At 61.1% G+C, this 54,361-nt stretch carries 61 protein-coding genes and 3 pseudogenes (1 of these 64 cut by a window edge); 21 read left to right on the forward strand and 43 right to left on the reverse strand.

Going from position 1 to position 54,361, the window contains the following annotated elements; all coding sequences use genetic code 11:
• Positions 1 to 541: pseudogene (locus AC1D3C_RS18300) on the forward strand (hypothetical protein); the annotation flags it as partial.
• 18 nt (positions 542 to 559) lie between these two features.
• Here the strand turns inward: AC1D3C_RS18300 and AC1D3C_RS18305 are convergent.
• From AC1D3C_RS18305 to AC1D3C_RS18315, 3 genes are all read right to left on the reverse strand, one after another.
• Positions 560 to 790: a hypothetical protein gene (locus tag AC1D3C_RS18305; protein WP_477483875.1), complete on the reverse strand. Its 231-nt coding sequence runs from the start codon at positions 788 to 790 to the stop codon at positions 560 to 562.
• A 140-nt stretch (positions 791 to 930) separates the two neighbouring features.
• Positions 931 to 1,203, reverse strand: coding sequence for a hypothetical protein (locus tag AC1D3C_RS18310; protein WP_477483876.1), 273 nt, complete (start codon positions 1,201 to 1,203; stop codon positions 931 to 933).
• An 18-nt stretch (positions 1,204 to 1,221) separates the two neighbouring features.
• Positions 1,222 to 1,485, reverse strand: coding sequence for a spike base protein, RCAP_Rcc01079 family (locus AC1D3C_RS18315; protein WP_038548331.1), 264 nt, complete (start codon positions 1,483 to 1,485; stop codon positions 1,222 to 1,224).
• 303 nt (positions 1,486 to 1,788) lie between these two features.
• Between AC1D3C_RS18315 and xseA the strand changes: the two genes are divergently transcribed.
• Positions 1,789 to 3,396, forward strand: a complete 1,608-nt coding sequence (xseA, locus tag AC1D3C_RS18320; protein ID WP_477483877.1) for an exodeoxyribonuclease VII large subunit — start codon at positions 1,789 to 1,791, stop codon at positions 3,394 to 3,396.
• A complete protein-coding gene (locus tag AC1D3C_RS18325) occupies positions 3,396 to 3,989 on the forward strand; it encodes an NAD(P)H-dependent oxidoreductase (RefSeq protein ID WP_477483878.1) in 594 nt (197 codons plus the stop codon). Before xseA ends, AC1D3C_RS18325 begins: the two co-directional genes overlap by 1 nt.
• A gap of 48 nt (positions 3,990 to 4,037) precedes the next feature.
• On the opposite strand, the gene AC1D3C_RS18330 is transcribed toward AC1D3C_RS18325, so the two are convergent.
• From AC1D3C_RS18330 to AC1D3C_RS18340, 3 genes are read right to left on the reverse strand one after another with little or no spacing between them, the layout of a single operon-like run.
• Positions 4,038 to 4,325, reverse strand: coding sequence for an addiction module antidote protein (locus tag AC1D3C_RS18330; protein WP_038548338.1), 288 nt, complete (start codon positions 4,323 to 4,325; stop codon positions 4,038 to 4,040).
• Positions 4,325 to 4,621: a type II toxin-antitoxin system RelE/ParE family toxin gene (locus AC1D3C_RS18335; protein WP_038548341.1), complete on the reverse strand. Its 297-nt coding sequence runs from the start codon at positions 4,619 to 4,621 to the stop codon at positions 4,325 to 4,327. Before AC1D3C_RS18335 ends, AC1D3C_RS18330 begins: the two co-directional genes overlap by 1 nt.
• A 50-nt stretch (positions 4,622 to 4,671) precedes the next feature.
• On the reverse strand, positions 4,672 to 5,925 hold the full coding sequence (locus AC1D3C_RS18340) for an aminopeptidase (protein WP_477483879.1): 1,254 nt from the start codon (positions 5,923 to 5,925) through the stop codon (positions 4,672 to 4,674).
• 79 nt (positions 5,926 to 6,004) lie between these two features.
• Here AC1D3C_RS18340 and AC1D3C_RS18345 point away from each other — a divergent pair, with 79 nt between their 5' ends.
• Positions 6,005 to 6,814: a hypothetical protein gene (locus AC1D3C_RS18345; RefSeq protein ID WP_477483880.1), complete on the forward strand. Its 810-nt coding sequence runs from the start codon at positions 6,005 to 6,007 to the stop codon at positions 6,812 to 6,814.
• Positions 6,815 to 6,844: 30 nt separating this feature from the next.
• On the opposite strand, the gene AC1D3C_RS18350 is transcribed toward AC1D3C_RS18345, so the two are convergent.
• The 3 genes from AC1D3C_RS18350 to AC1D3C_RS18360 are packed head-to-tail and all read right to left on the reverse strand — an operon-like array spanning position 6,845 to position 8,584.
• Positions 6,845 to 7,732, reverse strand: coding sequence for an MBL fold metallo-hydrolase (locus AC1D3C_RS18350; RefSeq protein WP_477483881.1), 888 nt, complete (start codon positions 7,730 to 7,732; stop codon positions 6,845 to 6,847).
• An 8-nt stretch (positions 7,733 to 7,740) separates the two neighbouring features.
• Complete coding sequence (ybaK, locus tag AC1D3C_RS18355; RefSeq protein ID WP_038548349.1) at positions 7,741 to 8,214, reverse strand: Cys-tRNA(Pro) deacylase; 474 nt, start codon at positions 8,212 to 8,214, stop codon at positions 7,741 to 7,743.
• 16 nt (positions 8,215 to 8,230) lie between these two features.
• Entirely contained in the window at positions 8,231 to 8,584 is a 354-nt protein-coding gene (locus AC1D3C_RS18360) for an ArsC family reductase (RefSeq protein WP_477483882.1), read from the reverse strand.
• A 173-nt stretch (positions 8,585 to 8,757) separates the two neighbouring features.
• Between AC1D3C_RS18360 and AC1D3C_RS18365 the strand changes: the two genes are divergently transcribed.
• A complete protein-coding gene (locus AC1D3C_RS18365; protein WP_173426764.1) occupies positions 8,758 to 8,922 on the forward strand; it encodes a hypothetical protein in 165 nt (54 codons plus the stop codon).
• Positions 8,923 to 9,101: 179 nt separating this feature from the next.
• Positions 9,102 to 10,496 (forward strand): methyl-accepting chemotaxis protein, encoded by a 1,395-nt coding sequence (locus AC1D3C_RS18370; protein ID WP_477484026.1) that lies wholly within the window; start codon positions 9,102 to 9,104, stop codon positions 10,494 to 10,496.
• Positions 10,497 to 10,516: 20 nt separating this feature from the next.
• Here AC1D3C_RS18370 and AC1D3C_RS18375 read toward each other — a convergent pair whose 3' ends face one another.
• From AC1D3C_RS18375 to AC1D3C_RS18395, 5 genes are all read right to left on the reverse strand, one after another.
• A complete protein-coding gene (locus tag AC1D3C_RS18375; protein WP_477483883.1) occupies positions 10,517 to 10,999 on the reverse strand; it encodes a VOC family protein in 483 nt (160 codons plus the stop codon).
• 82 nt (positions 11,000 to 11,081) lie between these two features.
• Complete coding sequence (locus AC1D3C_RS18380; protein WP_477483884.1) at positions 11,082 to 11,645, reverse strand: 2'-5' RNA ligase family protein; 564 nt, start codon at positions 11,643 to 11,645, stop codon at positions 11,082 to 11,084.
• Between the two features lie 278 nt (positions 11,646 to 11,923).
• A complete protein-coding gene (locus tag AC1D3C_RS18385; protein ID WP_477483885.1) occupies positions 11,924 to 13,342 on the reverse strand; it encodes a nuclear transport factor 2 family protein in 1,419 nt (472 codons plus the stop codon).
• Positions 13,343 to 13,437: 95 nt separating this feature from the next.
• Positions 13,438 to 13,863, reverse strand: a complete 426-nt coding sequence (locus AC1D3C_RS18390; RefSeq protein ID WP_477483886.1) for a helix-turn-helix domain-containing protein — start codon at positions 13,861 to 13,863, stop codon at positions 13,438 to 13,440.
• A 15-nt stretch (positions 13,864 to 13,878) separates the two neighbouring features.
• Positions 13,879 to 14,208, reverse strand: coding sequence for a hypothetical protein (locus AC1D3C_RS18395; protein ID WP_477483887.1), 330 nt, complete (start codon positions 14,206 to 14,208; stop codon positions 13,879 to 13,881).
• 155 nt (positions 14,209 to 14,363) lie between these two features.
• Between AC1D3C_RS18395 and AC1D3C_RS18400 the strand changes: the two genes are divergently transcribed.
• Both AC1D3C_RS18400 and AC1D3C_RS18405 read left to right on the forward strand, forming a co-directional pair.
• Positions 14,364 to 14,921 carry a methylated-DNA--[protein]-cysteine S-methyltransferase gene (locus AC1D3C_RS18400; RefSeq protein ID WP_477483888.1) on the forward strand — a complete coding sequence of 186 codons (558 nt, stop codon included), beginning with the start codon at positions 14,364 to 14,366 and terminating at the stop codon, positions 14,919 to 14,921.
• A gap of 116 nt (positions 14,922 to 15,037) precedes the next feature.
• Positions 15,038 to 17,005, forward strand: coding sequence for a phospholipase D-like domain-containing protein (locus tag AC1D3C_RS18405; RefSeq protein WP_477483889.1), 1,968 nt, complete (start codon positions 15,038 to 15,040; stop codon positions 17,003 to 17,005).
• 46 nt (positions 17,006 to 17,051) lie between these two features.
• On the opposite strand, the gene AC1D3C_RS18410 is transcribed toward AC1D3C_RS18405, so the two are convergent.
• Positions 17,052 to 17,642 carry a YqaA family protein gene (locus AC1D3C_RS18410; protein WP_477483890.1) on the reverse strand — a complete coding sequence of 197 codons (591 nt, stop codon included), beginning with the start codon at positions 17,640 to 17,642 and terminating at the stop codon, positions 17,052 to 17,054.
• Between the two features lie 522 nt (positions 17,643 to 18,164).
• Positions 18,165 to 18,818, reverse strand: coding sequence for a hydrolase (locus tag AC1D3C_RS18415; RefSeq protein WP_247031629.1), 654 nt, complete (start codon positions 18,816 to 18,818; stop codon positions 18,165 to 18,167).
• 145 nt (positions 18,819 to 18,963) lie between these two features.
• On the opposite strand from AC1D3C_RS18415, the pseudogene AC1D3C_RS18420 reads away from it, so the two are divergent.
• Positions 18,964 to 19,861 (forward strand): annotated as a pseudogene (locus AC1D3C_RS18420) (LysR family transcriptional regulator).
• Positions 19,862 to 19,910: 49 nt separating this feature from the next.
• Here the strand turns inward: AC1D3C_RS18420 and AC1D3C_RS18425 are convergent.
• Positions 19,911 to 20,522, reverse strand: coding sequence for a TetR/AcrR family transcriptional regulator C-terminal domain-containing protein (locus tag AC1D3C_RS18425; protein ID WP_477483891.1), 612 nt, complete (start codon positions 20,520 to 20,522; stop codon positions 19,911 to 19,913).
• 68 nt (positions 20,523 to 20,590) lie between these two features.
• On the opposite strand from AC1D3C_RS18425, the gene AC1D3C_RS18430 reads away from it, so the two are divergent.
• The gene (locus tag AC1D3C_RS18430) at positions 20,591 to 21,862 is read left to right on the forward strand and encodes an FAD-dependent monooxygenase (RefSeq protein WP_477483892.1); all 1,272 of its coding nucleotides are present in this window, start codon (positions 20,591 to 20,593) and stop codon (positions 21,860 to 21,862) included.
• 275 nt (positions 21,863 to 22,137) lie between these two features.
• On the opposite strand, the gene AC1D3C_RS18435 is transcribed toward AC1D3C_RS18430, so the two are convergent.
• From AC1D3C_RS18435 to AC1D3C_RS18445, 3 genes are read right to left on the reverse strand one after another with little or no spacing between them, the layout of a single operon-like run.
• Positions 22,138 to 22,869: an SDR family oxidoreductase gene (locus tag AC1D3C_RS18435; RefSeq protein WP_477483893.1), complete on the reverse strand. Its 732-nt coding sequence runs from the start codon at positions 22,867 to 22,869 to the stop codon at positions 22,138 to 22,140.
• A 54-nt stretch (positions 22,870 to 22,923) separates the two neighbouring features.
• Entirely contained in the window at positions 22,924 to 23,376 is a 453-nt protein-coding gene (locus tag AC1D3C_RS18440) for a VOC family protein (RefSeq protein ID WP_038549972.1), read from the reverse strand.
• Between the two features lie 42 nt (positions 23,377 to 23,418).
• Positions 23,419 to 23,661, reverse strand: coding sequence for a hypothetical protein (locus AC1D3C_RS18445; protein ID WP_477483894.1), 243 nt, complete (start codon positions 23,659 to 23,661; stop codon positions 23,419 to 23,421).
• A 141-nt stretch (positions 23,662 to 23,802) separates the two neighbouring features.
• Between AC1D3C_RS18445 and AC1D3C_RS18450 the strand changes: the two genes are divergently transcribed.
• Positions 23,803 to 24,693: a transcriptional regulator GcvA gene (locus tag AC1D3C_RS18450; RefSeq protein WP_477483895.1), complete on the forward strand. Its 891-nt coding sequence runs from the start codon at positions 23,803 to 23,805 to the stop codon at positions 24,691 to 24,693.
• Positions 24,694 to 24,700: 7 nt separating this feature from the next.
• On the opposite strand, the gene AC1D3C_RS18455 is transcribed toward AC1D3C_RS18450, so the two are convergent.
• Entirely contained in the window at positions 24,701 to 25,615 is a 915-nt protein-coding gene (locus AC1D3C_RS18455; protein ID WP_477483896.1) for a LysR family transcriptional regulator, read from the reverse strand.
• A 275-nt stretch (positions 25,616 to 25,890) separates the two neighbouring features.
• On the opposite strand from AC1D3C_RS18455, the gene AC1D3C_RS18460 reads away from it, so the two are divergent.
• The gene (locus AC1D3C_RS18460) at positions 25,891 to 26,625 is read left to right on the forward strand and encodes an SDR family NAD(P)-dependent oxidoreductase (RefSeq protein WP_477483897.1); all 735 of its coding nucleotides are present in this window, start codon (positions 25,891 to 25,893) and stop codon (positions 26,623 to 26,625) included.
• A 190-nt stretch (positions 26,626 to 26,815) separates the two neighbouring features.
• The gene (locus AC1D3C_RS18465; protein ID WP_477483898.1) at positions 26,816 to 27,418 is read left to right on the forward strand and encodes an NADPH-dependent F420 reductase; all 603 of its coding nucleotides are present in this window, start codon (positions 26,816 to 26,818) and stop codon (positions 27,416 to 27,418) included.
• Positions 27,419 to 27,502: 84 nt separating this feature from the next.
• Here AC1D3C_RS18465 and AC1D3C_RS18470 read toward each other — a convergent pair whose 3' ends face one another.
• Together AC1D3C_RS18470 and AC1D3C_RS18475 are read right to left on the reverse strand one after the other, a co-directional pair.
• Positions 27,503 to 28,000 (reverse strand): hypothetical protein, encoded by a 498-nt coding sequence (locus tag AC1D3C_RS18470; RefSeq protein WP_477483899.1) that lies wholly within the window; start codon positions 27,998 to 28,000, stop codon positions 27,503 to 27,505.
• A 321-nt stretch (positions 28,001 to 28,321) separates the two neighbouring features.
• Entirely contained in the window at positions 28,322 to 29,164 is an 843-nt protein-coding gene (locus AC1D3C_RS18475; RefSeq protein WP_477483900.1) for an NmrA family NAD(P)-binding protein, read from the reverse strand.
• A 74-nt stretch (positions 29,165 to 29,238) separates the two neighbouring features.
• Between AC1D3C_RS18475 and AC1D3C_RS18480 the strand changes: the two genes are divergently transcribed.
• Positions 29,239 to 29,604, forward strand: coding sequence for a winged helix-turn-helix transcriptional regulator (locus AC1D3C_RS18480; RefSeq protein WP_477483901.1), 366 nt, complete (start codon positions 29,239 to 29,241; stop codon positions 29,602 to 29,604).
• A 346-nt stretch (positions 29,605 to 29,950) separates the two neighbouring features.
• Here the strand turns inward: AC1D3C_RS18480 and guaA are convergent, their stop codons facing one another.
• The 13 genes from guaA to AC1D3C_RS18545 form a co-directional block, all read right to left on the reverse strand.
• Entirely contained in the window at positions 29,951 to 31,528 is a 1,578-nt protein-coding gene (gene guaA, locus AC1D3C_RS18485) for a glutamine-hydrolyzing GMP synthase (RefSeq protein ID WP_247136159.1), read from the reverse strand.
• 61 nt (positions 31,529 to 31,589) lie between these two features.
• Complete coding sequence (locus AC1D3C_RS18490; protein WP_477483902.1) at positions 31,590 to 32,243, reverse strand: 5'-methylthioadenosine/S-adenosylhomocysteine nucleosidase; 654 nt, start codon at positions 32,241 to 32,243, stop codon at positions 31,590 to 31,592.
• Positions 32,240 to 32,689: a PaaI family thioesterase gene (locus AC1D3C_RS18495; RefSeq protein ID WP_038548484.1), complete on the reverse strand. Its 450-nt coding sequence runs from the start codon at positions 32,687 to 32,689 to the stop codon at positions 32,240 to 32,242. Before AC1D3C_RS18495 ends, AC1D3C_RS18490 begins: the two co-directional genes overlap by 4 nt.
• Positions 32,690 to 32,761: 72 nt before the next feature.
• Positions 32,762 to 33,214: a TspO/MBR family protein gene (locus AC1D3C_RS18500; protein WP_038548487.1), complete on the reverse strand. Its 453-nt coding sequence runs from the start codon at positions 33,212 to 33,214 to the stop codon at positions 32,762 to 32,764.
• Positions 33,215 to 33,251: 37 nt separating this feature from the next.
• On the reverse strand, positions 33,252 to 34,334 hold the full coding sequence (locus tag AC1D3C_RS18505) for a DUF1513 domain-containing protein (RefSeq protein WP_477484027.1): 1,083 nt from the start codon (positions 34,332 to 34,334) through the stop codon (positions 33,252 to 33,254).
• A gap of 4 nt (positions 34,335 to 34,338) precedes the next feature.
• Entirely contained in the window at positions 34,339 to 35,442 is a 1,104-nt protein-coding gene (locus tag AC1D3C_RS18510) for an imelysin family protein (RefSeq protein WP_477483903.1), read from the reverse strand.
• Positions 35,442 to 36,980: a di-heme oxidoreductase family protein gene (locus AC1D3C_RS18515; protein WP_477483904.1), complete on the reverse strand. Its 1,539-nt coding sequence runs from the start codon at positions 36,978 to 36,980 to the stop codon at positions 35,442 to 35,444. The genes AC1D3C_RS18510 and AC1D3C_RS18515 overlap by 1 nt, the downstream gene beginning before the upstream one ends.
• A 51-nt stretch (positions 36,981 to 37,031) precedes the next feature.
• A complete protein-coding gene (locus AC1D3C_RS18520; protein ID WP_247031599.1) occupies positions 37,032 to 38,309 on the reverse strand; it encodes an imelysin family protein in 1,278 nt (425 codons plus the stop codon).
• A 134-nt stretch (positions 38,310 to 38,443) separates the two neighbouring features.
• Positions 38,444 to 39,733: an RsmB/NOP family class I SAM-dependent RNA methyltransferase gene (locus AC1D3C_RS18525; protein WP_477483905.1), complete on the reverse strand. Its 1,290-nt coding sequence runs from the start codon at positions 39,731 to 39,733 to the stop codon at positions 38,444 to 38,446.
• Between the two features lie 97 nt (positions 39,734 to 39,830).
• The gene (locus tag AC1D3C_RS18530; protein WP_247031595.1) at positions 39,831 to 40,241 is read right to left on the reverse strand and encodes a septal ring lytic transglycosylase RlpA family protein; all 411 of its coding nucleotides are present in this window, start codon (positions 40,239 to 40,241) and stop codon (positions 39,831 to 39,833) included.
• Between the two features lie 382 nt (positions 40,242 to 40,623).
• Positions 40,624 to 41,496 carry an SDR family oxidoreductase gene (locus AC1D3C_RS18535; protein ID WP_038549981.1) on the reverse strand — a complete coding sequence of 291 codons (873 nt, stop codon included), beginning with the start codon at positions 41,494 to 41,496 and terminating at the stop codon, positions 40,624 to 40,626.
• Entirely contained in the window at positions 41,496 to 42,671 is a 1,176-nt protein-coding gene (gene queG, locus AC1D3C_RS18540; RefSeq protein WP_477483906.1) for a tRNA epoxyqueuosine(34) reductase QueG, read from the reverse strand. The genes AC1D3C_RS18535 and queG overlap by 1 nt, the downstream gene beginning before the upstream one ends.
• A complete protein-coding gene (locus AC1D3C_RS18545) occupies positions 42,652 to 43,344 on the reverse strand; it encodes a glutathione S-transferase family protein (RefSeq protein WP_007775165.1) in 693 nt (230 codons plus the stop codon). The genes queG and AC1D3C_RS18545 overlap by 20 nt, the downstream gene beginning before the upstream one ends.
• Positions 43,345 to 43,499: 155 nt before the next feature.
• Between AC1D3C_RS18545 and AC1D3C_RS18550 the strand changes: the two are divergent.
• Positions 43,500 to 44,300 (forward strand): annotated as a pseudogene (locus AC1D3C_RS18550) (undecaprenyl-diphosphate phosphatase); the annotation flags it as partial.
• A gap of 149 nt (positions 44,301 to 44,449) precedes the next feature.
• Here the strand turns inward: AC1D3C_RS18550 and AC1D3C_RS18555 are convergent.
• The 7 genes from AC1D3C_RS18555 to dnaN form a co-directional block, all read right to left on the reverse strand.
• On the reverse strand, positions 44,450 to 44,602 hold the full coding sequence (locus tag AC1D3C_RS18555) for a hypothetical protein (protein ID WP_007763306.1): 153 nt from the start codon (positions 44,600 to 44,602) through the stop codon (positions 44,450 to 44,452).
• A 259-nt stretch (positions 44,603 to 44,861) separates the two neighbouring features.
• The gene (locus AC1D3C_RS18560; protein ID WP_477483907.1) at positions 44,862 to 45,842 is read right to left on the reverse strand and encodes a complex I NDUFA9 subunit family protein; all 981 of its coding nucleotides are present in this window, start codon (positions 45,840 to 45,842) and stop codon (positions 44,862 to 44,864) included.
• A gap of 102 nt (positions 45,843 to 45,944) precedes the next feature.
• Positions 45,945 to 46,232, reverse strand: coding sequence for a DUF1330 domain-containing protein (locus AC1D3C_RS18565; protein WP_247136149.1), 288 nt, complete (start codon positions 46,230 to 46,232; stop codon positions 45,945 to 45,947).
• A gap of 150 nt (positions 46,233 to 46,382) precedes the next feature.
• Positions 46,383 to 47,075: an orotidine-5'-phosphate decarboxylase gene (gene pyrF, locus AC1D3C_RS18570; RefSeq protein WP_477483908.1), complete on the reverse strand. Its 693-nt coding sequence runs from the start codon at positions 47,073 to 47,075 to the stop codon at positions 46,383 to 46,385.
• Positions 47,072 to 47,665: a histidine phosphatase family protein gene (locus AC1D3C_RS18575; RefSeq protein ID WP_477483909.1), complete on the reverse strand. Its 594-nt coding sequence runs from the start codon at positions 47,663 to 47,665 to the stop codon at positions 47,072 to 47,074. The genes pyrF and AC1D3C_RS18575 overlap by 4 nt, the downstream gene beginning before the upstream one ends.
• 2 nt (positions 47,666 to 47,667) lie before the next feature.
• Positions 47,668 to 48,261, reverse strand: coding sequence for a phospholipid N-methyltransferase PmtA (pmtA, locus tag AC1D3C_RS18580; protein WP_477483910.1), 594 nt, complete (start codon positions 48,259 to 48,261; stop codon positions 47,668 to 47,670).
• A gap of 127 nt (positions 48,262 to 48,388) precedes the next feature.
• Positions 48,389 to 49,507, reverse strand: coding sequence for a DNA polymerase III subunit beta (dnaN, locus tag AC1D3C_RS18585; protein WP_477483911.1), 1,119 nt, complete (start codon positions 49,505 to 49,507; stop codon positions 48,389 to 48,391).
• A 269-nt stretch (positions 49,508 to 49,776) separates the two neighbouring features.
• Between dnaN and rsmI the strand changes: the two genes are divergently transcribed.
• From rsmI to AC1D3C_RS18615, 6 genes are all read left to right on the forward strand, one after another.
• Positions 49,777 to 50,697, forward strand: coding sequence for a 16S rRNA (cytidine(1402)-2'-O)-methyltransferase (rsmI, locus tag AC1D3C_RS18590; protein WP_477483912.1), 921 nt, complete (start codon positions 49,777 to 49,779; stop codon positions 50,695 to 50,697).
• Complete coding sequence (locus AC1D3C_RS18595; RefSeq protein WP_247136144.1) at positions 50,678 to 51,067, forward strand: YraN family protein; 390 nt, start codon at positions 50,678 to 50,680, stop codon at positions 51,065 to 51,067. Before rsmI ends, AC1D3C_RS18595 begins: the two co-directional genes overlap by 20 nt.
• A 113-nt stretch (positions 51,068 to 51,180) precedes the next feature.
• A complete protein-coding gene (ugpB, locus tag AC1D3C_RS18600) occupies positions 51,181 to 52,503 on the forward strand; it encodes a sn-glycerol-3-phosphate ABC transporter substrate-binding protein UgpB (RefSeq protein ID WP_247031575.1) in 1,323 nt (440 codons plus the stop codon).
• A 77-nt stretch (positions 52,504 to 52,580) separates the two neighbouring features.
• Positions 52,581 to 53,465 carry a sn-glycerol-3-phosphate ABC transporter permease UgpA gene (gene ugpA / locus AC1D3C_RS18605; RefSeq protein ID WP_247031573.1) on the forward strand — a complete coding sequence of 295 codons (885 nt, stop codon included), beginning with the start codon at positions 52,581 to 52,583 and terminating at the stop codon, positions 53,463 to 53,465.
• A 9-nt stretch (positions 53,466 to 53,474) separates the two neighbouring features.
• Complete coding sequence (ugpE, locus tag AC1D3C_RS18610; RefSeq protein WP_038548528.1) at positions 53,475 to 54,323, forward strand: sn-glycerol-3-phosphate ABC transporter permease UgpE; 849 nt, start codon at positions 53,475 to 53,477, stop codon at positions 54,321 to 54,323.
• A gap of 1 nt (position 54,324) precedes the next feature.
• On the forward strand, positions 54,325 to 54,361 hold the start of the coding sequence (locus AC1D3C_RS18615; protein WP_247136142.1) for a sn-glycerol-3-phosphate import ATP-binding protein UgpC. It continues 1,064 nt past the right edge of the window; 37 of the gene's 1,101 nt are visible here — the first part of the coding sequence; its start codon is at positions 54,325 to 54,327; its stop codon lies off the right edge, out of view.

Genomic DNA, 54,361 nt, shown 5'->3' on the forward strand with positions numbered 1-54,361 from the left:
CCCCAGCACGGCCTTTGCCTATATCAGCGCCGTGCTGATGTCCGTGCCTGTCGTCTGGGCCTTGGGCGGCGTCCTTGCGGTTAATGGCTGGAAGCAAGCGGCCGACATGCGGGCGCTCTCCGGGGCCGGCATTTTCGGCGGCGAAGTCGGCGAGTGCGGTGATCCGGCGGACATGGCCGCATTGAACACCTTGCCCACGGGCGTCATAGTCGCGCCCTCGAACAGCGGGGCGGATATCCTGCGCTGGACCCCTCACAGGGCCCTGTCGGCACCTTATCATCGTAACCAGAAAGGCATGCTGACCGAACTCTACATAGGTCTCGCCCAGCCAGGCGAAGCAAAGGCCTTTCTGAGAGGTGCCGGCGTGACGGCGCTCGCTTTCTGCAAGACAGATCCGCAGACCGACGCCTTGATCAGGCGCAAGCCGGACGGGCTCTATGCCAGCCTCGCCCGCGGCCAGGTGCCTGATTATCTGCAGCCGTTCGGACAACCGAGCAAAAGCGGTTTCCGCCTCTATAGGGTGCTGCCGGACGGGAATTGATAACGGGATAAAACGCCCTTAAGCCGCGCGGCGGGTCTGCAGGGCGAAAAGGCCGGTGAGGAACGCAATCAATCCGGCATTGTAGCCGAGGATCGTAATCAGCAGATTGAAATAGGACGCCGGGCCGGGCGACACGGCGGTCGCAAGCGCGAATGTCGCGGTGATCATGACTGCGATGAAAGCGATCGAGAACGCGGACCGCATCATGCCGACGCAGATGCCTATCGATGCGGCGGTCAGGAAAAGCACGCGGATATCTCCTCATCTGCCTCAAGGGGACGAGCGTATTAGCAACGTGCTAACAAATGCTTTCGTTCCGATGCGTGGCGGGCGTCAATGCACCCCACGACGATCTCGATACGATCTGATTCGGTGCGGCTAAGCCATGCTCAATGGGTCTGGCCATTGCCTGAAGCGCCGCGATTCACAAGATATGGTGCCAGCGCGCGCGGCAGCTCTCCCTTCCAGACAAGTCGGACATGATAACCGGAGACCGGACAGGTGAGGGCGACGACCTCGCCCTCGAATTCGGCCGTCTCCCCGGTCGGCTTGCGGATGATGCCGTCACCCGAGACGGCATCGAACGCCACGCCGATCTCACCGAGCACGGACATTGCCTGCCGCCTGTCCTCGAAGCGGAGCAGCAAGGGTTTAGGCTGCATCGCCACCCGCCATTTTTCTCAGACGAGGCCGGCGATCGCCACCGCCGTCGTGCCGGTGGCAAATACGCGGGTCACCCGCAACGGAAGCAAGCCCCCGGTCGGTACGTTTGAAAGCGTCAGCGTCTCGCCCGAAAGCATCCGCACGGACAACTGGCCTCCGGTTCCCACATAAAGAGCGCGCGTCGCCTCCGGGAGATCTGCACTGTCGCTGGGCGTGATCGCAAAGCCGGAAGACGCGGGGCCGGAAAGCGAGGCTTGGGTATTGGCGAAACGGTCGGGCATGGACGAAATCTCCTTGAATATCGCTGTCCGTCATTGTCGCTCTCCTCTTTCTGGCGGGGAAAATACGATGCTTTAAAAAGGCGCTGTACCGCAGGCTTCCGGCCCTTCCGCAGAAGAAAATGTGGTTTCTTCGGCAGAAGAAAAGATGCATCGCCAAAGACTTGGGCACGAACCGTCCGCGGGGCCGGCCCTTGTTGCGTCATTGAAAGAGCCATTCGAAACGTTCTTTTTGAGGGCACATCATCCCCGTTTCCGCCGCCTGTAACTGGTGAAATCGCCGCGCTCTTCCTTTAGAAGGGAAGGATGACCAGTTTGCTCGACAACGATTCGCCCACGAACCTCACCGAATTTTCGGTGTCGGAACTGTCCGGCTCGATCAAGCGCACGGTGGAAAATGCGTTCGACCACGTGCGGGTACGTGGCGAGATTTCCGGCTATCGCGGCCAACATTCCTCAGGCCATGCCTATTTCTCGCTGAAGGATGATCGCGCCCGGATCGATGCCGTGATCTGGAAGGGCACTTTCCCCCGTATCAAATTCCGCCCGGAAGAGGGCATGGAAGTGATCGCCACGGGCAAGATCACCACCTTCCCGGGATCCTCGAAATATCAGATCGTCATCGAGAACCTGGAACCGGCAGGCGCTGGCGCGCTGATGGCGCTGCTCGAGGAGCGGCGACGCAGGCTAGGGGCCGAGGGTCTGTTCGACCAGAGCCGGAAGCGGCTTCTTCCCTTCCTGCCGCAGGTGATCGGTGTCGTGACCTCACCGACTGGCGCCGTCATCCGCGATATCCTGCATCGCATCGCCGACCGTTTTCCGGTGCATGTCATCGTCTGGCCGGTCAAGGTGCAAGGCGAAGGATCGGGCGACGAGGTGGCGGCCGCAATCCGTGGCTTCAATGCGATGGCGCCCGGCGGGCCGATCAAGCGGCCGGACGTGCTGATCGTCGCGCGCGGCGGCGGCAGTCTCGAAGATCTCTGGAGTTTCAACGACGAGGCAGTGGTGCGTGCCGCGGCGGAGAGCGAGATCCCGTTGATCTCGGCCGTCGGCCACGAAACTGACTGGACGCTGATCGACCACGCCGCCGACATCCGTGCGCCGACGCCGACAGGGGCCGCTGAAATGGCGGTGCCGGTCAAGGCGGATCTGGAAGCGCAGGCCGCCAATCTAACTGCCCGCTTGCGGGGCGCTGCCAGCCGCCAGATGGACCAGAGCCGCCAATCGGTTCGTGCGCTGGTCCGCGCGCTTCCCTCGCTCGACCAGCTGCTGGCTTTGCCGCGCCGGCGTTTCGACGAAGCGGCGGCCGGTCTCGGCCGCGGGCTGGAGCGCACCACGGTGGTCAAGCGCCGCAGCTTCGAACGAGCCTCTTCCGGGCTGCGGCTGGAACTGCTGACCAACCGCCTTGCCCAGCAGCGGCAGTTGCTGGCCGACCGGCTGACGCGCGGCGACCGCTGTCTGGAACGGCAATTGCTGAAGGAGAACAACCGCGTTGCCAAGGCCGGCGCATCGCTTTCGGCGCTCCCGCCAAGATTGCTCGGCCAGTTGCAGCGCGAGCGCCTGCACCTCACGTCAATGGCCCGTCATGCGGATACGGCGATCTCGCACACGCTGATCCGCAGCCGTGCGGCGATCACCGCGCAGGACCGCGTGCTGCAATCGCTCTCCTACAAGAACGTGCTGAAGCGCGGCTTTGCCGTGGTGCGCGGCGAGGACGATCGGCCGCTGACACGCGCTGCCGGCATTGGCGAGGGGCAGGCGATCTCCGTGGAATTTGCCGACGGCCGGATTACGGCGGTGACAGGTGAGGGCGGCGAATTGGCCGATCCTCCCGTTGCGGCGCCTCAGCCCAAGAAGCGACCGGCGAAACCGGAGCCGCCCGGAGGCGCGCCAAAACAGGGCACGCTCTTCTGATGCATGTGCTCCTGGTGCTTGCCCATCCGCTGCCGGAAAGTTTTGCGCATTCGGTTGCCCGCGTGGCGCGCGAGACGCTGGAGGCGAACGGCCATACGGTGGACCAGCTCGATCTCTATTCGGAGAGTTTTGATCCGCGGCTGACGGAACACGAACGGCGCGCTTACTTCGATGTGCCCTATGATACCTCGGAGGTGGCGGATCTCGTGGCGCGGTTGCAGAAGGCCGAGGCGCTGATATTGGTCTTTCCGCAATGGTGGTTCAACCTGCCGGCGGTGCTGAAGGGTTTCTTCGACCGGGTCTTCGCGCCAGGCGTCGCCTTCCGCCACGACAAGGCAGGCGGAAGGATCGTACCGCTGCTCACCAACATCCGCCATTTCTGGGCCTTCACGACCACAGGTTCGCCCTGGTGGGTCGTGAAGTTCTATATGGGAGACCCCGTGCGCCGTCAGCTCAGGCGCGGTATCGCAATCTTCTGCAATAGAAAAGTCGATTTCCGCATGCTGGCGCTGCACGACATGGACCGCGCCACCGACGACAAGCGCCGGCGGCATCTGGAGCGCGTGAAGGCGGCGCTCCAGGCGCTGCGATAGGCCGTTCGGCCCACATCGGCGATAGCGACGGTCTTGGCCTCGGCCTGATCAGGAATGGGCCTTGGCGGTCAACTCGATCCCCAACGATTTCATCACTGCAATCGTCGTCTTGAGCGTCGGGTTTCCGGTGGCGCTAAAGGAACGATAGAGCTGCTCTCGGGAAAGACCGGTGTCTTTGGCAATCTGCATCATCCCCTTGGCACGGGCAACCACCCCTAAGGCATGCGCAATGTAGGCCGCGTCCTCCGTCTCGAAAGCTTCGGCCATAAATGCCGCAATCGCCTGATCGGAGCCCAGGTCTTCGGCTGGATCGTAAACGGTTAGTTTTTCAGCCATCACTCACTCCATTCCATCGCCAGTCGCTTTGCAGCCTTGATGTCCTTTGCCTGGCTGCTTTTGTCGCCACCGCACAGAAGAACGATTAGGATGTCACCGCGCTGCTGAAAATAGACGCGGTAACCCGGCCCATGATGGATGCGCAGTTCGCTGACACCTTCACCGACGGGGGCCACATCTCCGGCATGCCCGAAAGCGAGCCGGTCCAGACGCGAGGCTATCAATGCGCGAGCACGCTCGTCCTTCAGACGCGTGCGCCATTTCAGAAACGTTTCCGTCTGCTTGAGCTCGAACACGGACCATATGTAGTTTAAAAACTACATATGGTCAACGGATCATGAGCTAATCAGGCCCACTCGCCCTTGCGCATCACCGGCACCTTGGCGCCGTCGGCGCGCAGACCGTCGATATCGACCTTGTCGGAGCCGATCATCCAGTCGATGTGGATCAGGCTCGAATTGCCGCCCTGGGCCTTGATCTGGTCCTGGCTGAGCGACGCACCGTCGAGGAAGCATTTCGAATAGCACTGGCCGAGCGCGATGTGGCAGGAGGCGTTTTCGTCGAACAGGGTGTTGTAGAACAGGATGCCGCTCCTGGAGATCGGCGAGGAATGCGGCACCAAGGCCACTTCGCCGAGCCTGCGGGCGCCTTCGTCCGTATCCAGAACCTTGTTCAGCACTTCCTCGCCCTTCGAAGCCTTCGCCTCGACGATCCGGCCGCCTTCGAACTTCACCTGAATATTGTCGATCAGCGTGCCCTGGTGCGAGAGCGGCTTGGTGCTGGAGACATGGCCTTCGACCTTCAGCGCATGCGGCGTGGTGAAGACTTCTTCGGTCGGGATGTTCGGGTTGCAGGTAATGCCGTTCTTGGCCGTCGAAGCCCCGCCATGCCATTCGTGGCCGTCGGCAAGGCCGACCGTCAGGTCGGTGCCCGGGCCGGTGAAATGGAGCGCCGAAAAGCGCTCGCCGTTGAGCCATGTGGAGCGCTTCTTGAGATTGCCGTTATGTTCGGCCCATGCTGCGACTGGATCGGCGAGATCGACACGCGAGGCGGCGAATATCGCGTCCGCCAGCTTGCCGACCGCGACGTCTTCCGGAACGTCGGGAAAGACCTGGCGCGCCCAGGAAGGGTTGGGGTAGGAAACGATGTTCCAGTTGATGTCGAAGTTGGCGATCTTTTCGAGCGCCGGCTTGTAGGCCATGGAATTGGCTTTGTTGGCGCGCGCCACCTTGGCCGGGTCCTGGCCGGAGAGCATCATCGGATTGTCGCCGGAAATGGCAAGCCGTGCGGCACCGTTGGCATAGGCCTGGGCCATGCCGTCATAGAGCCAGCCGGATGCCTTGTCGAAGCTGCTGTCTGGCGCATATTCGTAGCGCGCCAGCGTCGTTTCCTCGTCGGAATAGAAGGTCGTGACGATGCCGGCACCGGCCATATAGGCGTGTTTGGTGATCAGCCGCACGAGCGGCAGGGCGGCGATCGGTGCCGTGATCACCAGATCCTGGCCCTTCTCGAGGCGCAAGCCCACCTTGATGGCCACTTCCGCCAGCTTTTCGAGCTTTTGAGGATCGACGACGGTTTGAAAATTCGGCACGATTGTCATGAGAGACCTCACCTGATTTCTGTCATCGAAGAGACTTAAAGAGGTTTGGGGCAAAATTGAAGCTCAGGGATCCATGTTCATGAAAACCGCCTTGTTATGCGCCGTTCTCTTCGGCGCCTCGGCCTCCGTCAGTCTCTCGGCAGATTTTGCAGCGACCATGTTCGACCATCAGGTGGCCATCGCATCCGATGCCGATGAGGAGAAACTGACGATCGACGGCAGGCAGGTCCATTCCAATCGCTTCCTGCTGATCGACAATGTCGGTCTGGTCGCGGGCGTACCGTTCGTCGTGGTGGTGAGTTCGGACGGCGGCAACGCATGCCCGGGTTCGCCCTTGGTCGTCTCGTTTCCGCCGGGCGGAGAGCCACGTGTCGACGAGCCGATGGACGATTGCCGCGGCGCCGCTTCGATTGCGGCAGAGGGCGATCACCTTCTGCTTGCAACGGAAGCCATCCCCGGGCAGCCGAGCCTGCGCTGGACCTGGACACCCGGAAAAGGTTTCGCCGAGGCAGGCAAAGTCGCCTTCCAGCCGAATGCGACGATGGGTTGGGATGACATGAAGAAGGCGGGGCATCCTTCCGAACTTCTCGGCATAGGCCCGATTGCCGAAACGGCAAACGCCATGCTTGGCGAGCATCGACAGGAATTCGAGAGCTCCATCACCGGACCCGGCAGCGGAGCCTTCAAGAACGGCTTTTATATCGGTGAAGCCTGCATGCCGCATATGTGCACCGAGGTCGAGGCGTTGGTCGCCGCCGATATTTCGGCGAGAAAGCTTTATCTCGCCTGGAAGCCGATGGGAAAGAAGATCATCCTGCGTCCGGCGGTCCGCAGATGGCCGGCACCGGCGCTTGCCGCCCTCAAGCAATGGTCGGCGAAATGGCCGTGATGGTTTGATCCGGCCGGTTCGTCTGGCCGGTCAGCGCTGCAGCGCCGCCTTGACCGCGGCAATGTTGCTCGCATGAACCTCTTCGTAAGGCGCGAAATAAAGCACGGCGCCCGAGGCGATTTCTTCTGCGACGAGCGACTTCAGCGAGGGATCGATATCCTTGCCGGCGGCGATCGCGCCCGCCATACGGCGCAGATAGGCGCGGTTGGCGTCGATCAGGTCCGGCCCATAACCGCCCGCCGCGATACGCTCCGCATCGCCATGCGCCGGCAGGATTTTTGCGATCGGCCAGGAGGCCATCCGCGCGAGTTCGCCGATATGCGTACCGATCTCGGCCGCTTCCGAAATATAGGTGACGGTGTCTTCCAGCGTGTCGCCGGCGAACAGAAGCCGTTCTTGCGGCAGCCAGATCACGTTGCCGTCGGCGCTGTGGATGGCGAAATGATGCAGCTCGATCCGACGGCGGCCGACCGTGAGATCGAGCTGGCCATCGAACAGTGTCGTCGGCATGATGAGAGGTGAGATCGGTGGATTGGCGCTTTCGATCTTCTCGCGGTTTTCTTTCAGCTTCTCGGCCGTCAGCGTCAGCGCGATGATTTCGCAATCGGCAAAGATCGCGTTTCCAGCAATATGATCCTTGTGCCAGTGGCTGAGCACGGTGCGGATCTTCCTGACGCCGAGCCCTTCCAGATGGGTGCGGATCGCTTTAGCGTGACTGAGCGAGATATGTGTGTCATAGACCAGCGCCTCACCTTGATCGACGATCGCATAGGACGCGACGCCCAGCGAATAGGCGCCGTCGTCCAGCCAGTTTGCGCTTTTCGCATGCAGCCGTTTGCCGGGCACCCGGCCATCGTAATAGGCGAAGATGCCGGGATAGGGCTCGAGAATTCGAAGGGTCGAAGTCATTTCACTCATGATCGCCATCATGCCACCAGCGGCGCTGCGACCGCCTTCAGTGCGTCGCGGGCCGCCTTCGGGTCGAGCCGCACCTGCAGTCCGCGTTGGCCGCCATTGATGAAGACATGCGGCTCGTCGAGCGCGGTGATCTCGATCGCGGTCGGCACCAGTTTCTTCTGGCCGAAGGGGCTGATGCCGCCGACATGATAACCGGTCGCCCGTTCCGCATCGGCGGGCTTCATCATGTTCGCCGACTTACCGCCGAATGCCGCTGCAAGCTTCTTCATCGAGACTTCACGGTCCGACGGCACCACGACGCAGACCGCTTTGCCGTCCACTTCCGCCATCAGCGTCTTCAGGACACGGCGCGGCTCCTCGCCGATCGCCTCCGCCGCCTGCATCCCGATCCGGTCCGCATTCGGGTCGTAGTCATAGGTGACGGTGGCAAAGGCGATACCGGCCTTTTCGAGCATCTGGGTGGCGCGGGTTGTCTTGGACATGGCTCGAATCCTGGATTCAGATCTCGGAAAAGGCTTCTTCGTAAATCTCCGGCTTGAAGCCGACGATCAGCTTTCCCTCCGCTTCCAGCACCGGCCGTTTGATCATCGAAGGTTGGGCAAGCATCAGCGCGATCGCCTTCTCCCGGTTGAGGTTTGCCTTGTCCGTTTCGTCGAGCTTCTTGAACGTGGTGCCGGCGCGGTTGAGCACGATTTCCCAGCCGGCGCGGTCCGCCCAGGTATCGAGATGCGCCCGGTCGATCCCTTCAGCCTTGTAATCGTGAAAAGTGTACGTGACGCCCTTGCGGTCGAGCCAGTCGCGCGCCTTCTTCATCGTGTCGCAGTTCTTGATGCCGTAGATCGTGATTGCCATCGAAGCCTCTTCATTTGGGCTCGACCGATACCAAGCACAACCCTCGCCACGCAAGCCATCCGGCGTGGTTAACGGTTGTTATGTGACAGTTGCATGGCTCCTCTGTTTCGTTGTGCATTGCACAAAAACAGCACAGACATCATATCTTAGCAGAACGAAAAGGAGAGTTTCACATGTCCGTACAGAAGAAGACCCGTGGCAGCGCCATTGGCCGCGCCTTTGCAGTTATGAGCGCCGCAATCTCGGTTTCGGCTGCCGTTGAAAACCATCGCCGTCCGAGCAACGTCGACCTGACCACCCTCGGCATCGATCCGAAGGCTTTCGATCGTCTCGGCTAATCCGTCTTTCCCGCCTTATCCGGCCGGGAGGGGGTGTCGTATCTCAGCCTAAAGTATATGTCTTTGCGAGATACCCGCGGCAACTGTCCGTTAACCATAGATATCCTATATTCCCCTAATATTCGGGAGATGTGGATTTGGTCGGACAGGTTGTCAGGGAAGAAGTGCCGTCTGAGCCCATGGCTGTCGACGGCGAGGCGTTGAAGCGATCCGTCGCCAAGCTTGCAAACGAGGCTTCCGCGCTTGGCCTTCATCTGGTCGATATCGCCGGCGCCATCCAGGATACGGCGACGCAATCCTCGGAACATGCGAAATTGCTTGGTCGCTTGACCCAGTCCGCTCAATCGATCGCGGACGCCAATGGCCATGTTGCCCGTTCCCTCCAGGAATCCGACAAGCTGACCGCGAACGCTCGCAAGGTGCTCGGCGAGCAGGCTGAGCAGCTTTCCGGCTCGATCACGGCGATCGACCACATGGTGCACGCCTCCCAGGAAATCGGCGCCGAGATCAAGCTGTTTTCCACAGCGCTCGGCGACGTCGGACGTTTGGCGGACGCGATCGGCATGATTGCCCGGCAGACGAACCTCCTGGCGCTGAACGCCGCGATCGAAGCTGCCCGTGCGGGCGAAGCCGGCAAGGGTTTTGCCGTTGTCGCCGCGGAAGTGCGGGCGCTTTCGCTACAGACTTCCCAGACCACAAGTTCGATCCAGGTCACGCTCGATCAACTGAACAGCCGCATCGATCGGCTTGTGACGGCCGGCGAAGGCGCCAGCCAGTCGGCCGAGGGCGTCAAGACGACCGCGATGAAGGTCCAGGGCTCATTCAAGGGCGTCGAAGGCGTCATGACCCAGATCCTCGACAACGCGTCTTCGCTTGCCGGGACCACCGAGACCGTCGACCGGCAATGCGGCGAGTTCGCCTCTTCGATTGCTTCTGCCGCAAGCGCGATCCTGAAATCCAACGACCAGCTGCAGCAGACCTCTTCCCGCGTCGGCGAGGTGGTGACGATTTCCGAACGGATGATCCAGACGACGGCGAGCGTCGGCATCGAGACGCCGGACAGCCCCCATATCCGCGCCGTGATGGCCTATGCCACCGAGGTTTCGTCCGTCTTCGAGGCGGCCGTCAAATCCGGCCGCATCGATCTTGGCGCCCTGTTCGATCGGCAATACGCGGCGATCCCCGGCAGCGATCCCGTGCAATACGTGACGCGCTTTACGGAGTTCACCGACGCCGTCCTGCCGCCGATCCAGGAACAAGCAGCCGAAAGCGACCCGCAGGTGGCATTTTGTGCGGCCATCGACGAAAACGGCTATCTGCCGACCCACAATCGAAAATTTTCGCAGCGACAGCGTCCCGGCGACGTGACCTGGAATACCGCCAACTGCCGCAACCGGCGCATCTTCAACGACCGAGTGGGCTTGGCGGCCGGTCGCAACAAGGAACCTTTCCTGCTGCAGACCTACCGTCGAGACATGGGCGGCGGCCAGTTCGTGCTGATGAAGGACATTTCCGCTCCGATCACCGTCAACGGGCGTCACTGGGGTGGGCTGCGCCTCGCGATCAAGGTCTGATATCGGCAGGTGGCGTTGCGTCACCCCGCGTAGGCAGCGTCCAGTTTGGCAATTTCGATCTTTTTCATCGAGAACATGGCCTGCATGACACGACTGGCCCGGGCGTTGTCGCTATCCGTCAGCATTGTCGCCATCCTGGCATAGTTGACCTGCCAGACGAGGCCGTAACGGTCCGTCAGCCATCCGCAGGGCTGCTGCTGGCCACCTTCGACGAGCTTGCCGTAATAATGGTCGATCTCATCCTGCGTCTCGCAATGGACAAGGAAGGAAACCGCACCGTTAAACTTTGCCAAGGGTCCGCCGTTGATCGCCGCAAAGCTCTGGCCTTCGAGCTCGAAGCCCATCGCCATCACCGAACCTTTCAAGCCAGGGCCGGCATCGCCAAAGCGCGAGACATCGGTGATCTTTGAATTGTCGAATATCGAGACGTAGAAATTGACCGCTTCTTCGGCGTCGTTCTCGAACCAGAGATGGGGCACGATTTTATGTTTCTGGATGACCAATTGCTCTCTCCTGGTAATGGGTGACTGGCCACAGGACGCCCGCGCTCCCGTCGGCCCGACATGTTCGTGAAATTCTTTTCCGTCAGATCGTCATGCGGAGCTGTTCTGGCCGCATCGGATAAGCAGGGGCATTCGGATCGAAACTCCATCTCCCGAATTCCTCGTGCCGGGTTTCGCCATAATGGCTGTGGACCAGCATGAATTCCCCGGCGATCCAGGCGTAGTTCCGCTCGATAGGCATGGGTTCAATTCGGCCGCAGCCATAGATCAGCGTCACATGCGGGGCGGCGTCCGCCATCCAGACATTCGGTAGGTTGTGTCGGGTGAGGGCATGACGCAGCATCTGCGCGAACTGGTTGACAATCGGATTACCCTTGGCGCGATACAGGGCGAGGTGACGCCTGCCTCCAAAGAGACCGCTGCTGTCGAGCGTGATCGGAATAGGCCTTGCGTGGATGCCGGCCATGACCATCCTGGTTGCCTCGATAAGCGCCGCAGGCGGCTCATCGAACCCTGCCATGCAAAGCAGGCTCATATGAAGAAGATCGGCGGGATAGGCATCGCGAGTATTCTGGTTTGTCGCGTGAATCATGGCATCGCCATGCATGATGAGACCGAGGGGAGCGGAAGGCTTGAGCACGAACATCAGCTTGCTCTTCCGCCGTTCTGGCCGGTTGGGTAGCTGCCAGCTCTCGCCAAAGGGGAACGAGAGCTGGCTAGCGTGCTTGCGCAAGCTCATCTTGCTACCGTCATAGTAATGCGACCTCATGCCGTTGAATGATTTTTAGCGAGACTCCTTGGATGAGTAAAGAACAAATGCGGAACAATTGCAATCATGGTTAATTTGCGAGCCGCTCCGGCACCGGCTTTAGCGGATAAGCCCGCCAGAAGAAGCTGTCGGCCGCCGCCTGGTCCTCCTCAAGTTCAGCGGGTTTTCGGCGCGCGTTCGGCAGCGCGCTGGGTGAGCGCCCTGTCGCCGGTCTCGTCCGTCGCAATCATGGTCAGGGCGGAAATTTTCCAGCCGCCGTTAACCTTGGCGAGCCCGTAGCGGTAACTGCCGATCAGCACCCAGAGATCGGTCCCGATGCGATGGGTCGCCTGGAAATCGGCCTCGGCGGTCGCCTTCTCGCCTTGTAAGCCCGTGATCGTATGATTGGTCACGAGATGCCGCGTCTCGTCGAAACCCGGCAGGAAACCGGACCATTGCCGGATCACCTCATCGGCCGGTTGGGCAATCGGCTTGCCGCCCCAAAGGCTCGTATAGTCAAGCGTCACCTCGTCGGCGAAGGCGCGACGTACCCGGTCCCATTGATGCCGGTCGGCGCCGGCAGCGATATCGGTGATCGTGTCGATGATTTCCGCACGGTCCTCGGGATCGATCTGCCGGGGCGCGTTGACGCGGGTGAAATGCGCTGCCGCGGCGTCCGCCGCAATCGTCACCGGTTCCGACCGGTCGTAGAAGTCGAACTGGCTGATACCGTCAAGCCAGAGTTCCGATTTCTCGCCCGGCAGCAGCGCGTAAAACGCATGCGCACCCTGCGGCACAGCAGCTCCCTCCGAATGAACGATCAAGGTCGGCTTGTCGAGCTTTGCCCCGAGAGAAACGGAATCGTAGGTCAGCCACGGCTCCCAGGAGGCGAGGTTGAAGCGGTTGTCATATTGCGGGATAAGGCCGCGATTGGCCTCCGTGTAATAGGGGACCCGATACATGAGCGAGGCCTTGTCGGTCGTGCTGGCGGCGGTGACGATCCTTGGTTCATCCCGGCGCTCGGAGGCCACCGCCTCGCGTGACGTGTCGATCAGCCTAGAAACGCCGTCCGGCCCGCCATAGACCTGCTCCACGATCTCTCGGTTGTGCAGCCATGGTGCGACCAATGCGATGGCGGCGAAATTGCCATTGCCCGTCGCCGCCGCTGCCATGTATCCGGCCGACGCGCAGATGCCGAGCCCGTTGATGTTGGCCGCATCCACTTCCGGCAATGTCGCCATGAATTCGGCCGCGGCAGCGATGTCGCTGGTCTTTTCAGCCGGATCCTCCTTGAAGCGGATTTCACCGCCCGACTGTCCCCAGCCTCGATGATCGAAGGCGAGTGCGGCAAAACCGCGATCCGCCATTTCGCGGGCATAGAGGCCGGACATCTGCTCCTTGATGGAGGTCCAGGCGCCGCTAACCACCACGCCCGGACGTCTCTCGCCGGCTCTGTAGTCCGGTGGCAGATAGAGCGTGCCGGCGAGCGCCGCGCCCTGGTTCTCGAAGGAAACGCTGCGGGTCTGGATATCCTCCGCGAGGGCGGCGGAGGTCATCATCGCGACGCAGAAGGTTGAAAAAGCGGCGGCTTTCATGGCGTTCTCCCATCTTGGTTACAATGACGGGAATTTGGCAGTTACGCAGAAGCGGCACAGGCGCAGATCTTGGCGTTCGTTATGCGATTATTGCTTCAATCGACCCTGAAGGCAGCGGGCGTCGTGCCCGTGTGGCGACGGAAATGCTGGCCGAACCGCGAGACATCCTCATAACCGACCCGGGCCGCAACGGAGGCGATCGGCAGCCGCGTGGTCTTCAGAAGCAGCTTGGTGAGTTCCATCCGCTCATGGATGACGTATTGAAGCGGTGATCTGCCGATGGCCCTGGTAAATGCCCGCGCGAAATGAAAACGGCTCATCGCCGCTTCGGCTGCCATGTCTTCCAGTGACAGATCGGCCGAAAGGTTTTCGTGGATGTAGGCAAGCGCGCGGTGCAGCCGCCTGTCGTCGATTCCGACAAGCTTCGGCCGGGCAGGTGCCAGGATCCGGGCGAGGTGCGCAGCCAGCGCCAATTGCATCGTTTCACGGTAGAGCGCCGACGCATGGCCGGCAATCGACACTGTTTGGTGCGCAAGCTACGCCAGCAGCGGGTCGAAAGTGCCGATAACCGGCCTGAAATCCGAATGACGTTCGAAGCCCACATCGGCGAGCAGGTTTTCGGGCACCTCAAGTCTCAGGAAAGACAGCGCCTCGTCATATTCGCAAATACCCGCCGTACCCGCCGGCAGGATCCAGCCTTCGCCGGCTTTCAGAGGCACATGCTGCCGTTTGTCAGAGCCGACGGCGATCCGGTGGCGGTCCTGATCGACGAGAAAAAGCCCGAGCGCCAGGCGCGATATCGCAAAGCGTCCGCCGCCGGGAGGCGTATGCAGCCTCTCCGCCGTCAGGCGCGCTTTTCCAGCCAATGCTTGCGATCCGCTCATGGGGGAAAATTTAAGGAGCGGCCAGGGAACTTCAACCGACAGTTCTGCGAGAACTTGGCCCTTGCAGGCAAGAAACGGGTTGAATCCTTGGGCATGAGGCACGATTTTAAGGTCAATCGCAATGCGGAGGTTTCCTCATGACAATGCATCAATACCTGATTTTTGAAACTGCCGGCGGCTTCTGCGGCATCGCCTGGAATGATGTCGGCATCACTCGGTTCCAGCTCCCGACCAAAAGCGCGGATTCGACCGAAAAGCTGCTGCGCCGCCGGTTACCGGAGGCCCAGCCGGGCACGCCTCCGGCCGAAGTGCTCGAAGCTGTCGACGCCGTGAAGCGGTATTTTGCCGGCGAGGAAGTCGATTTCTCGAAGGTCAGGCTGGATCTCGATGGTCAGGACGACTTCTTCAAGCAGATCTATGCCGCCGCCCGCCGGATCGGCTGGGGGCATACGACGACCTATGGCGCAATTGCCAAGCAGCTTGGCGCCGGTCCCGAGGCCGCCCGCGACGTCGGCCAGGCAATGGCCAAAAACCCGGTGGCCCTGATCATACCCTGCCACCGCGTGCTTGCCGCCGGCGGCAAGATCGGCGGTTTCTCGGCTCCTGGCGGCTCGACTTCGAAATCCCGCATGCTGGAGCTCGAGGGTGTACGCCTGACACCGCCGGAACCGGCGCAGCAATCGATGGGGTTCTGAAACATCCTTTCCCGGTCATCTATCAGGGCGGGTATAAAAACGACGCATGGGTTTGCGATTGTAATATTCCTGCGAATTTGATCTGCTAGGAAATGGTCAGAGGGTAGGGGATGGCCATGTCCAGGATCGTCAAGGTGAAGGCGTGGTGCAACAACGAAGTCGGCTATCTTGCCTGGCGGACTGACGGGATCATCAAGGATTGTCTCGGGTTCATGATAACCCGGATCCACTTCGATCTTGCCGGCAATGAAGTTGCAAGGCGTGTCCTGCCTGCATGGGTCGCTTTCGACACGCAGTCCAATCCGAAGGGCGAGGAGCAGGATACCAGCGTCTGGCCCATCCAGAAATTTTCCTGGCGCGATCTTACGCTTCGCCGCAGCCGCAACGAGACGGTGCTGCGGGAAGGGGAGTTCAAGGTCCGCTACGAGGTCGTACCGGTAGGCTTGGCCGGTCCGGGGCGCTCGCCGGTGCCGCTTTCGGCGACTGCGCCCTTTCTCGACGATGCCGGAAAGCCTCGCTACAAAGGTGACCCGATCCCTCTCTTCTTCTGCGGGGAGCCCGTTTTGACCGATGAACTGCTGGTGACCGGCCGCTTTGGCAAGGCCACGGTGGCATTCAACAACGGCATCCTGTCGACCCAGAATCTGAGGAAGCAATTGGAGACCCCCGATGGTAAGACGCCATCGAAGAGCGAGGTTCTCAGACGCATTGCGGATCGGCGCGATCCCCTGCGGTGGTTCCTGGGCGGCGATGCACTGAAGACGGTCAAAGGTTTCTTTGATCTGGCGGAGAAGCTGGACGCGGATATCTATCTGGCGCTCTACGAACTTCACGACGAGGAACTGATCGACCTCATCGACATCCATCATGCCCGTATCCACCTGATCCTTTCGACTGCCGGCAAGTCGGAAGACGGCAAGACCTGGGATACGACCAACGAGGCTGCACGCGCCAGATTGCGGGCCAAGCTTGGTGACCGTCTGCAGAACCGGATGTTCAACAACAGCAAACATATCGGCCACAACAAGTTCGGCGTGCTGGTCTCCAGGACGGGCGAGCCCATTACCGTGCTGACCGGCAGCACCAACTGGACGTCGACCGGTCTTTGCGGCCAGACGAACAATGCGGTGATGATCGAGGACATGAAGCTCGCCGAGATCTATCTCGGCTATTGGCAGCGACTTTTGGCCGACGTGATTCCGGAGCCGGCTCCGCTGAGCAAGCCGAATAATGTCGATCAGGGGCCCCAGCTGCGTGCGGATGGAGCGACCCCGCATCCTCTCGATATTGCTTCGGTGGCCCCGTCGGCGAAGGCGGCAGCCTGGTTCTCGCCCAACATGTCCAAGGTCAGCGTTCCGCGCCAGAATCCGGCGACACCTCCGGACATGCAGGAGGTCTTCGACCTGATGCGGGGCGCCAAGCAAGCTTTGCTGTTCCTGAGCTTCTATCCAGCCCAGCAAGGCCGCAACAGCATCATCGGCGAGGCGGTCAAGATCGCCGCCGAGAAACCCGACCTGCTCGTGCTGGGAGCCATCAGCGCGCCACAGGCGATGCCCAATTACGAAATTCCGATCCGGGAAGACGACGCCGACGAGGAAGACGGGGCTACCAAGGCGCCGGCGCCTTCCATCTATCAATTGAAGGGTGCACCCCGCGTGATGATGGTGAGGGCGAGCGCCATCCGCGACCTGATCGGGGATTTCCAGCGCGAATTGCTGACGGCGGGGACTGCGATCATACACGACAAGATCGTGGTGATCGATCCGCTGTCGCAGACCGATTGTGTCGTGATCACCGGCAGTCACAATCTCGGTTTCAAGGCGTCCTATGCCAATGACGAAAACATGCTGATCATCAAGGGCGCCCCGCAGCTCGCGGCCGCCTATGCGGTGCATGTCCTCGACGTCCAGGACCATTACCGTTACCGGGCTGTCCTCGAGGAGCAGCGCAAAAAGGCGCTGCTGACCGGTGCAACTCCACCGAAAGCCTCGACCGGGCATGGTTTTCTCCACACTGACGACGGCTGGCAAGAGCCTTATTTCGATGGGCGCAAGGGCGACGAGCTACGCTATTTTGCCCGCTGACGCGTGATCCCGGTGCCCCCGGGCAGAGGCAAGAAACGTGAACGCCTCAATGCGTCAGGAATTTGTAAGCGACATAAGCGACGATCAGCACCGCCGCGACCGCCATTGCGATCAGGCCCAGCCGCTTCTCGATGAAATGGCGAATGTCCTCGCCGTAACGGCGCAGCAGCCAGGCGAGCAGGAAAAAGCGGGCGCCGCGGGTGACGATCGCCGAGACGACGAACAGGCCGAGATTGATATGTGCCACCCCGGACAGGATCGTCACCACCTTGATCGGCGGCAGATGCGCGAAGCCCGACGTCACCAGCATCAGCACCACGGCTTCATACGTGATGCCGGCCTTGAGCTCGTTGAAGGTGTCGAGCTTGCCCCAGAACTGAAGGATCGGTTCGGCAAGCGCATCGAAGGCGAAATAACCGATGCCCCAGCCGGCAATGCCGCCGAGCACGGAAAAAACCGTGGCGATCAGTGCATAGCGCCAGGCACGCTCCGGCCGGGCAAGCGCCATCGGCAGGAACAGCACGTCGGCCGGCACCAGGAAGACGGAGCTTTCGACGAAGGCGATGATAGCAAGCCATACCGCCGCGGATTTGCGGGCGCTGAGCGCCATCGTCCAGTTATAGAGGCTGCGAAGCATAAATCAGGCGTCCTGTACGTTTTGGTAACCGGCAGCGTGTGCCGCCTTTATGAATTTGCGAACGAAGGTAACAAATTTCTCGCACCTTCCGCGACCATCAGGCCGGGCTCGTCATAGACGTCCTTCGACAGTGCAGCAACAAGCGCCTTCAGCGCCTCGCGACCTCGGGGAATGTTGGGATTGTGTTGGATCTAATCCGTCGCGTAGAGGAATTCCGCTGCCGACGCATCATGACGTTGGAATAGCGAGGTCATCGCCTTGATCACGAGCGCCTTGTTGCGCTGGGGACGATCATCGGAGACGCGATCCGGTCGCCGAGTGACCGCAAACGGCCCGGGTGACGGATAGCCGGGCTGAGCCGGCTGCAGTCGCGGGTAGCGCTGGAGGAATGGTCATTGATCATGCCGGCCGCCCTGCATTCAGGCATGGGCGGCCATCTTGTGAAGCGGGGATGACGCAACTCGATATGCAGCCAGCATGTTGGCGCCGGATCGCTCAAGTCTTTCGTCACCCCCGCTCAGATCATCCTGCGTTGCTTGGCACGGGGGTGTTGAGCAGCTGCTGCTCCCAGAGATATGCGATGCCGCTGCCGCTCATGTGCGAGATGAGCACTTCGGTCAGCTCTTCGACGTGTTCGGTGCGAGCCCAGTCACGCTGCCATTCGCCAGCCAGAGCCATCCAGGTCATCATGTTGACGCCGGCCGCAATCATCCGCTGTATGGCGACCTGGTGAGACTCGGTTGAACTTCCGCCCGATGCGTCGGTAATTACGGTCACGTCCCAGCCTTCGCCGGCTGCCTGAATCGCTGGCATCGCTACGCAAACTTCGGTCCATAGGCCTGCGATGATCAATTGCTTGCGGCCGGTCGCCTTGACCAGGTCCACCACTTTCTCGTCCTCCCAGGTATTCACCCAGGTCCGGTCGATCACTTCCTGCCCTGGGAAGACGTCGGTGATTTGCTTGAAAAGCTTGCCACCGCGATCCGCGATCACGCTGGTGAGGATCGTCGGAACATTGAAAGCCCTTGCCAGCTTTGCCAGCGCGGTCACATTGTTGACGACAGCCTGCGGGTCGTGGCTGTTCAGATTGGTGAGCTGGTAGGGCTGGTGGTCGATCAGAACGAGTACTGAATCTTCGGGACGAAGAAGCGAAGCAAGGCCATTACGAAAGGTCATTGTTACATCCTTTGCTGCCGTGTGAGCGGCATTGGTTTTTCAGAGACATGTGCCAGGGGCACGTTGCCCGACTATTGCCGTTCCTATCCAAGTTGCGGTAGTCCCCTTTGGCGGTAAGCCGTGTCGCGAAATAAGGAACGCTGATTTGGACATTGAAGAGCTGCAGACCTTCGTAGAAGTTGCTGATGCTGGAGGCGTTTCCGCGGCTGCGCTCCGGCTCGGCGTCTCCAAGTCGATCGTCAGTCGTCGGCTAATCCGGCTTGAAGCGGAACTTGGCGTCCAGTTGCTTGCACGAACGACCCGGGGCGCCGCTCTCACGGAAGCCGGCGCCACTTTCCGAGACTATGCAGCCAGAGTTTGCGCCGAGATCGACGTTGCCAAGGAAACAATCCTGCCCGCCGGTGACCTTCGCGGCCGCTTGCGAGTTGCCGTGCCGCTTTCCTTCGGACCGACCCACTTCGCTCCCATCCTTGCGGAAATGGCGCGACGCCACCCCCGGCTCCAAATCCACACCTGCTACAGTGATCGCTTCGTCGATCTCATCACGGAGGGATACGATTGCGCGATACGAGTTGGCCTATCTTCAGGACTCCAACCTGGTCGCAAGGCGCGTCGGACCGATCTATGGGAAGCTCGTCGCGAGCCCGGACTATATCAAGGCGCACGGGTCGCCCGAAACGCCGGAGGAACTCGTCGCTCACGAGGCCCTCATGCAGGGCACCGAAGCCTGGCAACTCATGGATGGCGACAAGATCGTCACGGTTCGTCCGCAAGGTCGCTTCAAGGCTGACAACGGCATAGCTCTCGTTGCCGCCGCGACAGCGGGACTCGGCGTCGCTTACCTGCCCGATTACCTTACTCATGAATATATAGCTTCCGGTGCGCTCATGCCGGTCATGACGCGTCATCCACCACCCCCGGCCGGTGCATATGTCATCCGCCCGCCAGGTCAGCATCCCGCACGGAAGATACGGGTCCTCACCGAATTGCTGATTGAGTATTGCGAACCGGCTCCGCACCTCGCAGGACCTGCCCCTGTCTGAGTGGCGCCGCGGGCCGATCATCTCGCTCACAAGAAAGCGACGCGTTGAATCAGGTCCGCATCTGACGGTCGATGGTCGCCCTCGTTGATCGGCGCTCCACTCGTGCGGCGAGGCCATCAAGAATCAGCTTTAGCCCTTCTTCGAAAGCGGCTTCGTGATCTATCTGCGGAACCCCGATCAAATCGTCCGCAGTTGCGCCGAGACCGGCCTCGGCCTGTTCCTCGAGCACGCTTCCGACGGTGAAGCGGCTGGACGCGAGCATCGCCATCTGAGCGTCCCGCTCGGGCAAACCGGACGCGACCAGGAAGGCCATCTTGTGCGCGATCCGATCGATGTCCGCCACACCGGGGCGGCTGCCCGCGTGGAGCTTTGCGCCATCGCGGCGCATCAGCAGCGTTCGCCGGAAACTGCGCGTGTTGTCGAGGAACCAATCACGCCAATCGTCGGCTGGCCTTGGAAGCGGAGCGGTCGCGTGGGGCGCCATCGCAGTCTCGGCCATGGCGGCGAGCAGTTCCTCCTTCTTGCGAAAATGCCAGTACAGCGACGGTTGTTCGACGCCGAGCCGCTTCGCGAGTTGTCTCGTGCTGATGCCCTCAAGACCAACCTCATCGAGCAGATCGAGCGCTTCGGCAATTACGGTTTCACGAGTTAGCTTAGCCATCTTGACAATCTATCGCTGATAGGGAATTTCGTAAATCAGCCTATCACTGATAGATTCGAGTTGCGCACATGAAAATTGAAACTGAAAATCGCTCCCTCAAGATTCTTGTCTGCGGTGGAGGGATTGCGGGTCCGGCCTTGGCCTATTGGCTCACCCGAAGCGGCCATGAAGTCGTCGTAGTCGAGCGGTTCTCAAACCTCAGGGCCACGGGTGCGCAGGTGGACCTGCGCGGTCAAGGCATCGAGGCCGCCAAGCGCATGGGGCTCATCGGCGCCATCCGGAGCAATCTTGTCGATGAGGCTGGCGTCTCGTTCGTCGACTCCCAGGGTCATGCCAAGGCGACGATTCTGGCCAACACATCCGGTCGCGGCGCGCAATCGCTCACGTCCGAATACGAGATCATGCGCGGCGATGTCGTGCGCATTCTCCATGACGTGACCAGGGATGACGTTGAATACGTCTTCGGCAAGACCGTGGAGCGGTTCGAGCAGGACGACGAGAAGGTTTTAGCTCACTTCTCCGACGGCACCTCTGACACCTTCGATCTGCTGGTCGGAGCGGATGGTCAGGGATCGCGCATTCGCAAGGGTATCCTGCCGCCGGATGCAGCCGACCCTTACCTGCGAATGGGCATCCACATGGCCTATTGGTTCATCCCACGCACACTGGCCGACGACGGCAACATCCGCAATACATTCCTCGCTCCTGGCGGCCGGATGATCATGCGACGGAGCCATAATCCGACGGAAACGCAAGTCTACTTCGTGCTCAGGGAAAGCTCCGAAGAAGCATCGGCCATTCACAGGGCGCCGTTGGATCAGCAAAAGCAATTCTGGATAGAGCGGTTCCGGGACGCCGGCTGGCAGACCGATCGATTCATCCAGGGCATGATGACGACGCCCAATTTCTACTCTCAGGAAGTGGTGCAGGTCCGCACAGACACCTGGTACAAGGGTCGCGTGGTTCTCGTTGGCGATGCCGCACATTGTGCGTCCCCGTTCAGCGGCATGGGCGTATCCGGCAGCCTGGTCGGAGCTTATGTCTTGGCGGGTGAGATCAATCGCAATACGGGAGATCTCGCGCGAGCCTTTGCGCTCTACGACAAAACGCTACGGCCCTTCGTCAACGAAATCCAGAACGTAAACCCATCGTTCCTGCGCCTGGGGATGCCCAAGACGCGATTTGGGATAAACGTCTTTCTTTCCGTGACGGCCTTGGCCGCACTGTTCCGCATCCCGGACCTGGTCGCCAGATTTTCGTCGGAAGACAGGGACGGCAGCTGGCTTCTGCCCGAATATACGGAGCTGCATCCGGCCCATCAAACTGCGCTACCGGGTTAGGTGAGAACTCAGGATGCAGGCCGTGATTGCGCCACACCGGAAGGAGTTTCCTTTCGAAGATCGATCGCCTCCGGGCCCAGCGGTCGTGCCGCCTAAGCCAGTCGATATAGTCAGGAACGGCCTGCTCGACGTCGAATATCGGCTTGAAGCCCCTGTCTTTCTGAAGCCGAGCAATGCCGAGAGAGTGGTCCGGGCGGCGATCGGGATTCCGGCCAGCCGGACGTGCGATGTCTGCGCCGGGAATGGCTTTGCTGATGGCTCCTCCGTGGAAGCGATCAGATTAGGCTCTGGCCGCCGTCGATATGCAGCGTTTGGCCTGTCGTGAACTCGCTCTCCATGGCGTAGACATAGGCCAGCGCCACATCGGCTGGCTTCGCGATCCGCCCGACCGGGAGCCGCGTCGCCATGCTCTCGAAAAGGCTGGATTTATTCTCGCCGGCCAGTTCGGTGAACATGGGTGTATCGACCCAGCCCGGCGACACCACGTTGACCCTTGTCGGCGCCAGTTCCAGCGACAGCGCATGCGCCAAATAGCTGAACGACCCGGCGATGGCTGCCACGACCGATCCGCCGGGAACCGGCGGCTTGTCCTTGTTGATGCCCGACGTGAAGGTCATCGATCCACCCTTCTTCAAGGTGCGGACTGCGTACTTGGCCACCAGGACCGCGCCCACCAGCTTGTTGTCGATGAAGCCGCGAACGACATTCAAGTCGGTGTCCCCGATGGGGTAGCCGGGCGGCGGCGTTCCTGCCGTCGAGACAAGATGATCGAGGCCGCCGATTCCTGCGAACAGGCGAGCGATCTCTGCCTCCTGGGTCATGTCGGCTGCGAAAGTGCTGATTTTGCCGGCTGCTGCAAGCGCCCGTTCGGCTGCTTGCAGCTTCTCCTGCGACCGGCCAACGATCACCACATCGGCGCCTTTGTCCAAAGCCGCAGTCGCAACGCCGAGACCGATGCCGGAGCTGCCGCCGATGACGAGAATTCTCTTGCCCATAAGCGTCGCCATGGGTTCCTCCATATCTGAAGTGGTGCTGTGAAGTCGGGCGCGACGAGGGCGTCGCTAACCCTGGTAGGCGCGTTCGAGATCCGCGATGATGATCTTCTTCATCCTGTACATGGCCTGCATCACCCGCTCCGCCTTGTCCTTATCCGCGTCGGCGATCATCTTCAGCAGGATGGCGGGTGTGACCTGCCAGTAAACGCCGAACTTGTCCGTCAGCCATCCGCAGGGCTGCTCCTTGCCGCCGTCGGCGATCAGAGCATTCCAGTAGTAGTCGGTTTCTTCCTGATCGCCTGTTTCGACGAGAAACGAGAACGCCTCGTTATACGGCACGCGCGAGTTGGCATTCAGCGCGGCGATCTGCAGGCCGCCGAGCTCGAACCGCACCACCGACAGTTCCGGGTTGGGCAGTTCGGTGCGTGCAAGGAGCCTGGAGTCCTTGAACACGGATCGATAGAATTCCATGGCCTCTTCTGCCTGGCCATTGAACCAGAGATGGGGGTAGATGTTCATGATCATTGTCCCTCGATGATGGCTGGCGAAGCGGTCGGCGGGCTATGGCTGCCGCAGGACGACGGTTCCGTCCCAGTCGCGCTCGAAGCCGATGTCTTCAAGGCTGTGATCCGAAAAGCGGCCGAGACGCCGCATGTCGGTTCGATGCCGGATCACCAGAACCTGGCGCGTGGCCAGATCGCGGGCCGCACCGATCAAAGCGACGATCGCATTGATTGGCCGATGCCCGCGTTCGCTTGCTGCCGATCCATGAAAGATATCAAGCGATGCGTGAGTAACACTCATGGTCTTAATCCTCTTCAGTGGCGTTTCCCAGCCTGGTCGCCGTCGCCTTTGCGTTGTTGATGGAAAGGAGTTTGCTTCTTTCCCTGCTGGACGACAAACGACTAATAGTGCATGATTTGTGATCAGTGCTCACAGGTCATCATGCCAAGAAAGCTCCCCCCGTTGACCGCTCTGCCCGCCTTCGAGGCGGCGGCTCGCCATCTGAGTTTCACCAAGGCCGCGGAGGAACTCTTCGTGACCCACGGCGCCATCAGCCGGGCGATCAAGAACCTGGAACAGCAACTCGACGTAACGCTGTTCGATCGGGGGACGCGTTCGGTCCGGCTGACGGCGATCGGAGAGCCCTATGCGCGCGCGGTGCGCGAAGCGCTCGATCACCTGGCAGCGGCCACGAGCATTGCGACGACGCGCCGCTCCGACACGACATTGACTGTGAGCACGTCGGGCGGCTTTGCGGGCAAATGGCTCGTGCCGCGCCTCTATCGCTTTCATCGGGCACACAGCGAGATCGACGTGCGTGTCTCGACAACAGGCACGCTGACCAATTTTTCAGGCGATGGGATCGATATCGCCATTCGTTATGGCGGAGGCGACTATTCAGGACTGACGAGCGAATTCCTGGCCGGCGAAGATGTGTCGCCGGTTTGCAGTCCACGACTCATGGCCGGCAAGCACCCGTTGCGGACACCCGAGGATCTCAAATATCACACCCTTATTCGCGACGGCTATCCGATCGATTGGGCGGCCTGGCTTGAGAGCGCAGGCGTGACGGGCCTAGACCCAAACGGGGGGCTGACCTTCGATTCCTACACCTTCGCGATTGAGGCGGCGGTTCAGGGCGAAGGCGTCGCGCTTGGCCGGACCATGCTTGTGGAAGGCGACCTCGCAGCGGGGCGGCTGGTCCGCCCGTTCGAACATGCGTTGAAGGCCCAATCCAGTTTTTATCTCGTTTACCCTCCCGATGCGATCCGGCAGCGCAAGGTGAAGGCGTTTCGGGACTGGCTTTTTTCCGAGATGGGTGAAGACGGATAGCCTGTAACTAGTCCGGGCCGCATCGTTCTCGATCCGTCGCGGCTTGTCCCGCCAAAAGTGGAGCGTACGCGGCGAGCCTGCGGGATATGAACTCCGTGAAGAGCCGCACGCGTTTCGTCTTGCGGGTCTCCCCGTGTGTGAGAAGCCAGAGCGTTCCGTACATGTGCAGGTCGGTGCCCGGCACCCTCGCCAGGTGGGGGTCGGCATCTCCGACGAAGCATGGCAATGTCGTGATCCCGAGCCCTTGCCGTACGGCAACGACCTGCGCCTCCGCGTCCGTGACCCTGAATGGAACCCCTGTGGTTCGAACCTCACCCTCGCTGGCCCAATCCGGAACTCCATGAATGCTGATGACGATCCACCGGATGGGATCAGGCGCGCCCGCACGCCATGCGGCCAGTCGATCGCGGGACATGTAGACGCCGCCGAACACCTCCGATCCCTTCAGGCCGTGAAGATTGAGTGGCAGGGTTTTGCGGTCGTAGACGACGCGGATCGCCACGTCGGCCTCTCGGTTGGTCAGATTTGCCAGCTCGCCGGACGACAAGATTTCCACCTCGATGTCGGGATGCAGACGCGCGAAGTCGGCGAAGTCGGGCATCAGCAGGTGTGTCGCCAGCGGCGGAGCCAACGTCACCCGCAGAAGCCCGCGCACGCTCTGGTCGCGCCCGAAGACGCGCGTCTCCAACTGGTGCGACGACGCTTCCATCTGGTTCGCCAGCTCGAGGACCTCCTCGCCCGCAGCCGTCAGGCGGTAGCCCGAAGGCAGCTTTTCGAACATCTGCGCACCGAGGCGTTCCTCGAACTGTGCAATGCGTCGCAGCACGGTCGAGTGATACACCCCGAGGTCCTCAGCGGCAGCCCGCACTGAGCCTCCGCGCGCCACGGCAAGAAAGTAGCGAATGTCATCCCAGTCGATCATGGTGCAATCCCGCACCGCCTGGCGCGCCTTCCAAAGCCTGTCTCCAACGCGTCGTATAGCAATACGGCCGGCCGTCAAAGCATATATAGGCAAGCGTGGCCTAATTCCGAACGGCAGGCGCCGATCGTCGCGATTGGCGCCTGTCGTCCAGCCGGATCGGTTTTGCACCACCGATGTGCGCGCTTCCACACTCAACAACAGGTCCCGGCGGACCCATTTCGAGGGTCTCGGGGGCATCCCCGAACGACCAAAGGCAGAGCCTAAAAGGAGAAGTCATGGGAAAGCTTGAAGGTAAAGTTGCAGTCATCACCGGCGGATCGAGCGGCATGGCGCTGGCAAGCGCCAAGCGATTCGTTGAAGAAGGCGCCTATGTTTTCATCACGGGCCGGAAACAGGAATCGCTGGACGAGGCCGTCAAGCTGATCGGCCGGAACGTAACCGGCGTGCGTGGTGACGCGTCCAATCTCGACAACCTCGACCRCCTGTTCGATATAGTCAAACGGGAAAAAGGCAAGATCGACATACTGTACGCGAGCGCTGGCTGGGGCGAAGCCGTCCCACTGGGCGAGATTACCGAGCAGCATTTCGACGCGACCTTCAACCTGAATACGCGGGGCACGCTATTCACGGTTCAGAAGGCGTTGCCGCTGTTCAACGATGGCGGATCGATCTTCATGACCGGGTCAGTTGCTTCGCTGAAGGGTTTTCCTGGTTACAGCGTGTATGCGGCGAGCAAGGCGGCCCTGCACGCGTTCGCACGCGGCTGGCTCAACGAACTCAAGGGCAGGAATATCCGGGTGAACGTGCTGCACCCGGGGCCGATCGCCACGCCGATGCAGGACCAGGTTCTCACCGCCGAGGCGAAGCAAATGTTCGAATCCTTGATCCCACGGGGAACGATGGGTCGTCCTGAGGAAATTGCGGCGGCCGCGCTGTTCCTTGCTTCAGACGATTCGAGCTTCGTGAATGGGTTGGAGTTGTCAGTCGACGGCGGCTTCTCGGCCATCTGAATTCGCGCCGGATCGCGGGAGGCGGCTGATCGGCGGGAACTAGCGTGTCCATGGTGAAATGACTTCCGCGTTGAACGGTCGGTCCGGCCGCTAGGAAGTCGTTCACGACTGGACGTCTACGCAAAGGTCGGCGCACGGCAACCCGGCGTCGTTGAGTGCGGAGAATCAATGTCAACACAGGAGAAACATTATGAGCTACGCAATTATAGGATTCGGTGCCGTAGGCCAGGCTCTCGCCCGTGCCTTCGCTCGTAGAAATATCGAGGTGGCCGTCGCGAGCCGCCGTCCGCCCGAGGCGTTGGCGCCGCAGGCTCGGGCGATTGGCCCCGGGGTCGTCGCCAAGCCGCTGCCGGATGCAGTCGCGGCCGACACAATCATCCTGGCGGTCCCGTTTGGGGAGCATCGCGAGGTTGCGAAGGTCCTGCCGAGCTGGGAAGGCAAGACAGTCATCGACGCGACGAATGCGTTTGGACTTCCCCCTGAGGAGCTGGACGGCCTCCCGTCCTCCGCCTTCGCTGCGAAGTCGTTCACCGGCGCCAGGTTCGTGAAAGGTTTCAATCACCTGATTGCGGCCACCCTGGCTGCCGATCCGATCGTCGAGGGCGGGCACCGGGTCGTCTTTCTGTCGAGCGACGACCAGGACGCGATCACTCCCGTGGCGGATTTGGCCAAACAGCTCGGGTTCGCACCCGTCAAGCTCGGAAAGCTCAACGAGGGTGGCGCGCTGGTGCACGCACGCGGCCGCACTTGGGGCCAGCTCATCTTCCAGGATTTGTTCAAGAAGGAGCAGTAATCGATCTAGGACGTGTGATCGGCGCCGAACACTGGTCGTAGTGAAAGGTGGCCAATGTTAAGGCGGCTCTGTCGCTGTGGCCGCCTATTTTTTCGCGAGCAATTCGTCCAGGATGCCGTTCAGCGTGGCCAGTGGCGTACCGGTGGCGGGAAGCTGGCGGACGCTAGTGCCATCGAGGTAGAGCAACGTCGGGTAAGAAGATACCTGCAGGGTTCGGGTCAAGGCGAAATCCGCTTCAGCCTGAGCTTGTGCCGTGCCATCGGTAATGGATTGCAATAGATTGCCCTCATCCAGGCCATTTGCGGACGCTATGGTGGCGATGGTGTTTGGCTCGGAGAGGCTGAGACCATGAGTGTAAAATGCCGCCTGCAGTTGCTTGGCCCAGTAGGCGGCGCGATCGGGAGCCTGGGCCCGCAGGGCGGCCATGGCCGCTCCGGCAGCACCTGAATCCATTTCGAAGGAGCCTTCTTCGACGATCTTTCTGAAGGCGGGGCCAAATTCGGCGCCGGTTAGACTGATAATCCTCTTGGTGGCTTCTGGGACGTGGGTCAAATGGGAGATGGGAACAATCCGGCTCCCCATGAAAAGACCACCGGAGATGGCGGTGAACTTTATGCGATCGCGGTTTGATTGTTCAAACTCGCTTATGCGTTGGGAAAAGCCCCAGCACCAGCGCAGTATGCGTCGAAAACGTAAACTACGGACTTTTCTTTAATGGAATGCATGTCTGGTTTCCGCTAAGTCTTTGAATTCAGATTGGCGTGAGGCCACTGCAAACGATACCGAGGCGTTCTTTCCGATTTGGCGCGCGCACTGGTGACCGCAAATCCGAGAGCGGCTGCTCAAGCTGACACTCGGGCAAGTTTGAGCTTGAACCTTAGGCCGCCCTCGGATCTGTTCATTTCAGCGGAGCGTTTGCCCCAGCCACTGACCGATGTCACGAGGACGCAGACCCAGCAAGGTCTGTGCGCTGGTTTCTGCCGCGATGACACTGTCGGGGGCCTGCCACAAGGCGTCATAGAGCGCGACGACGCCGTCGGCCGCGTCGCCATACATCGGTTTGATGCGTTCGCCGAGTTCTTGCGGCGTCATCGGCTCGAAGCTGACGGCATGACCGAAATATTCGGCAAAACCAGCGGCCAGGTCTTTGCCAAGCAAACCGGGGACGTGACCAAGCCCCACCACTCCAGAGACATTGTGGTCCGTCAGGAGACGCTCGATGACCTCGGCCATGTCAAGGTGGGAGCTCCATGACACGCTGAAATCGTCGCGGATTGGATAGCGCAACACCCCTTCCGACCGCACCGCATCAATCACGAATGGCAGCAGGAGGTTCTCGAGATAAAGCCGCGGCGCCACGATCGCATGTGAAACACCGGACTCGCGAATGCCGCGCACCAGCGTCATGACGGCGCTCCCTTCGGTGCCAGGCAGATCCACGGGCGCCCCGCTAGACAGGACCACAACACGCGCTGGCTTTGCCTCGTTGACGGCGGCCACGATGTTTTGGGCATACTGGACGCGCTGCGGTTCAGCGGCCACCGGAAGATGCACGAACACCCCCTCGGCGCCGCGATAGGCGGCGACCAGAGAATTCACCGACGCATAATCAACGGCGACGGCAGAGCCATCGCTGATGTTGGCAGTGTTGCGAACGACCGCAATGGTTTTTTTGCCGGTAGCGAGAAGGCGGGCATGAAGCGGCCTGCCCTGCGCGCCGGTGGCGCCATGGATAATGTAAGACACGTTGTTCTCCTTGACAAAATCGACTTATCGGGCGCACTAGTGCAATCTTTACATCAGTTACGTCAAATGCACTAATGGAAGAAAATGCGATGTGCGGAAAAAAACTGCCAGAGTGTGGCGTCGAGAGATTCCTCGTCGTTCTGGATGGGCCATGGGCAACGCTAATCATTCGCGAATTGCTTGAAGGCCCTCGGCGTTTTACCCAGATTCGCGCGGCACTAGAGGGCATCAGTGCCCATACACTGACCCATCGCCTGCGCCGATTTGAACTCTATGGTCTGGTGACGCGCACCGCCTATGCGGAGACACCGCCACGGGTAGTCTATCAACTGACGCCGCTGGGGATGTCCCTGCGAGACATTCTGCTTTCGATGAAAGATTGGGGGGATTCGCTTTCTGACGATGTGCTCGACCCCGCCCAATCGGAGGAAGCCGCATAGCGAGAAGGTCAAGACCCGCGGGGCGCAAGTTCGAAAGCCGACGTAGGAGACAGAAGGGCATCCGCCGAGACGATCCCGCGGCCGGTTCGTAAGGCATCGCGGAACTAGCCATAGTCGAAGGCGCTCGACAAGGAATGCTGGTCGCGACCGCCCCACACCAGGCACAGCCGGATTTGATACAAACCCTCGGAATGTGACCTCTGCGGTCCGAGGGTTTGTATCATTGGAGCCTACGCTAATGCCGGCTGATCCCAATCATCGCAAATTGAGAATTATCGGCTACTTTTGCTGTGCCGGTATTGCCTACAGCGCGATATCTTAGCCTATTTTACTCCACAGCACGCCCCTACTCCCACTCGATCGTGCCGGGCGGCTTGCTGGTCACGTCGTAGACGACGCGGTTGATGCCGCGGACTTCGTTGATGATGCGGGTGGCGGTGCGGCCGAGGAAGTTCATGTCGTAGGGATAGAAATCCGCGGTCATGCCGTCGACCGAGGTGACGGCCCGCAATGCGCAGACGAAGTCGTAGGTGCGGTAGTCGCCCATGACGCCGACGGTCTGCACCGGCAGCAGCACGGCAAACGCCTGCCAGATTGTGTCGTAAAGGCCGGCCTTGCGGATTTCGTCGAGATAGATCGCGTCCGCCTTGCGCAGGATGTCGAGCTTTTCGCGGGTGACACCACCCGGGCAGCGGATCGCAAGGCCCGGACCCGGGAAGGGATGGCGGCCGATGAAGCTCTCCGGCAGGCCGAGCTCGCGGCCGAGCGCGCGCACTTCGTCCTTGAACAGTTCGCGCAGCGGCTCGACCAGCTTCATGTTCATGCGTTCGGGAAGGCCGCCGACATTGTGGTGGCTCTTGATGGTCACCGAAGGCCCGCCCGAGAAGGAAACGCTTTCGATCACGTCCGGATAGAGCGTGCCCTGGGCCAGAAATGCCGGAGAGCCCTTGCCGTCGGCGGCGATCTTTGCGGCTTCCGCCTCGAACACCTCGATGAACAGCCGGCCGATCGTCTTGCGCTTCACTTCCGGATCGGAAACGCCGGCAAGCTGGGTCAGGAACAGGTCGGACGCATCCACATGGACGAGCGGGATATTATAGTTGTCGCGGAACATGCCGACGACCTGCTCGGTCTCACCCTGGCGCATCAGGCCGTGGTCGACATAGATGCAGGTCAGTTGGTCGCCGACCGCCTCGTGGATCAGGACCGCCGCAACCGAGGAATCGACGCCGCCGGAGAGGCCGCAGATCACCCGTTCCTTGCCAACCTGTTCACGGATCTTGCGGATCATTTCGGCGCGATAGGCGGCCATGGTCCAATCGGACTTCAGCCCGACGATCTTATGCACGAAGTTGGAGAGCAGCTTGGCGCCGTCGGGCGTATGCACCACTTCCGGGTGGAACATGGTGGTGTAATAGTGCCGGCTTTCGTCGGCCGCGATCGCAAAAGGCGCATTTTCCGACGTCGCGATCACTTCGAAACCGTGCGGCAGCTGGGTGACGCGATCGCCGTGGCTCATCCAGACCGGATAATGCCCGCCCATTTCCCAGAAACCGTCAAACAGCGGGCTCGCCTTTTTGATCTCGACGTCGGCGCGGCCGAATTCCGCCGCATGCCCGCCTTCGACGACGCCGCCGAGCTGGGTGCAGAGCGTCTGCTGGCCGTAACAGATGCCGAGGATCGGAACCCCGCTGTCGAACACCGCCTGCGGAGCGCGCGGGCTGCCTTCGGTGGTCACCGATGCCGGGCCGCCGGAGAAGATCACGCCCTTGGGCTGGAGTTTCTCGAATGCTGCGCCCGCGTGCTGGAAGGGGTGGATTTCGCAGTAGACGCCGGCCTCACGGATGCGACGCGCGATGAGCTGCGTCACCTGGCTGCCGAAATCGATGATAAGAATGCTGTCGGGATGAGCTATCTGGGTCATGCCGAGCCTTTAAAGAAACTTCCCCTTTCTGGCAACGGGGAATGAGGCGAAAATCGCGCCTTCAGAGGACGATGGCGCCATCCTCCAACCCTTCGAACAGGCTGTCGACCGCATCTGCCAGCTTTTTGTCGATCACGTGCAGGTATTCGGTCCAGTCGCCGACATGCTTCAGCTCATCCTTGCCGTCGGAAATGCCGCGCAGGCCGATCAGCGGAATCTCGAAAAGCTGGCAGCAGCGCAGCACCGCGAATGTCTCCATGTCGACCATGTCGGCACCGACGAGATCGTAGGCGGCGCCGGAGACGATATTGCCGCCGGTCGACAGCGAGGCTTGTCTGACACCCGGGATGAGCAAGGGGAGCGGGATGATCGCCGGATGATCGAGGAAGGGCGTGCGGCCTTTCTCGAACCCGAGCGGCGAGGCGTCCATGTCGCGATAGGCGACTGACGAGGCCTGGTAGATTTCTGTCTGCTCGAGGTTGCGGGAACCGGCCGAGCCGAGCGAGACGACGAGATCGGGCAGGTCGTCTGTCGCTTCCAGCCTCGTCAGCGCATGGGAAAGCACCACGGCTGCCTCGACCGGGCCGACCCCCGTCATCAATGGCTTGATGCGGGACTGGAGCGCCGGGCCGTATTCAGCGTCGACCGCCATCACGAAGAGAATGGACTTGCCGCCGGCAAGGCTCGGCTCGCCGAGGGGAAGAGAAGAAGTCATCCGGTTACGTCCTCTCGGCCGCGGATCACCATCATGGTGCCGGTCATGGAAGCGATGAGTTTGGCGGGGCCGTCGCCGATCGCATAGGCGCGGCCATCGGCGACTATGATCGTCGAGCCCGGCTTGGTGATTTCGCCGCGGAACAGAAAACGTTCACCCCGGCCAGGCGACATCAGGTTCACCTTGAATTCAATGGTGAGGATCGAGGCGTCCGGTTCGATCACCGTATAGGCGGCATAACCGCAGGCGGCATCAAGCGCTGCAGAAATCACGCCGGCATGCAGGAAACCGTGCTGTTGGGTAAGCTTGATGTCGAAAGGGAGCTCGATCTCGACTATCGCCTGTTCGACACGTGTCAGCTCTGCGCCGAGCATCCCCATCGCGCCCTGTCGGGCGAAGCTCTGGCGCACCCGCTCGCGGAAGTCGCCCGTATCTTTCCCGTTCATGTTCCCGCCCCTTTCGCAGTTGCGAAATTGGCATGGCCGGCGATGTTCGGCAAGCCGTACGATGGAGCGTACTTAATTCATCAGAACGATCGACAGGTTGAGGAGCGTCGCGAAGGCGACCCAGAGTGCATAGGGCACGAAAAGCCACGCAGATTTGCGGTTTTCCCGCCAGCTTGCGCCGATGAAAAGCAGGATGGAGATCAGCAGCGGCACGATGACGACGAGGCCGAGAACGGGGCTTTGCAGGCCGAAGAAAGCCGGCGACCACAGGAGGTTGAGCGCGGCTTGTATGGCAAAGAGAACGAGCCGGCGGCCGTTGTTCTCGTCATACCAGGTTTCGGAAAGCACGACCCCGATCAGGACGTACAAAACCGTCCAGACGGGAGCGAAAATCCAGCTCGGAGGATTGAAGAATGGTTTGTCGAGCGATTGATACCACTCGCCAGGCTGGTTGCTTGCGCCGCTCAAGGCGCCGAGTGCGACGCAGGCGACGATGAAGGCGATCATAACGACGTTCTTGCTCATCCCGCCGCAATTAGGGCGCTCCGGCAGCCAGGAAAGGTCAGCCCAGCCGGACGATGTGCTGGTCCCAGGCAACTTGGCTGCGTGTCTGGTTGAACCGCCCGTCATAGGAGGAAACGGCAACGCCATGCGCGGCGGGCGCGACGCCGGCGGCCTCGCGGACGGTTTCTTCCTTCAGCACGGCCCCGGTTTTCGCGTCGAGGGTGACTGCGGCCCCGCCGATCGGCGAGGTGAGGCCGACGACGCCGTCACGGCGGTTGACGGCGATAGCGCCGACATAATTGCCAAGCCGGACGGTCGTTTTCTCCGGCAGCGAGACGAACGAAAGGTCCTCGCCCTTGGAGAACCAGCCGGCAAGCGGCGGCAGCGCGTTACGCGCACCTTCCCACTGACAGGCGAACCAGATGCGGCCGTTGTCAGTGATGTCGAGATGGCGGGTGGAGAGCTGTTTCAGCGAAGCGGGCAGGCGGTGCCGCTGGATAAGGGCGCCGGTCTTCGCATCGAGCAGAACCAGCGACGGTTCCATGCGGTCGACATTGAGCTTGGTGCGCCCGAAATCCGGATGGGTTTCGATGCCGCCATTGGCGATGACCAGCAGCTTTCCGTCGTCGGAGACGGTCATGTCATGGGTGCCGATGCCGTGCGCGTCGAACTCGGCGATGCGGCGGAATTTGTCCCGGGCGTCGTAGACGCCGATCATGCCGCGATTGCCATCGAAATCGTTCTCGCTGGCATAGAGGAAGCGGCCGTCCGGTGAAAAATGGCCGTGACCGTAAAAATGCCGGCCTTCCGGCGAGGTGATCATGATCGGCTCGGCCTGTCGTGATGGATCGAAGACCATGGCAAACGTGCCGGGACGGCGGGCAAAAGCCACAGCGCGGCCGGTGGCGGTGCTATAGGCCATGCCATGGGCGCGGGCGGGAAGGGCGACGCGGTCGATGATCTCGCCGCGTTCGGAAACGGTGGCGACGCCGAACGAGCCATCCGGCGCCTTGAAGCCGGAGGCATAGACCGCATCTGTGCGTTCGAGCGCCATCAGCGAGCGCGGCGCAAGGGCGGTGGTGAAAATGACACCCGCCGCTTTCAGAAAGCCGCGCCGGTCGATGGCCTCGCCGCGCCACATGGTCTTAGTCGCCGTCGGCAAACGAGAAGCCGGAGCTGAGCCCGATCGCGCCGCCATAACCGTCGTTCAGCTTGGTGATCACGTCCTTTCCGTCCGCGAGCAGCGTATCGAGCTTCTTGCGCTCGACGGCATTCTCGACCGCCTTTTCGAGATCCGGCGTGATCTTCGTCGAAAGCTCGATCATCGACGTCAGCTTCGCCTGGGTGGCGGCGACGATCGGCCGGTCCTTTTCCTTGAGAAGCGCGACCATCCCGGATTTTTCGAGCAGGGCCGAAAGACCTTCCAGGTTGCCCTTGACGGTCGCCCAGGTGTTTTCCGAGCGCCAGAACAGCGCCTGTTTGGGGAATTTCGCCTTTTCGGCGCCCTTGTAGAAGGTCTCGATCCGCTGGTCACGCACCGCTTCGGCGCCATGCACGAGAATGCTGAGCAGCGCGGTAATCGCCTCGCCGCCGGTGCGGAAATTGAGATTGTCAGGCCCCGGCTGTTCCCACGTCTTCTGGATGCCGTCGGGCGCGTCCCAGATATCGGAAAGCTCCTTGGCGACATTGGTGATATTGCCGGCGATGGCCGCGCCATAGCGGCAGCGATAACTGTTCTTCGCCTTGAGTAGTTCGTCGGAACCGGTGCCGGAAAGCACATATTCGAGCGCACCAAAACCCTGCATGGCGACACTCTTGGTGCCGAGCGTGGCGGGATCGGTGGCGGTCTCGTCGACCTTGGAGAGGACCGATTGGACCTGCTTCAACCCGGTGCTCTTGCGGTCGGGATAAAAGAGGATGCGCTCGAAGCGGTTCTGCTCGATGACGGGACCGACACGCACTACCTCGATATGTGCCCAGCTGACCGCCGCGTCGCGGAAGGCGCCTTTCGCGGCATCGTAGCTCGTCTTGGAGGGCGCCTCGCAGAGCGCCTTCATCGCCGTCGTCATCTTGCCCGCGGACGCGTAGAATGTGTCGTAGCCCGGCCGAATGAACCCATCGACCGCCGCCGTCATCACCTTGGTGACGTCAGCCATCGGCAGATCCACCGAGGGAGCGGGTTCACCTTCCTGCGCAAACGCGGTGGCGGGAAGCAGCGAGACGAGTCCGGCAAAGAGTATCTTGCGCATCAGAGAGACTCCAGGAATTTGAGAAGGGCGGCACGGTCTTGTCTTCCGAGCGCGGCGAAGGCATCGCGGGCCTTCTGCGCCTCGCCGCCGTGCCAGAGAACGGCTTCGGTGAGGTTTCTCGCCCGGCCGTCATGCAGGAAGAACGTGTGGGCATTGACGGTTTGGGTCAGCCCTATCCCCCAGAGCGGCTGGGTGCGCCATTCGCTGCCGGTAGCAACGCCAACCGGCTGGCCGTCGGCAAGGTCTTGGCCCATGTCGTGCAGCAGAAAATCGGAATAGGGCCAGATCAGCTGGAAAACCTGCGCCTTGTTGCCGGCATCGCGGCTGGTCACGAACTTCGGCGTGTGGCAGGCGGTGCAGCCGGCCTGGTAGAACAGTTCCTTCCCCTTCAGAACCGTCTTGTCGCCGATATCGCGGCGGGCCGGCACCGCTAGGTTTTCGGAATAGAAGGTAACCAGCGGCAGGACCGGATCAGGTGCTTCGACCGGCCCGAGCCGCTGCTGCACGCCGGTCGGCATGGCGAGGCACGCAGCCTCGGCCTTGGTGCAGTCGCCGTGGTCGAACGGATTGTCGGGAGTGGAGATGCCGAGGTCGCCGGCAAAGGCGGACGAGCTCTGGTCACGGACCGAGGCATTCTGCGCCTTGAAGCCGAAGCGGCCGAGCTTCAGCTCGCCGGTCTTGTGGTCGCGCACCATGGCCGGCTTGCCGGAGATCCCGTCGCCGTCCTTGTCGTCCGGGTCGGCCAGGCCGAGAATGTCGGCATCGTGGATAGCCTGGATCAGGCCCATGCCGATCATCGGCGGCGCGATCCGCGGCGACAACGTCACGTCGCCTTCCATAGCACCGTAGCCGAGGTCGGCGACCGAATAGCTCGGCTTGCGCAGGTGGACGATCTCGCCGTCGCCGAGCTTGACGGGGATTTCCTCGTAGGAAATCCGCATCCGGCCTTCGGAGGCGAGGCCGGACACGGCGAGGTCCTGCAACTGCTCGCCATAGATCGCGTCGGGGAAATTGAGCTTCCTGTAATCGGCAACAGCTTCGCGCTCATCGTCGGTGCGCGCCGGACGGGCGAGCCGGAAGAACATCGAGGTCGCGTCGGCACCCCCTTCCGGCGGGTGGCCGCGGCCATCCTTCAGGTGGCAACTCTGGCAGGCGCGGGCGTTGAACAGCGGCCCCAGCCCGTCGGACGCCTGCGTCGAGGACGGCGCCGAGACCCAGAGTTTTGTAAACAGCGCATTGCCGAGCTTGAACGTCCCTTCTTCCTCGAAGGTGATGTTGGCGGAGAAATGCGAAAAAGCGTCGCCATTGACGTCGGCGCGGCTGGTCGCTGCCCCGCCCGACATGGTCTCGAATGGCTCGGGCTTGGAGAAATCGGTCGTCGGGCGGGTAACGCTCTCGACGCGTTTCTGGTCCTTCGGATTGAGATCCGTGCGGACGGTCGGGAAAAGTGCATCGCCACTGGTCGCGATCAGCGGCGTGAGAAGGAAAGCGCCCGAAAGCAACGGCAACAGGAAGATGAAAGACTTGGGCGTTCTCATGGGAAATCGGGCCGCAGGCTGAAGGTCAGCCGCGGCCCGCCTTTTCATTGCTTATTTGAAGACGGCGTTGGGATTATCGAGGCTGGCGGAACCTTCAAGCTCCACTTTGCCAAGCTTCAGCGACGCAATGACGCGCTCGACGCTCTTGCTCTGGTCGATCAGGCCGTCGATCGCCTTCTGGACGACCGCATTGCCCTCTTTATTGCCTTCGCCGATCATCTGGTCGTAGGCCTCGACCTTCTTCGCCCGGTCGGCCATGGCGTTCATGGCGGCGAGCGTCGCGTCGAGCTTGCCGAGCATCTCGCTGTCCAACGACTTGTCGGTGGCCGCAACCAGTTCGGAGAGCGAAGGCCCGGTCATTTTGGTACCGTCGACGCGGGTATATTCGCCTGTATAGGCCGACTTGATGCCGACCGCGTCGTTGAGGTGCGAGTTGTAGGTGTTGTCGGAGAAGCAATCGTGCTCCTCTTCCGGATCGTGCAGCAGCAGGCCGAGCTTCATGCGCTCGCCGGCAAGCTCGCCGTAGGAGAGCGAACCCATGCCCGTCAGGATGGCGGTCAGGCCCTTCTTGGAATTGGCCTCGACGTTCTTGGTCGCCTTGCCCTTCGGGCCCCAGGCGGTGACCATGTCCTTGAGGTCGGAGACCAGCAGGGCGGACGCGGCCTTCAGGTATTCGGCGCGGCGATCGCAATGGCCGTTGGTGCAATTGGCCTTGTCGTAGTCCGTATAGGGACGCTTGCCGGCGCCCGGTCCGGTGCCGTTCAGATCCTGGCCCCAGAGCAGGAATTCGATGACGTGGTAGCCGGTCGCGACGTTGGCCTCGATCTCGCCGGCCTCGTTCAGGCTGCGCAGCGTCTTGGCGTTGAACTTCGAAAGGTTGAGCGTCTTGCCGTTGACCTTGATCTTCGGGTTGGCAATGACATTGGCGGTGTAGAGCGCATTCTCGTCGCTCTCCGTGCCGTAGGAGGCATCGACATAGTCGATCAGGCCTTCATCGAGCGGCCAGGCATTCACCTTGCCTTCCCAATTGTCGACGATCGGGTTGCCGAAACGGTAGACTTCCGTCTGCTGGTAGGGAGCGCGGGCGGCGATCCAGGCGTCCTTGGCAGCCTTCAGCGTTTCGTCGCTCGGCTTGGCGATCAGCGCATTGACGGCCTTGTCGAGCGCTTGCGCTGTCGTCAGCGAATCTTCGTATTTCGCATGCGCCAGTTCGGCATAATGCTTGAGAACGGCTGCGGATGTGGTGGCGGCCTGCGCCTCTGTCACGACGAACGCCGCGGAGGCGGCGAAAAGCGCCAGGGCGGCGCCAAGAACGGTCTTGCGGATCATGTCCCTCTCCTTCACGGCCCGGATCTCTCCCCGGCCGTTAGAGGGTTCATCGCGCAATTGGAAACTGGTGTCAAACAATCTAGTTTAGAATAATTTGAAAGTAGAACTCGACTTTGTCTTCGCTTCCGCTGCATTCAAGCTCTGCGTTGCATGCGGCAGAAAAAGAATCCGTCGGTATCGGTACTTGCGGGCGTCAGCGTCACTGTCAGGGCATCTTTCGAGCGAGGCTGCGGGCCATCTTTTTCGAAGATGCTGTCCCAGTGCTCTGCCGCGGGGACGATCGAAAATTCCGGGTTTTCGACACAGAAGCGGGAAACCTGGGCGTCGTTCTCCTCCGGCAGGATCGAACAGGTGACATAGACGAGTGCACCACCCGGCTTCACGAAGACGGCAGCCTCGGAAAGCGCTTCCTGCTGCTGGGCGATGCGCTCGTCGAGGTTCTTCGGGGTCAGTCGCCATTTGGTGTCCGGACGGCGACGCCAGGTGCCGGTGCCGGTGCAGGGGGCATCGACCAGGACCGCATCGAGCTTGCCTTTCAGGCCATTGAGCTGGCGCGCGTCGTCGTGCACCTGAACGTTGCGGGTGCCGGCGCGGCGCAGCCGCTCGATGATCGGCGCCAGCCGTTTGCGGTCGGCGTCATAGGCGTGGATCTGGCCCTTGTTGTGCATCGCGGCCGCCATGGCGAGCGTCTTGCCACCGCCGCCGGCGCAATAATCGAGGACCTGATGATGTTCGCCGGGCTGCACGAGCTCGGCAACGATCTGCGAGCCTTCATCCTGAACTTCGAACCAGCCTTTCTGGAACGAAAGCTCGGCGGTGACGTTGGGCAGGCGGGACGCTCCCTCGCCAGCGGCAATCCGGATGCCGTTGCGGGCGATGCGCGAAGCCTTTGCGTTCGAGCGTTCCAACGCCTTGACGACCTTCTCGCGGGATGCCTTCAGCGTGTTGGCACGCAGATCGAGGGTCGGACGGCCGGCCAACGCTTTGGCCTCAATCAGCCAGTTCTCGCCGAAATTGGCTTCGAAGGACGGCTGGATCCAGTCCGGAATGTCGCCCTGAACATGCAGGGGCGCATCGTCGAGATTGCGGGAGGCAAGCGACGAAAGGTTCGCCTCGGTCAGAGCCGGCGGTGCAAAGCGGTCGTCCGTGAACTCGGCCTGGAGAGCGTCGGGCGTCAGGCCCCACTGCCGGATGAGAACCGCGTAAGCGAGGGCCGCCGGGCTTTCGTCGTCCATGAGCCAGGCATGCGAGAGCCGCATGCGCAGTGCGTCGTAGACGATATTTCCGATCGCCGCCCGATCGCCGGAACCAGCGAAACGATGGGCGAGGCCCCAGTCCTTGAGCGCGTCGGCGACAGGGCGTTTGCGCGCTTCGATGTCGGCCAGCACCTCTATGGCCCCGGCAATTCGTCCGCCCAATCGCATGTCAGTCTCCGTCTCGGTTGCACCCGTATGGCACGGGTCGTAACCGCGATTGCGCGATAGGGCAAGAGGCCGGCCTAAACGGTCTCTCTGAACAGCTTCAGCCGTCGATCGCTTTCAGGCCCTTGCCTGCGACCTTCTGATCGCCGGCATCGACGATCTGGTAACAGACCTGGGCGGTACCGGAACTGATCATGCCGATGTCCTTGGCCGCGGCCTTGGAAACATCGAGCACCCGGCCGCGGATGAATGGACCGCGGTCGTTGATGCGCACAACGACGCTTTTGCCGTTGCGCTTGTTCGTCACCATCACCTTGGTGCCAAAGGGCAGCGTCCGGTGGGCCGCTGTCATGAGAGAAGGGTTCATTCGTTCCCCGGATGCCGTCTTGGATCCGAGGGCATACCAGGATGCGTGACCGCACCCGGGCGCAGCATTGGCCTGCGCGGAGCCGAGAGTTGCAAAAGCAGCAATGGAGGCCGCGGCGAAAGTCGAGCGTCGAATTGTTGTCAAGTCGGTCGTCCCCGTTCGTTTTGTCCCTGCACGTTGCGTGCAAAACGGCTAAGCGGGGCGAAAAGTGGCGAAAAAGTGAGGCTTTTGATCACGGAACATTACAGTCTGTAACATTTGTGATTAGATTGCCGCTGATCTTTTTAAGAAGCCAGCTAAGCTTCTGCGGAAGAAAACCTTTAAAAACAGTCAGAAAGCGGAATGTAGTTTCAGTGAGACTCGCGGGGAGTCCGTGATCACGAAAACCGCAGAAAAAAATTTGTCGCGATGCGTGATTTATTGCCTCATTTGGGCAAATTTTGTGACGCTCAGCCGTAAGTATTAAGAAATAATAACTAGATCAACCGATCAGGATGGAAATTTCAACCGTTTCATAATGGGAATTTTATCCTCGCCAGCGGCCCGAAGTCCACATTTCGGCGAGCGACATACGGTAATTGGGGAAGAGGAACTCGAACCCCGCGGCGCGGATTTTGGCATTGGAAACGCGCTTGTTGGCGCCATAGAAGGAACGCGCCATCGGCGTCATGTCAGCGGTCTCGAAATCCAGTTCCGGCGGCGGCTCGACACCCATCAGCCGCGCGGCTTCGACGATGACATCCTGCGGCGGACCGGGCTCGTCGTCGGTGACATTATATATGCCGCCCATATTGCCTCCGGCGAGAAAGAGCGCCGCGCCGCCGATGTCTTCGACGCGGATGCGGTTGAAGACCTGGTCTCTCTTTATAATGCGCCGCGCCGTGCTGCGCGCCAAGTTGACGAAAGCGTTGCGGCCGGGGCCGTAGATACCGGAGAGGCGCAGGCTGGCCACAGGTAGACCGGCGGCCCGCCCTTCGGTAGCCCAGGCATCTTCCGTATCGACCCGTTCGATCGACCGGCCCTGGATCGGGCTGCCCGGCGTCTCCTCGGTGACCCAGCCGCCGCCATGATCGCCGTAGACGCCGACCGTCGAAAGATAGCCGATCCATTCGAGCTTCGGGCAAAGCGCACGCAGCCGTCCGGAGACGAGCTTCAGCAGTGGATCGCCCTCGGTGCCGGGCGGGATCGACTGCACCAGATGCGTCACCTCTTGAAGCTCCGCCAGCAGTTCGCCACTGAACGGGCTGCCGTCGAACACGAAGGCCTTGATGTCACGGGCAGCGAGTTCCAGTGCCTTGTGGGCCGTCCTGACCGTGCCGGAGACCCGATGGCCTTCGGATTTGAAGGCCTCGGCGATTGCCTGGCCCGAATAGCCACATCCGAAGATCATCACATTCATCAGACCGCTCCCGCCAATCGCCATTCTTGCTGCACTTCCGGATCCTCTTCGGCGCTGCGCGCCTCGGCAAACCGCGCGAAGTCCACATCCGTCATCAAGCGCTTCAGGGCCCATATAGCCATGCCGCGCACCACGGGCGAGGGGGCGCCCGCAAGTTCGAGACATTGTCCGATGAGGCTGGCATCGCCGGAATTGCCGGCGGCGATCAGCACGTTGCGAATGAACCGGTCGCGGCCGATGCGCTTGACAGGTGAGCCGCTGAAGAAGGTTCGAAAGGTCGCATCGTCCAGGGTCAGCAGAAACGCGATCGATGGTTCCTTCAAGTCGTCGCGCGCCTGCAGTTTCATCTCCGAGGCGCTCGCCGCAAACTTGTTCCAGGGACAGGCGGCAAGACAGTCGTCGCAGCCATAGATGCGGTTGCCGATCAACGGCCGGAATTCCGGATCGATCGGACCTTTGTGTTCGATCGTCAGATAAGAGATGCAGCGGCGGGCGTCGAGCCGATAGGGAGCCGGAAACGCCGCCGTCGGGCAGGCGTCGAGGCATGCCCGGCAGGAACCGCAATGGTCGGCCTCGGGCGCGTCTATAATAAGGTCTGCCGTGGTGAACAGGCTGCCGAGGAAAAGCCAGGAACCATGGGTGCGGCTGACGAGATTGGTATGTTTGCCCTGCCAGCCGAGCCCGGCCGCCTCCGCCAGCGGTTTTTCCATCACCGGCGCCGTATCGACAAAGACTTTGACGTCCTCGCCGGCGCGCGCCGCAAAGCGGGTGGCGATCTCCTTCAGCCGGCCCTTGATGACGTCATGATAATCGCGGTTGCGCGCATAGACGGAGATCGCGGCCTTGTCGGGTTTGTCGAGAATGCCGCGCGGGTCTTCGTCCGGCCCATAGTTCAGCCCGAACATCACGATCGAACGCACCTGATCCCATAGCACCCTCGGATCGGCGCGGCGCAGCCTTGTCTCTGCCATCCAGTCCATGCTGCCGTGGTGGCCGTCGGCGAGGAAAATCTCCAGCCGCTCCGGCGCCCGTGGAATGCTGTCCGGGCCCGTAATCCGGCAAAGATCGAAGCCCTGAGCCGCCGCTTCCTCGCGAATGAAGGCAGTCAGCTTCTCCCGCCGCCGGAGCGCCTTTTCTTCCTCGCGCGCGGGCGCGTCAGAAATCAAGGTCCGCATAATGGGATACCGGGGTGAGGCCGCGGATGCGTTCGGAAAGCATCGGCCGGAAGGAGGGTCGGGATTTCAGCCGCTGATACCAGTCCTTGGCGACCGGCGTCTCCGACCAGTCGATCTCCCCCAGATAGTCGAGGATTGAAATCGAAGCGGCGGCGGCAAGGTCGGCATAGCTCAGGCGGTCGCCCGCAAGCCAGGGCCGTGAGCCGGCAAGCCAGGAGAGATATTTCATATGCTGGCGGATATTCGCGCGGGATGTGCGCAGCACCTTCGAGTCCGGTGCGCCGCCGCCCTGAGCCGTCGTCATCTGCAGCTTGAAGACCCGCTCCCGGGTCAGCGGCCGGGTGACATCCTGCTCCATCTTCTGCAGGAACCATTCCGTCAGGCGCCGGATTTCGGCACGCTGCCACGGATCTTCCGCCAGCAACCGGCGATCGCGCTTCAGCACGCCGTGGGTTTCATCGAGGAATTCCAGGAGCACGGAAGGGCCACAAAGCACTCTCATGCTGTCGTCGACATAAACCGGGAGCGTGCCCGCAGGATTGAGCGTCAGGAATTCCCGCCGCTTTTCCCACGGTTGCTCCTCGACCAGGTCCGCCTGGAAGCCATATTCGGCGAGAATCAGCCGGACGAACCGCGAGGCCGAAGACATGGAATGATGATAGAGCGTGGGCATGGATACTTGAACTTCACGAATATCGTATACGAAGGATGGGGCACGTAGCGCGCCCGCGTGACATATGGCAGCTATATGGATTTGGTAGGTCCAACACAAGCAACGGCTCATAAACTGCTTAAAACTGTCCTTATCTGCTCAACAAAGGATTAAGAATGGCTGATCAGTCGATTATCAGCGCCCTCGTTCTCGGTGTGATCGAGGGTATTACCGAGTTTTTGCCGATCTCCAGCACCGGCCATCTCATCATCGCGGAACAATGGCTGGGTCACCGGTCTGATACGTTCAATATCGTCATCCAGGCCGGCGCCATCATCGCTGTAACCATCATCTACTGGCGTCGCCTGCTTAACCTGTTGCTCGGTTGGCGGGAGCCGGCAAATCGCGACTATGCCGCCAAGCTGATCGTTGCCTTCCTGATCACGGCGGCTCTCGGCCTGATCGTGAAGAAGCTCGGTTTCGCGCTTCCCGAGGACGCGGCACCGATTGCCTGGGCACTCATCATCGGCGGCATCTGGATGATCTTTGCGGAATGGGCCGCTGCACGCAGGCCGGCTTCCACGCAGATAACCTGGCTCGTCGCGATCCTGGTCGGCATTGCGCAGGTGGTTGCGGGCGTCTTTCCCGGCACGTCGCGTTCGGGTGCCACGATCTTCATCGCCATGCTGGCCGGTACCGGAAGCCGGGCCGCGGCCACCGAGTTTGCCTTTCTCGTCGGCATTCCGACCATGTATGCGGCCAGCGGCTACGAGCTGCTGAAGACGCTCAAGGACGGCAGCGCCGCGCACGAGGATTGGACTTCGCTCGGCGTGGCTTTCGTCGTGTCGACGATCGTCGCCTTCATCGCCGTGAAATGGCTGCTGACCTATATCCGCAGCAACCGCTTCACCATCTTCGCGATCTATAGAATCATTCTCGGATTTTTGTTGCTCGGCCTGATCGCCCTGGGATCTGTCCCGCAACGCGGTGATCAGAGTGCCGTGGTCTCAAGCGCCGTCGCGCCGGCCGAGACTGCCCTGCGTCCTGCACTGCTAAAGTGAAGGGCGCTCAATTCTTCATGAAACAAAAAGGCTGCTAAGGAGCGGCCTTTTTGTTTTGTCGATGCTTAGTGATGAATGGATGCCGTGCTGCACGGATCAACACCGTATGCGGGCGTGCATTCGCTCTTGCCGGCTGCGCCCGTCGTCGGAGCCATGAACGAGCCCGCGAGGATGATCAGCGCTGCGCATGCAAAAAAGAGGGCGATGGGCTTGCCCATGGAGGAATGCCTTTCGATGGAAGATTTTATCGTCACGGTTGCGCCGCTTGTTTGGTGAGGGAGGATTTATGGGTTGGATTAGAAGAATTCAATAAAGGATTTTGCTGAACCGGCCGTTAACGCGACTGCTTCGGCCACTGCGACCTTTGTGCCACTATCCTTGCCCGAAACATGAGCGACAACAAAGGGGTGCCCGATTTTTCAGCGGGCACGACCGGAATGTCGAAGCGAAACAAATTGCTGGATATGGTTAATGATATCAGGCCGCGCGGCCAGAGCCTGTGTACTGGCCCTGCGGGCGATACTGCACAAGGTAAGATGGCAAGATAGAGGACGCGAGCGTCGGGCGGATGCCTATTCCCTGTAGCGTGCGGCCTTCCGTGGCGGCCGCATCGGAAACGACATTGTCGATTTTCAGGAGCTTCACCTGGTCACTGGTGATCGGCGGCTGGACGAAAGGGATCAACGACGCGATGCTGCCGATCAGCGATGCGATGCCGAAGGGCAGCGAGACGAGCGCATTGCTGCGATTGGTGACGCGCAGCATCGTTTCGAGACACTGGCGGAAGGTCATGACCTCGCCGCCGCCGAGCTCATAGATCTTGCCGGACGCGATCGTGCCGTCGACGGAGCGGGCGACGGTTTCGGCGACGTCCTCCACATAAACCGGCTGGAACTTCGTTTTGCCGCCGCCGATCAGCGGCAGCGCAGGGAAGGTGCGGGCCATCGAGGCGAACTTGTTGAAGAAGCTGTCTTCCGGGCCGAACATGATCGACGGCCGCAGGATCACGGCATCCGGCAGCGTTGAGAAGATAGTCGCTTCGGCGCGGCCCTTGCTGCGGGCGTACGACGATTGCGAATTGGCATCGGCGCCGATCGCGGAAATATGGGTAAGTCTGGCGCCGGCAGCACGTGCCGCATCGGCAACCGCGCGAGCGCCGAAATCCTGGACCGCATCGAACGTGTTGCGGCCGCYCTCGAACATAATGCCGACGCAGTTGACCACATGCGAAGCGCCTTCGGCGGCCTTCAGGACCGATTGGCGGTAGCGCAGGTTCGCCTGGACCAGCGAGATCTGCCCGACATAACCGGCGGGCAGCAGGAAACCGGCAAGATCCGGGCGGCGAACGGCGACCCGGACGCGATAACCGCGTTTGGCAAGCGTACGCACCACATGCCTGCCGACGAAGCCCGATCCTCCGAAAACGGTGACGAGCGGCGGAAGGTTGTTGATGGTCATGGCGTGCTCCGGGAGCCTGTGGGACGAGATGAGTGCTGTTTAACCGAATCGCGGCACGGGTGGAAGTGTCTCCACTGCCGCACCGCCCGCGATAACCGGTTCTTAAAGGCCGTCGAGGACGACGATTTCGCCATCCGCCACTTCCTGGCGGATCTTGATGGCGATCGCGTATTCGGGCGAATTGTAGCAGTCGACGGCGGCCTGCATCGACGGGAATTCGATGATGACGTTGCGGGCGCGGGATTTGCCTTCCATCGCCGCCATGGCGCCGCCGCGGGCAAGGAAATTGGCGCCGTATTTCTCGAAAGCGGGCGTGGCCGCTGCGATATAATCCTTGTAGCGTTCCGCGTCGCGGACATCGACGCGAGCGACCCAATATCCCTTGGCCATGGTATCTCCTCCAGCGTGTTTTCAGTTAGGACGACTTCCGGCAAATTCCCGGGCGAGTCAATATGGCGGGCGTTGCGTACCTGTCCGACGGCCACCGGGACTCATCCCGGATCACGACCGGCAGGATATCTCTCCGGCAACGACGGATTATCAGAGCACGCCCTGCATCTCGGCGAGGATGGCTTGCGCCGCCGCCTTCGGATCCGGCGCCTTGACGATCGGGCGGGCGACGACCAGATGGCTCGATCCGGCGCGCAATGCGTCGGCCGGCGTCATCACCCGCTTCTGGTCGCCCGCTTCCGAACCCGCAGGGCGGATGCCGGGCGTGACGATCGCCAGATCAGGGCCGACAATCTTGCGAACCGCAGCTGACTCCTCGGCCGAGCAGACGATACCGTCCATGCCGGCAGCCAGCGCCTGTTCGGAGCGTCGCAGAACCAGCGTGTGCGGATCGTATTCGTAACCGGCATCGACGAGGTCCGTTTCGTCCATCGAGGTCAGGACGGTGACCGCGAGCAGGCAGAGGTCCGAACCCCTGGCCGCCTCGACAGCGGCGCGCATCGCCTTCGGATAGGCGTGCAGGGTGAGCATGGTCATGCCCATCTTGACGATGTTCTCGACGCCCTTCGCGACCGTGTTGTCGATGTCGAGCAGTTTCATGTCGAGGAAGACTTTTTTGCCATCCTCTGCCAGATCGCGTGCAAGTTCGAGACCGCCGGCAAACACGAGCTGATAGCCTATCTTGTAGAAGGAAACGGTGTCACCGAGCGTGGAGACCATCTTTTCGGCTTCGCTGATGGTCGGAATGTCGAGGCCTACGATGAGGCGATCACGAGCTGTCATGCCTGGAACCCTTCCCATTTTTCAATGGGCGTCCAGTCGCATGAGAGCGTCCGATCCGCAAGGGTGAAGCAGAAGAGATTTCCCCCGCCGCCCGGCTGGTCCCGGTCGCGAGCGATCGGCGAGCCGGTGAGGTGGCATTTCAACAGCGTTCCAACGCCGCCATGGCCGACGAAGGCGATCGGCGTGCTCGGGTCGTGCTCGGCAAGAATTCTGGTGACCGCCGAGACGATGCGGCTCTGCGCATCCACGGCGCGTTCCCAGCCCTTGAAGCTCTCTTCCGGATGGGCGAAAAACCAGTTGGCCGCATACTCGAACTGCGGCGGCGGCAGAAAGCCTGTCGCCGAGCGATCGTTCTCATGGGTGTCCTCGGCGATCTCGATCGAAATGCCCGAGGCGAGGCTGAGGATTTCGGCAGTCTCGATCGCCTTCACCTCGTCGCTGGAGATGATCCGGCCGAGTTTCCTTGCCCATTCGGATTGGGCGGCCGCGCGAGCGCGGGCGGCGCCAACGTCGGAGAGCCCCCACCGAGGCACCGGCACGTTCGCATCGATGCGGACCTGCGGATGGGTGATGTAGAGGCCGAATGCCATGGTCAGCCGCGACTATAGGTCCAGAGCTGCGCCGGCGGAATATTGCGGACGACGAAATCGTAATGCTTGATCCGGTAGCGGTCGGGCTGGGCGATGATCGGCGAGACGGGGCCATAGGTGATCTGCATCACGGGCCGGCCGGCGGGGATGCGGTCGAGCAGGTCTTCGAGCAGCGCGATGCGGCGCTCCATCGGGAAGCTCAAAAGCGGGATTGCCGAAATAACGCTGTCGAATGTCGTGTCCTTCAAGGCGCCGAGAGTGCGGCTGAGATCGAAAGCGTCGCCATTGACGAACTTGACGCCCGGATAGGTGCGGACGAGATGCTGGAAGAAATCGGTCGAATATTCGATCGAGACCAGGTTTTCCGGCGAGATACCGTGCTTCAGGATCGCTTTGGTGATGATGCCGGTGCCGGGCCCGAGTTCGAGGACAGGCAGGCCGGAGGCCGTGTCGATGACGCTTGCCATGCGTTTGGCGGTGACGGAGGAGGTGGGGCAGATCGCGCCGACCCGTTTCGGGCCATCGATCCAACCCTTGAAGAACCGGATCTCATCGTCGAACTTGCGGCCAAGCCGCTCCTTCAAGCGCAGGTCCATTTTTTTATCCTCTCCCTTTTGCCCCATGTGGAACGCCAATGCCGCAAAAGCAAGGAAAAATGTCGCACCTGGGAAAACCGTATGAAAAAGGCGGCCGGAGTTTCCGGCCGCCTGCCTTTTGCTGATGTTAAACGCGCATCGGCATCAAGACATAGAGCGCGTCGTCGCCCGCAGTGTCTCGTACCAATGTCGGAGAACCGGCATCCGCCAGCATGAAGATTGCGTCGTCGCCCGAAAGCTGGGCGGTAATGTCGAGCAGGTATTTGGCATTGAAGCCGATTTCCATCGGATCGTTGTCGTAACCGACTGCAACCTCTTCCGTGGCGCTGCCCGAATCCGGATTGTTGACGGTCAGCATCAGCTGGCCGTCTGTCAGCGACAGCTTCACGGCACGGCCGCGCTCGGAGGAAATGGTCGAGACGCGGTCGACAGCCCTGGTAAAGCTCTGGCAATCGACGCGCATTTCCTTGTCATTGCCTGTCGGGATGACGCGCTGGTAATCCGGGAACGTGCCGTCGATCAGCTTGGAGGTCATGACGATCGAGCCGATTGTGACGCGGATCTTGGCGTCCGAAACCTCGACCGTGACCACCGATTCCGGATCATCGACCAGTTTCTGGAGTTCGCCGACCGTCTTGCGGGGAATGATGATGCCCGGCATGCCTTCGGAACCCGATGGCGCCTTCACATCGGCGCGGGCCAGGCGGTGACCATCGGTCGCGACTGCGCGAAGCTTCAGGTCCCCATCGGCTTCGATCGTGTGGAAGAATATGCCGTTCAGGTAATAGCGGGTCTCCTCGGTGGAGATCGCGAACTGGGTGCGGTCGATCAGCATTTTCAGATCGGTCGCCTTCAGCTTGAACGTATGCGTGAAGCTGCCGGCGGTGAGGTCGGGGAAGTCCGATTCCGGCAGGCACTGCAGCGAGAACTTCGAACGTCCGGATTGCACCGTCATGGAGCCGCCGTCCGGATTGGTGGCGAGCAGTACTTCGGAACCGTCCGGCAGCTTGCGGACGATTTCGTAAAGCAGGTGCGCCGGAACCGTCGTGGCGCCGGCAGTCTCGACCATGGCCGGAAGGGCTTCGGTGATTTCGAGGTCGAGGTCGGTCGCTTTCAGGTCGAGACCGGCGCCGGACGCGCGCATCAGCACGTTGGAGAGGATCGGGATAGTGTTCCGTCGCTCCACCACGCGATGCACGTGGTTCAGCGACTTCAGAAGGTTTGACCGCTCAAGAGTAATACGCATGGACGCAATCGCTTTCGACCGTGGCGATCCGGCAGGGCCGGACCCTGATATTCTGCCGGCTTTGGGCCAGCCGGATGATGTGGACCGGCAAAATGGCAGACAACCCGTTCGAAAAGCAAGAGGTGAACAAGGCGTTAGCAAGTCATTTCGCATCTGTCTTGCGCGCTTCACACAGAAAATATGCGTTCTCAACAGCTTGGGCTTTACTTGCCGAAGCCCGCCGGCTTGCCCATAAAGGCACATGACCATCCTTTTGTGCGTGACGCCCCTTGACCGATGACCTGAAGAGCAGCCAGCGCGGCTATCGCGTCGCCAATACTTTCGTGCCCGCCCGGCCGCTGGAGCCGGCGCTTTATCTGGTCGCGACCCCGATCGGCAATCTCGGCGACATCACGCTGCGGGCGCTGGAGACACTCTCCGGCGCCGATGTGCTCGCCTGCGAGGATACCCGAGTAACCCGCGTCCTGCTCGACCGCTACGGCATCGTCAACCGGCCCTATGCCTACCACGAGCACAATTCCGACGAGGTCGGACCGAAGCTGATCGCGGCTTTGGAAGAAGGAAAGTCCGTGGCGCTGGTCTCCGATGCCGGCACCCCCTTGGTCTCCGATCCCGGTTATCGGCTCGGTCAGATGGCGATCCAGGCCGGCCACAAGGTCGTGCCGATCCCCGGCGCCTCTGCGCCGCTCGCAGCGCTCGTCGGTTCCGGCATGCCGTCCGACGCGTTTCTGTTTGCCGGTTTCCTTCCGGTCAAGGACAAGGGCCGCCGCGACCGGCTGGCCGAGCTTTCGAAAGTGCCGGCGACATTGATCTTCTTCGAGTCGCCGCATCGTATCGGCGCGACGCTCGCCGCTGCCGCCGAAGTGCTCGGAACTGGCCRGCGTGCAACGGTCTGCCGCGAATTGACCAAGACTTTCGAGGAGTTCCGCCGCGGTACCCTGGAGGAACTCGCCGCCTATTACGACGACGACCGCGTGGTGAAGGGCGAGATCGTGCTGCTTCTGGCGCCGCCCGAGGCCGAGGAGCCTCCCGGCGAAGTCGAGGTGGACGTGCTGCTGCGCCGGCTTTCAACCTCTATGCCAGCCGCGAAAGCCGCTGCCGAGGCTGCGCGGCTCACCGGACTTGCCCGCAAGGTTCTTTATCAGCGGCTCCTGGAGTTGAAGGGCGAGGATGGCGGCGGAGCGCAATGACAACAGCCTGAACCGGCGAAAGGCCGAGCGGCAGAAGGCTTATAAAAGAGGCCATCTCTCCGAGTATCTCGCCGCGCTCTATCTGTTTGTGAAGGGCTACCGCATCCTTGCCATTCGCTATCGCACAAAGATCGGCGAGATCGATCTTATAGCCCGCAAGGGGGACCTTGTTATATTCGTCGAGGTCAAGGCGCGCAGAGGCGAAAGCGAAGCCATCGACGCAGTCGGCTACATGACCCAGAACCGTATTCGCGCGGCAAGCGCGCTGTGGCTTTCGAAGCGGAAGCATGTAGCGACGCTTTCGCAGCGCTACGACATTATTGCAGTGCTTCCAGGGCGTCTGCCGCGGCATTTTCCCGACGCATTCTAACGAACAAATCAAGTGTCCTTGCTCTGTTAGAAAAATGACATAAAACTGTAACGGTGGTGTCATGGGAGGACCCTATTTGGGGGCCGACACCAATCAAGGTGGAGGAAATAATAATGTTGAGAAAACTCTCAATGGCCGCATTCGCGGTCGCGCTGTCGGCAACGTCGTCGCTTGCCGCGACGGAAGTCACCTGGTGGCATGCCATGGGTGGCGAACTCGGCAAGAAGCTTGAAGAAATCGCTCAGAAATTCAACGAGAGCCAGTCCGACTACAAAGTCGTTCCGGTCTATAAAGGAAGTTATCCGGAAACGTTGACCGCCGCGATCGCCGCGTTCCGCGCTGGCCAGCAACCGGCTATCGTCCAGGTCTTCGAAGTCGGCACCGGCACGATGATGGCTGCCAAGGGCGCCGTCTATCCTGTATACAAGCTGATGGCGGACGAAGGCGAACCCTTCGACACCAAGACATTCCTGGCTCCGGTCACCGGCTACTATTCCGATACGAAGGGCAACATCCTGTCGCTGCCCTTCAATTCCTCCACTCCGATCATGTATTATAACAAGGACGTCTTCAAAAAGGCCGGCCTTGATCCTGAAGTTGCCCCGAAGACCTGGAAGGAAGTGGAGGAGTTCTCGAAGAAGATCGTTTCCTCCGGCGCTGCCAAGTGCGGCCTCACCTCAGCCTGGATTACCTGGGTCCAGACCGAAAACCTTTCGGCGCTGCATGACAAGCCTTTCGGCACGCTGCAGAACGGTTTCGGCGGCGTGAAGTCCGAATTCACCTTCAACGGTCCTCTGCAGGTCAAGCACTGGGCAAACCTGAAGAAATGGCAGGACGAAGGCCTGTTCAAATATGGTGGCCCGGTCGGTGGCGACCAGGCGGCGACCATGTTCTATTCGCAGGAATGCGCCATCACGATGAACTCCTCCGCAGGCCGCGCCGGGGTCATCAACAACGCCAAGAACTTCACGCCGGGCTTCGCTCCGCTGCCTTATTACGACGATGAGATCAAGGAGCCGAAGAACTCCATCATCGGCGGCGCCACCCTCTGGGTGCTGAACGGCAAGGATAAGGCGACCTACAAGGGTGTAGCCAAGTTCTTCAGCTATCTCTCCAAGCCGGATGTCCAGGCTGATTGGCACCAGTTCACCGGTTATCTGCCGATCACCAATGCTGCTTACGAACTCGGCCAGAAGCAGGGCTATTACGAAAAGAATCCCGGCTCCGACATCGCCATCAAGCAGATCACTCGCGGTACTCCCTCGGAAAATTCGAAGGGCGTGCGGTTCGGCAACTTTACCCAGGTCCGCACCATCATCGACGAGGAGTTCCAGGCACTCCTCGCCAACAAGAAGGACGCCAAGCAGTCGCTCGACAGCGCAGTGCAGCGCGGCAATGCGCTTCTGCGTGAATTCGAGGCGGCCAACTCGAACTGATCGTTCCGATCTCCGCAGGGAGGACCGGCTACCGCCGGCCCTCCCTTGCTTGCTTATTACGTTGTGGTGAGGGAACGGTGGATACCAAAAGAACAACCTTCAATAACCGCCTGCTGCCCTATTTGCTGCTCGCGCCCCAGCTCGCTATCACGCTCGTCTTCTTCATCTGGCCTGCCGCGCAGGCAGTGAAGTCTTCATTCGAGCGGGAAGATCCCTTTGGTTTCTCTACCGTTTTCGTCGGATTGACCCATTATCGGCAGCTGATCGAGGACCCGAACTATCTGGATGCTCTCTGGCGCACCGCCGTATTCGCGGTGTCCGTTACCATCCTTTCGATGATGCTCGGCCTTGCATTCGCGGCCGCGGTCAACCGCGTGACGCGATCCGCCAGAATCTATACCACCCTGCTGGTTTGGCCTTATGCCGTCGCCCCTGTCGTGGCGGGTGTCCTGTGGTGGTTTCTTTTCAATACATCCACCGGTCTGCTGCCCTTTTTCCTTGAGCGCGTCGGCATTCGCTGGGACCATGATCTCAACGGCACGCATGCGATGATCCTGATCATCATTGCGGCAGCCTGGAAGCAGATCTCCTACAACTTCCTTTTCTTCCTGGCTGGATTGCAGTCGGTGCCGCAGTCGCTGATCGAGGCTGCCGCGATCGACGGTTCGGGCCCGGTGAGGCGCTTCTTCACCATCTCTCTGCCGCTTCTGTCGCCGACGACGTTTTTCCTGTTCATCATCAACGTGAACTACACGATGTTCGACACCTTCCCGATCGTGGATGCCACGACGGGCGGCGGGCCAGCGCAGGCGACGACCACGCTCGTCTACAAGGTCTATCAGGACGGTTACGTCGGTCTGAACATCGGTTCGTCCTCGGCGCAGTCGGTGTTGCTAATGTTGATCGTGATGCTGCTGACCTTTGTTCAGTTCCGCTTCGTCGAACGCCGCGTCCAGTATTGAGGAACGATCATGGTTGAAAACCGCCCCTTCCTGACTTTCCTCACCCACGCATTCCTGATCCTGGGATTTCTGGTGGTCGCGCTGCCGGTCTATGTCGCGATCATGGCGTCGACCCATGACGTCTCGACGCTGATGAGCGGGCCGGTCCCGCTTCTGCCGGGCTCGCATTTCATCGAGAACTATTCGACCATTCTGACGAGCGCCGCGGCCGCTCACGGCCTGCCCAATTATTCGCACATGGCGCTGAACTCTCTGATCATGGCGTTGACGATCACGGTCGGAAAAATTGCCATCTCGATCCTTTCCGCCTTTGCGATCGTCTATTTCCGGTTTCCTTTCCGGCTACTGGCTTTCTGGATCATCTTCGTCACCCTGATGCTGCCGGTCGAGGTGCGCATCATGCCGACATACAAGATCGTTGCCGACCTCGGCATGTTGAATTCGTGGGCCGGTCTGACCGTCCCGCTGATCGCATCGGCCACGGCGACCTTCCTGTTCCGCCAGTTCTTCATGACAGTCCCGGACGAACTTCTGGAAGCGGCCCGTGTGGACGGAGCCGGCCCTATGAAGTTCTTCCGGGACATTCTGCTGCCGCTCTCGCGCACCAATATCGGCGCGCTATGCGTCATCCTCTTCATCTATGGCTGGGTTCAGTACCTCTGGCCGCTCCTGGTGACCACCGACCCCGGTTATTACACGCTGATGATGGGGATGAAGCGCATGGTCACGGCGCAGGACGGCGTCATCGAGTGGCAACTCGTCATGGCAGGGTCCGTACTCGCCATGCTTCCCCCCATCCTCGTCGTGGTTTTCATGCAGCGGTTGTTCATCCGCGGGCTTACTGAAACGGAGAAATAACATGGCTGGCATTCACATTTCAGAGGTTTCAAAGGTTT

It is taken from the genome of Neorhizobium sp. P1_A6 (assembly GCF_056406795.1).

Coding starts and splice junctions, on each gene's coding strand:
- AC1D3C_RS18430 (WP_477483892.1), top strand. CDS start 20,591: ATGAAAATTGAAACTGAAAATCGCTCCCTCAAGATTCTTGTCTGCGGT.
- AC1D3C_RS18470 (WP_477483899.1), bottom strand. CDS start 28,000: ATGGGGAGCCGGATTGTTCCCATCTCCCATTTGACCCACGTCCCAGAA.
- ugpE (WP_038548528.1), top strand. CDS start 53,475: ATGGTTGAAAACCGCCCCTTCCTGACTTTCCTCACCCACGCATTCCTG.
- AC1D3C_RS18415 (WP_247031629.1), bottom strand. CDS start 18,818: ATGACCTTTCGTAATGGCCTTGCTTCGCTTCTTCGTCCCGAAGATTCA.
- AC1D3C_RS18515 (WP_477483904.1), bottom strand. CDS start 36,980: ATGAGAACGCCCAAGTCTTTCATCTTCCTGTTGCCGTTGCTTTCGGGC.
- AC1D3C_RS18340 (WP_477483879.1), bottom strand. CDS start 5,925: ATGACAATCGTGCCGAATTTTCAAACCGTCGTCGATCCTCAAAAGCTC.
- AC1D3C_RS18535 (WP_038549981.1), bottom strand. CDS start 41,496: ATGAATGTGATGATCTTCGGATGTGGCTATTCGGGCCAGGCAATCGCC.
- AC1D3C_RS18510 (WP_477483903.1), bottom strand. CDS start 35,442: ATGCGCAAGATACTCTTTGCCGGACTCGTCTCGCTGCTTCCCGCCACC.
- pyrF (WP_477483908.1), bottom strand. CDS start 47,075: ATGACAGCTCGTGATCGCCTCATCGTAGGCCTCGACATTCCGACCATC.
- AC1D3C_RS18330 (WP_038548338.1), bottom strand. CDS start 4,325: ATGGCTGAAAAACTAACCGTTTACGATCCAGCCGAAGACCTGGGCTCC.
- guaA (WP_247136159.1), bottom strand. CDS start 31,528: ATGACCCAGATAGCTCATCCCGACAGCATTCTTATCATCGATTTCGGC.
- AC1D3C_RS18405 (WP_477483889.1), top strand. CDS start 15,038: ATGTCCAGGATCGTCAAGGTGAAGGCGTGGTGCAACAACGAAGTCGGC.
- AC1D3C_RS18450 (WP_477483895.1), top strand. CDS start 23,803: ATGCCAAGAAAGCTCCCCCCGTTGACCGCTCTGCCCGCCTTCGAGGCG.
- AC1D3C_RS18455 (WP_477483896.1), bottom strand. CDS start 25,615: ATGATCGACTGGGATGACATTCGCTACTTTCTTGCCGTGGCGCGCGGA.
- AC1D3C_RS18575 (WP_477483909.1), bottom strand. CDS start 47,665: ATGGCATTCGGCCTCTACATCACCCATCCGCAGGTCCGCATCGATGCG.
- AC1D3C_RS18315 (WP_038548331.1), bottom strand. CDS start 1,485: ATGCCCGACCGTTTCGCCAATACCCAAGCCTCGCTTTCCGGCCCCGCG.
- AC1D3C_RS18400 (WP_477483888.1), top strand. CDS start 14,364: ATGACAATGCATCAATACCTGATTTTTGAAACTGCCGGCGGCTTCTGC.
- AC1D3C_RS18440 (WP_038549972.1), bottom strand. CDS start 23,376: ATGAACATCTACCCCCATCTCTGGTTCAATGGCCAGGCAGAAGAGGCC.
- AC1D3C_RS18350 (WP_477483881.1), bottom strand. CDS start 7,732: ATGAGTGAAATGACTTCGACCCTTCGAATTCTCGAGCCCTATCCCGGC.
- AC1D3C_RS18325 (WP_477483878.1), top strand. CDS start 3,396: ATGCATGTGCTCCTGGTGCTTGCCCATCCGCTGCCGGAAAGTTTTGCG.
- AC1D3C_RS18435 (WP_477483893.1), bottom strand. CDS start 22,869: ATGGCGACGCTTATGGGCAAGAGAATTCTCGTCATCGGCGGCAGCTCC.
- AC1D3C_RS18495 (WP_038548484.1), bottom strand. CDS start 32,689: ATGAACGGGAAAGATACGGGCGACTTCCGCGAGCGGGTGCGCCAGAGC.
- AC1D3C_RS18545 (WP_007775165.1), bottom strand. CDS start 43,344: ATGCCCACGCTCTATCATCATTCCATGTCTTCGGCCTCGCGGTTCGTC.
- AC1D3C_RS18555 (WP_007763306.1), bottom strand. CDS start 44,602: ATGGGCAAGCCCATCGCCCTCTTTTTTGCATGCGCAGCGCTGATCATC.
- AC1D3C_RS18370 (WP_477484026.1), top strand. CDS start 9,102: ATGGCTGTCGACGGCGAGGCGTTGAAGCGATCCGTCGCCAAGCTTGCA.
- AC1D3C_RS18505 (WP_477484027.1), bottom strand. CDS start 34,334: ATGTGGCGCGGCGAGGCCATCGACCGGCGCGGCTTTCTGAAAGCGGCG.
- AC1D3C_RS18490 (WP_477483902.1), bottom strand. CDS start 32,243: ATGACTTCTTCTCTTCCCCTCGGCGAGCCGAGCCTTGCCGGCGGCAAG.
- ybaK (WP_038548349.1), bottom strand. CDS start 8,214: ATGTCCAAGACAACCCGCGCCACCCAGATGCTCGAAAAGGCCGGTATC.
- AC1D3C_RS18345 (WP_477483880.1), top strand. CDS start 6,005: ATGAAAACCGCCTTGTTATGCGCCGTTCTCTTCGGCGCCTCGGCCTCC.
- AC1D3C_RS18465 (WP_477483898.1), top strand. CDS start 26,816: ATGAGCTACGCAATTATAGGATTCGGTGCCGTAGGCCAGGCTCTCGCC.
- AC1D3C_RS18310 (WP_477483876.1), bottom strand. CDS start 1,203: ATGCAGCCTAAACCCTTGCTGCTCCGCTTCGAGGACAGGCGGCAGGCA.
- AC1D3C_RS18410 (WP_477483890.1), bottom strand. CDS start 17,642: ATGCTTCGCAGCCTCTATAACTGGACGATGGCGCTCAGCGCCCGCAAA.
- AC1D3C_RS18525 (WP_477483905.1), bottom strand. CDS start 39,733: ATGCGATTGGGCGGACGAATTGCCGGGGCCATAGAGGTGCTGGCCGAC.
- AC1D3C_RS18380 (WP_477483884.1), bottom strand. CDS start 11,645: ATGTTCGTGCTCAAGCCTTCCGCTCCCCTCGGTCTCATCATGCATGGC.
- AC1D3C_RS18360 (WP_477483882.1), bottom strand. CDS start 8,584: ATGGCAATCACGATCTACGGCATCAAGAACTGCGACACGATGAAGAAG.
- queG (WP_477483906.1), bottom strand. CDS start 42,671: ATGCGGACCTTGATTTCTGACGCGCCCGCGCGCGAGGAAGAAAAGGCG.
- AC1D3C_RS18480 (WP_477483901.1), top strand. CDS start 29,239: ATGGAAGAAAATGCGATGTGCGGAAAAAAACTGCCAGAGTGTGGCGTC.
- pmtA (WP_477483910.1), bottom strand. CDS start 48,261: ATGGACCTGCGCTTGAAGGAGCGGCTTGGCCGCAAGTTCGACGATGAG.
- AC1D3C_RS18500 (WP_038548487.1), bottom strand. CDS start 33,214: ATGAGCAAGAACGTCGTTATGATCGCCTTCATCGTCGCCTGCGTCGCA.
- AC1D3C_RS18425 (WP_477483891.1), bottom strand. CDS start 20,522: ATGGCTAAGCTAACTCGTGAAACCGTAATTGCCGAAGCGCTCGATCTG.
- AC1D3C_RS18445 (WP_477483894.1), bottom strand. CDS start 23,661: ATGAGTGTTACTCACGCATCGCTTGATATCTTTCATGGATCGGCAGCA.
- AC1D3C_RS18595 (WP_247136144.1), top strand. CDS start 50,678: ATGGCGGCGGAGCGCAATGACAACAGCCTGAACCGGCGAAAGGCCGAG.
- AC1D3C_RS18565 (WP_247136149.1), bottom strand. CDS start 46,232: ATGGCCAAGGGATATTGGGTCGCTCGCGTCGATGTCCGCGACGCGGAA.
- dnaN (WP_477483911.1), bottom strand. CDS start 49,507: ATGCGTATTACTCTTGAGCGGTCAAACCTTCTGAAGTCGCTGAACCAC.
- AC1D3C_RS18365 (WP_173426764.1), top strand. CDS start 8,758: ATGTCCGTACAGAAGAAGACCCGTGGCAGCGCCATTGGCCGCGCCTTT.
- AC1D3C_RS18520 (WP_247031599.1), bottom strand. CDS start 38,309: ATGATCCGCAAGACCGTTCTTGGCGCCGCCCTGGCGCTTTTCGCCGCC.
- ugpB (WP_247031575.1), top strand. CDS start 51,181: ATGTTGAGAAAACTCTCAATGGCCGCATTCGCGGTCGCGCTGTCGGCA.
- AC1D3C_RS18385 (WP_477483885.1), bottom strand. CDS start 13,342: ATGAAAGCCGCCGCTTTTTCAACCTTCTGCGTCGCGATGATGACCTCC.
- xseA (WP_477483877.1), top strand. CDS start 1,789: ATGACCAGTTTGCTCGACAACGATTCGCCCACGAACCTCACCGAATTT.